Source organism: Marinilactibacillus sp. XAAS-LB27 (genome assembly GCF_036039175.1).
Taxonomy (GTDB): domain Bacteria; phylum Bacillota; class Bacilli; order Lactobacillales; family Carnobacteriaceae_A; genus Marinilactibacillus.
In genome coordinates this window covers 1-57,671 of record NZ_JAYXKP010000007.1, presented here as the reverse complement: position 1 = coordinate 57,671, position 57,671 = coordinate 1, and the positions used below count along the sequence as shown (strand labels likewise).

The 57,671-nt window shown below is 37.9% G+C and carries 53 protein-coding genes (1 of these 53 running past the window's edge); 26 read left to right on the top strand and 27 right to left on the bottom strand.

Annotation, left to right across the window (positions count from 1 at the left end; genetic code table 11):
* The 7 genes from gdhA to VXN63_RS09470 form a co-directional block, all read right to left on the bottom strand.
* Window positions 1-461: the start of an NADP-specific glutamate dehydrogenase gene (gdhA, locus tag VXN63_RS09500; protein ID WP_327757819.1), read on the bottom strand. Its footprint begins 883 nt before the window's first position; the window shows 461 of its 1,344 coding nt (coding positions 1-461); it begins with the start codon at window positions 459-461; its stop codon lies off the left edge, out of view.
* A gap of 153 nt (window positions 462-614) precedes the next feature.
* Entirely contained in the window at window positions 615-1,427 is an 813-nt protein-coding gene (locus VXN63_RS09495; protein WP_327757818.1) for an MBL fold metallo-hydrolase, read from the bottom strand.
* A gap of 137 nt (window positions 1,428-1,564) precedes the next feature.
* Window positions 1,565-2,464 (bottom strand): two-component system regulatory protein YycI, encoded by a 900-nt coding sequence (locus VXN63_RS09490; RefSeq protein ID WP_327757817.1) that lies wholly within the window; start codon window positions 2,462-2,464, stop codon window positions 1,565-1,567.
* Entirely contained in the window at window positions 2,454-3,764 is a 1,311-nt protein-coding gene (gene yycH / locus VXN63_RS09485; RefSeq protein WP_327757816.1) for a two-component system activity regulator YycH, read from the bottom strand. Before yycH ends, VXN63_RS09490 begins: the two co-directional genes overlap by 11 nt.
* Window positions 3,761-5,620 (bottom strand): cell wall metabolism sensor histidine kinase WalK, encoded by a 1,860-nt coding sequence (gene walK, locus VXN63_RS09480; protein WP_327757815.1) that lies wholly within the window; start codon window positions 5,618-5,620, stop codon window positions 3,761-3,763. The genes yycH and walK overlap by 4 nt, the downstream gene beginning before the upstream one ends.
* A 6-nt stretch (window positions 5,621-5,626) precedes the next feature.
* A complete protein-coding gene (gene yycF, locus VXN63_RS09475; protein ID WP_327757814.1) occupies window positions 5,627-6,340 on the bottom strand; it encodes a response regulator YycF in 714 nt (237 codons plus the stop codon).
* Between the two features lie 116 nt (window positions 6,341-6,456).
* Window positions 6,457-6,984, bottom strand: coding sequence for a PTS sugar transporter subunit IIA (locus tag VXN63_RS09470; RefSeq protein ID WP_327757813.1), 528 nt, complete (start codon window positions 6,982-6,984; stop codon window positions 6,457-6,459).
* A 186-nt stretch (window positions 6,985-7,170) separates the two neighbouring features.
* On the opposite strand from VXN63_RS09470, the gene VXN63_RS09465 reads away from it, so the two are divergent.
* Both VXN63_RS09465 and VXN63_RS09460 read left to right on the top strand, forming a co-directional pair.
* Window positions 7,171-7,617, top strand: coding sequence for a hypothetical protein (locus VXN63_RS09465; protein WP_327757812.1), 447 nt, complete (start codon window positions 7,171-7,173; stop codon window positions 7,615-7,617).
* A 25-nt stretch (window positions 7,618-7,642) separates the two neighbouring features.
* Entirely contained in the window at window positions 7,643-8,185 is a 543-nt protein-coding gene (locus VXN63_RS09460) for a YtxH domain-containing protein (RefSeq protein WP_327757811.1), read from the top strand.
* A gap of 76 nt (window positions 8,186-8,261) precedes the next feature.
* On the opposite strand, the gene VXN63_RS09455 is transcribed toward VXN63_RS09460, so the two are convergent.
* Window positions 8,262-9,722, bottom strand: a complete 1,461-nt coding sequence (locus tag VXN63_RS09455; protein WP_327757810.1) for an alpha-amylase — start codon at window positions 9,720-9,722, stop codon at window positions 8,262-8,264.
* A 272-nt stretch (window positions 9,723-9,994) separates the two neighbouring features.
* Here VXN63_RS09455 and VXN63_RS09450 point away from each other — a divergent pair, with 272 nt between their 5' ends.
* Both VXN63_RS09450 and VXN63_RS09445 read left to right on the top strand, forming a co-directional pair.
* Window positions 9,995-11,383 carry a TrkH family potassium uptake protein gene (locus VXN63_RS09450; RefSeq protein WP_327757809.1) on the top strand — a complete coding sequence of 463 codons (1,389 nt, stop codon included), beginning with the start codon at window positions 9,995-9,997 and terminating at the stop codon, window positions 11,381-11,383.
* Between the two features lie 16 nt (window positions 11,384-11,399).
* Complete coding sequence (locus VXN63_RS09445) at window positions 11,400-12,068, top strand: potassium channel family protein (protein WP_327757808.1); 669 nt, start codon at window positions 11,400-11,402, stop codon at window positions 12,066-12,068.
* 82 nt (window positions 12,069-12,150) lie between these two features.
* On the opposite strand, the gene VXN63_RS09440 is transcribed toward VXN63_RS09445, so the two are convergent.
* The 16 genes from VXN63_RS09440 to dnaA all read right to left on the bottom strand — a co-directional run bounded on the left by VXN63_RS09440 (window position 12,151) and on the right by dnaA (window position 30,307).
* The gene (locus VXN63_RS09440; protein WP_327757807.1) at window positions 12,151-13,446 is read right to left on the bottom strand and encodes an adenylosuccinate synthase; all 1,296 of its coding nucleotides are present in this window, start codon (window positions 13,444-13,446) and stop codon (window positions 12,151-12,153) included.
* A 263-nt stretch (window positions 13,447-13,709) separates the two neighbouring features.
* Window positions 13,710-14,780 (bottom strand): PTS fructose transporter subunit IIC, encoded by a 1,071-nt coding sequence (locus VXN63_RS09435; RefSeq protein ID WP_327757806.1) that lies wholly within the window; start codon window positions 14,778-14,780, stop codon window positions 13,710-13,712.
* Window positions 14,781-14,799: 19 nt separating this feature from the next.
* Complete coding sequence (locus VXN63_RS09430) at window positions 14,800-15,111, bottom strand: PTS fructose transporter subunit IIB (RefSeq protein ID WP_327757805.1); 312 nt, start codon at window positions 15,109-15,111, stop codon at window positions 14,800-14,802.
* Window positions 15,112-15,123: 12 nt separating this feature from the next.
* Window positions 15,124-15,606, bottom strand: a complete 483-nt coding sequence (locus VXN63_RS09425; RefSeq protein ID WP_327757804.1) for a PTS sugar transporter subunit IIA — start codon at window positions 15,604-15,606, stop codon at window positions 15,124-15,126.
* A gap of 149 nt (window positions 15,607-15,755) precedes the next feature.
* Window positions 15,756-17,129: a replicative DNA helicase gene (gene dnaB / locus VXN63_RS09420; protein WP_327757938.1), complete on the bottom strand. Its 1,374-nt coding sequence runs from the start codon at window positions 17,127-17,129 to the stop codon at window positions 15,756-15,758.
* Window positions 17,130-17,307: 178 nt separating this feature from the next.
* Window positions 17,308-17,757, bottom strand: a complete 450-nt coding sequence (gene rplI / locus VXN63_RS09415) for a 50S ribosomal protein L9 (protein ID WP_327757803.1) — start codon at window positions 17,755-17,757, stop codon at window positions 17,308-17,310.
* Between the two features lie 24 nt (window positions 17,758-17,781).
* On the bottom strand, window positions 17,782-19,779 hold the full coding sequence (locus VXN63_RS09410) for a DHH family phosphoesterase (protein ID WP_327757802.1): 1,998 nt from the start codon (window positions 19,777-19,779) through the stop codon (window positions 17,782-17,784).
* Between the two features lie 158 nt (window positions 19,780-19,937).
* The gene (rpsR, locus tag VXN63_RS09405; protein WP_225742841.1) at window positions 19,938-20,171 is read right to left on the bottom strand and encodes a 30S ribosomal protein S18; all 234 of its coding nucleotides are present in this window, start codon (window positions 20,169-20,171) and stop codon (window positions 19,938-19,940) included.
* 28 nt (window positions 20,172-20,199) lie between these two features.
* Entirely contained in the window at window positions 20,200-20,745 is a 546-nt protein-coding gene (gene ssb / locus VXN63_RS09400; RefSeq protein ID WP_327757801.1) for a single-stranded DNA-binding protein, read from the bottom strand.
* 60 nt (window positions 20,746-20,805) lie between these two features.
* Window positions 20,806-21,105 (bottom strand): 30S ribosomal protein S6, encoded by a 300-nt coding sequence (rpsF, locus tag VXN63_RS09395; protein ID WP_225742843.1) that lies wholly within the window; start codon window positions 21,103-21,105, stop codon window positions 20,806-20,808.
* Between the two features lie 218 nt (window positions 21,106-21,323).
* On the bottom strand, window positions 21,324-23,846 hold the full coding sequence (gene gyrA / locus VXN63_RS09390; RefSeq protein ID WP_442915307.1) for a DNA gyrase subunit A: 2,523 nt from the start codon (window positions 23,844-23,846) through the stop codon (window positions 21,324-21,326).
* A 121-nt stretch (window positions 23,847-23,967) separates the two neighbouring features.
* On the bottom strand, window positions 23,968-25,899 hold the full coding sequence (gene gyrB, locus VXN63_RS09385; RefSeq protein WP_442915308.1) for a DNA topoisomerase (ATP-hydrolyzing) subunit B: 1,932 nt from the start codon (window positions 25,897-25,899) through the stop codon (window positions 23,968-23,970).
* A 17-nt stretch (window positions 25,900-25,916) separates the two neighbouring features.
* Complete coding sequence (gene recF / locus VXN63_RS09380) at window positions 25,917-27,038, bottom strand: DNA replication/repair protein RecF (RefSeq protein ID WP_327757799.1); 1,122 nt, start codon at window positions 27,036-27,038, stop codon at window positions 25,917-25,919.
* Window positions 27,038-27,271, bottom strand: a complete 234-nt coding sequence (gene yaaA / locus VXN63_RS09375; protein WP_327757798.1) for a S4 domain-containing protein YaaA — start codon at window positions 27,269-27,271, stop codon at window positions 27,038-27,040. The genes recF and yaaA overlap by 1 nt, the downstream gene beginning before the upstream one ends.
* Before the next feature lie 300 nt (window positions 27,272-27,571).
* Complete coding sequence (gene dnaN, locus VXN63_RS09370; protein ID WP_327757797.1) at window positions 27,572-28,708, bottom strand: DNA polymerase III subunit beta; 1,137 nt, start codon at window positions 28,706-28,708, stop codon at window positions 27,572-27,574.
* 264 nt (window positions 28,709-28,972) lie between these two features.
* Window positions 28,973-30,307, bottom strand: a complete 1,335-nt coding sequence (gene dnaA, locus VXN63_RS09365) for a chromosomal replication initiator protein DnaA (RefSeq protein WP_327757796.1) — start codon at window positions 30,305-30,307, stop codon at window positions 28,973-28,975.
* Between the two features lie 558 nt (window positions 30,308-30,865).
* Here dnaA and rpmH point away from each other — a divergent pair.
* The 11 genes from rpmH (at window position 30,866) to pcp (ending at window position 41,838) form a co-directional block, all read left to right on the top strand.
* Window positions 30,866-31,009: a 50S ribosomal protein L34 gene (gene rpmH / locus VXN63_RS09360; protein WP_072693642.1), complete on the top strand. Its 144-nt coding sequence runs from the start codon at window positions 30,866-30,868 to the stop codon at window positions 31,007-31,009.
* 124 nt (window positions 31,010-31,133) lie between these two features.
* On the top strand, window positions 31,134-31,484 hold the full coding sequence (gene rnpA, locus VXN63_RS09355; RefSeq protein ID WP_327757795.1) for a ribonuclease P protein component: 351 nt from the start codon (window positions 31,134-31,136) through the stop codon (window positions 31,482-31,484).
* 95 nt (window positions 31,485-31,579) lie between these two features.
* Entirely contained in the window at window positions 31,580-32,428 is an 849-nt protein-coding gene (yidC, locus tag VXN63_RS09350; protein WP_327757794.1) for a membrane protein insertase YidC, read from the top strand.
* Between the two features lie 68 nt (window positions 32,429-32,496).
* Window positions 32,497-33,414, top strand: coding sequence for an RNA-binding cell elongation regulator Jag/EloR (jag, locus tag VXN63_RS09345; protein ID WP_327757793.1), 918 nt, complete (start codon window positions 32,497-32,499; stop codon window positions 33,412-33,414).
* A gap of 139 nt (window positions 33,415-33,553) precedes the next feature.
* Window positions 33,554-34,372: a GNAT family N-acetyltransferase gene (locus VXN63_RS09340; RefSeq protein WP_327757792.1), complete on the top strand. Its 819-nt coding sequence runs from the start codon at window positions 33,554-33,556 to the stop codon at window positions 34,370-34,372.
* A 91-nt stretch (window positions 34,373-34,463) separates the two neighbouring features.
* Window positions 34,464-35,741 carry a bifunctional folylpolyglutamate synthase/dihydrofolate synthase gene (locus VXN63_RS09335; protein ID WP_327757791.1) on the top strand — a complete coding sequence of 426 codons (1,278 nt, stop codon included), beginning with the start codon at window positions 34,464-34,466 and terminating at the stop codon, window positions 35,739-35,741.
* 252 nt (window positions 35,742-35,993) lie between these two features.
* The gene (gene treP, locus VXN63_RS09330; RefSeq protein ID WP_327757790.1) at window positions 35,994-37,502 is read left to right on the top strand and encodes a PTS system trehalose-specific EIIBC component; all 1,509 of its coding nucleotides are present in this window, start codon (window positions 35,994-35,996) and stop codon (window positions 37,500-37,502) included.
* Window positions 37,503-37,651: 149 nt separating this feature from the next.
* Window positions 37,652-39,304 carry an alpha,alpha-phosphotrehalase gene (gene treC / locus VXN63_RS09325; protein WP_327757789.1) on the top strand — a complete coding sequence of 551 codons (1,653 nt, stop codon included), beginning with the start codon at window positions 37,652-37,654 and terminating at the stop codon, window positions 39,302-39,304.
* 197 nt (window positions 39,305-39,501) lie between these two features.
* Window positions 39,502-40,203, top strand: coding sequence for a DUF969 domain-containing protein (locus VXN63_RS09320; protein WP_327757788.1), 702 nt, complete (start codon window positions 39,502-39,504; stop codon window positions 40,201-40,203).
* Complete coding sequence (locus tag VXN63_RS09315) at window positions 40,203-41,126, top strand: DUF979 domain-containing protein (RefSeq protein WP_327757787.1); 924 nt, start codon at window positions 40,203-40,205, stop codon at window positions 41,124-41,126. The genes VXN63_RS09320 and VXN63_RS09315 overlap by 1 nt, the downstream gene beginning before the upstream one ends.
* Before the next feature lie 64 nt (window positions 41,127-41,190).
* Window positions 41,191-41,838, top strand: a complete 648-nt coding sequence (pcp, locus tag VXN63_RS09310) for a pyroglutamyl-peptidase I (RefSeq protein ID WP_327757936.1) — start codon at window positions 41,191-41,193, stop codon at window positions 41,836-41,838.
* 61 nt (window positions 41,839-41,899) lie between these two features.
* Here pcp and treR read toward each other — a convergent pair whose 3' ends face one another.
* Complete coding sequence (gene treR, locus VXN63_RS09305) at window positions 41,900-42,622, bottom strand: trehalose operon repressor (protein ID WP_327757786.1); 723 nt, start codon at window positions 42,620-42,622, stop codon at window positions 41,900-41,902.
* A 136-nt stretch (window positions 42,623-42,758) separates the two neighbouring features.
* Here treR and VXN63_RS09300 point away from each other — a divergent pair, with 136 nt between their 5' ends.
* The 10 genes from VXN63_RS09300 (at window position 42,759) to VXN63_RS09255 (ending at window position 53,238) form a co-directional block, all read left to right on the top strand.
* Window positions 42,759-43,880, top strand: coding sequence for a hypothetical protein (locus VXN63_RS09300; protein ID WP_327757785.1), 1,122 nt, complete (start codon window positions 42,759-42,761; stop codon window positions 43,878-43,880).
* Between the two features lie 244 nt (window positions 43,881-44,124).
* Window positions 44,125-45,513: a tRNA uridine-5-carboxymethylaminomethyl(34) synthesis GTPase MnmE gene (gene mnmE / locus VXN63_RS09295; RefSeq protein WP_327757784.1), complete on the top strand. Its 1,389-nt coding sequence runs from the start codon at window positions 44,125-44,127 to the stop codon at window positions 45,511-45,513.
* A 46-nt stretch (window positions 45,514-45,559) separates the two neighbouring features.
* Window positions 45,560-47,446 (top strand): tRNA uridine-5-carboxymethylaminomethyl(34) synthesis enzyme MnmG, encoded by a 1,887-nt coding sequence (gene mnmG / locus VXN63_RS09290; protein ID WP_327757783.1) that lies wholly within the window; start codon window positions 45,560-45,562, stop codon window positions 47,444-47,446.
* Between the two features lie 210 nt (window positions 47,447-47,656).
* Window positions 47,657-48,412 (top strand): sulfite exporter TauE/SafE family protein, encoded by a 756-nt coding sequence (locus VXN63_RS09285; RefSeq protein WP_327757782.1) that lies wholly within the window; start codon window positions 47,657-47,659, stop codon window positions 48,410-48,412.
* 246 nt (window positions 48,413-48,658) lie between these two features.
* Window positions 48,659-48,988: a four-helix bundle copper-binding protein gene (locus VXN63_RS09280; RefSeq protein ID WP_327757781.1), complete on the top strand. Its 330-nt coding sequence runs from the start codon at window positions 48,659-48,661 to the stop codon at window positions 48,986-48,988.
* A gap of 654 nt (window positions 48,989-49,642) precedes the next feature.
* Complete coding sequence (locus VXN63_RS09275; RefSeq protein WP_327757780.1) at window positions 49,643-50,680, top strand: DsrE/DsrF/DrsH-like family protein; 1,038 nt, start codon at window positions 49,643-49,645, stop codon at window positions 50,678-50,680.
* Between the two features lie 28 nt (window positions 50,681-50,708).
* Window positions 50,709-51,008: a rhodanese-like domain-containing protein gene (locus VXN63_RS09270; protein WP_327757779.1), complete on the top strand. Its 300-nt coding sequence runs from the start codon at window positions 50,709-50,711 to the stop codon at window positions 51,006-51,008.
* A 14-nt stretch (window positions 51,009-51,022) separates the two neighbouring features.
* Complete coding sequence (locus tag VXN63_RS09265) at window positions 51,023-52,678, top strand: FAD-dependent oxidoreductase (RefSeq protein WP_327757935.1); 1,656 nt, start codon at window positions 51,023-51,025, stop codon at window positions 52,676-52,678.
* Complete coding sequence (locus tag VXN63_RS09260; protein WP_327757778.1) at window positions 52,671-52,982, top strand: rhodanese-like domain-containing protein; 312 nt, start codon at window positions 52,671-52,673, stop codon at window positions 52,980-52,982. The genes VXN63_RS09265 and VXN63_RS09260 overlap by 8 nt, the downstream gene beginning before the upstream one ends.
* Entirely contained in the window at window positions 52,969-53,238 is a 270-nt protein-coding gene (locus VXN63_RS09255) for a metal-sensitive transcriptional regulator (RefSeq protein ID WP_327757777.1), read from the top strand. The genes VXN63_RS09260 and VXN63_RS09255 overlap by 14 nt, the downstream gene beginning before the upstream one ends.
* Window positions 53,239-53,712: 474 nt before the next feature.
* Here the strand turns inward: VXN63_RS09255 and VXN63_RS09250 are convergent, their stop codons facing one another.
* Window positions 53,713-54,216 (bottom strand): hypothetical protein, encoded by a 504-nt coding sequence (locus tag VXN63_RS09250; protein ID WP_327757776.1) that lies wholly within the window; start codon window positions 54,214-54,216, stop codon window positions 53,713-53,715.
* Window positions 54,217-54,620: 404 nt separating this feature from the next.
* Complete coding sequence (locus tag VXN63_RS09245) at window positions 54,621-55,979, bottom strand: MATE family efflux transporter (protein ID WP_327757775.1); 1,359 nt, start codon at window positions 55,977-55,979, stop codon at window positions 54,621-54,623.
* Between the two features lie 79 nt (window positions 55,980-56,058).
* On the opposite strand from VXN63_RS09245, the gene VXN63_RS09240 reads away from it, so the two are divergent.
* Window positions 56,059-56,880 (top strand): MerR family transcriptional regulator, encoded by an 822-nt coding sequence (locus VXN63_RS09240; protein WP_327757774.1) that lies wholly within the window; start codon window positions 56,059-56,061, stop codon window positions 56,878-56,880.
* Window positions 56,881-57,671 lie beyond the last annotated feature (791 nt).

Genomic DNA, 57,671 nt, shown 5'->3' with positions numbered 1-57,671 from the left:
AATTCAGTCATAAAACTTTGGCAGAATCTCATGACTTCCGCATCCGTTTTTCCTTTAGGATCGAAATCACTTCCTCCTTTACCGCCACCGATAGGCAGTCCTGTCAGACTATTTTTGAAGATTTGTTCAAATCCTAAAAATCTTACGATACTTTCGTTAGTTGTTGGATGGAATCTCAATCCGCCTTTATACGGTCCAATTGCGGAGTTATATTGTACTCGGTAAGCACGATTCACTTGCCATTTCCCTTCATCATCTTGCCAAGGTACACGGAACTGAATCAGTCTTTCTGGTTCAACGATAAGAGAAAGGAGATTTTTTTCAACAATCTCAGTGTGATCATTCAAATACGGTTCAAGCGTTGGGAGAAACTCTTCTACAGCCTGAATAAATTCTTCTTTTCCGGCATGCTTTTCTTTTGTTTCAGCTAGTACTTGATCAATGTATGCTTTTGCAGTCAACGGATTCACGTCCCTTTAAGGTTTTAAAATGCTTTTCATCATTCTATCATAATTATCCGATTATAAGAAGATATTCATTAATCAAATCCTCATATAACAAAAAATAGGAACAACTCCCTTTGGAATCATTCCTATCTTCGTTTTAAAAGTTGCTTATAATTTAAACAGTGGAGAAGCTTCAACAGGATCTGTGTCAAAAAGTGTGTACTTATGATTAACCCCTGTTCCTTTTTGCATCAGAATTTCTTCCACTGTAGAATAGGCAATCTCTTTTAAGTTATTTTCTTTACTTAAATGTCCAAGGTAGACTCTCTCCGTATTATCCCCAACGATTTCAGCTAGTGCTAGTGCACCATCTTCGTTTGAAAGGTGTCCTTTGTCTCCTAGTATTCTTTGTTTCAAAGACCATGGATAACGGCCCATTCTCAGCATACTCAAATCATGATTGCTTTCAAATAGATAGGCGTTCGCGTTTTTTACAAAGTCTCGCGTCCGGTCGTTCACATATCCTGTATCTGTCAGCATAACAAACCGTTTATTGTCTTTTTGAAACGTATAAAATTGTGGATCAACAGCGTCATGCGATACGCCAAAACTTGAGACATCAATATCGCCAATCGTCATTGTTTTTTCCAAATCGAAATGATGCTTTTGTTCCAGCTTGATTTTACCTAGTTTAGGTTCCATTGCTGTCCATGTATTTTTATTTGCGTAGACGTCTAGATCATATTTACGAGCCATGATCCCAACACCTTTTATATGATCACTGTGCTCATGCGTGACTAGGATGGCATCTAAGTCTTCAGGTCGACGGTCGATCTGCTTCAATAACTCAACGGCTTTTTTTCCACTAAACCCGCAATCGACTAATAATTTAACGTTATCTGATTCGATATAAGTGATGTTTCCAGTGCTTCCACTGGCCAATATGCTTATTTTCAGTCCAGACTGTTCAGATTCTAACATTTCAAAAATCCTCTCCGGTACTTAATCATTGTCTATCTTACAATAAAAAACACCCCTAAACAAGAAGCCATCTAAACAAACTTAGACAGTTTCAACTAAAGGGGTAGCCTTTCTTTTAAAACGATTTTGTTTCTTTTTTAACTCTGGTCAGATTCAGTATCTTCCTCTTCATCTGGTTCGTCTCCCGAATCTATAATCGGTTCTGGGATTGCGTCATTTGACTCAGTAGGATCTGAAACAATTGTCCGGTCTTTTGCATTGACCCTTAAAACCCGACTTTCACTACTTTCCGTTATAGGTATAAGCCACACCGGCCCATATATACTCAAGTCTTCTAGCGCAAGTGTACGTTGGTAAGTAAGAATAGGTGTGGAAATCACGGTATTCGATCTTAACTCATTACTTTGAAACAGAAACTCTACAGCTTCTTTTGCAGAAATCACTTCTACAGAATCACCTTGTTGCTGCATGGGTCCAGCATACGTTTGCTGGTAAGAGATAATCTCACCATCACTTCTACCATAGTAAAATGAAATTTCGGACGTCCCATCTCCGACAGGCGTGTCGCCGACTACCTGACTAAAGATAAACCGATTCCCCTCATTGTCGTATCTCAAGAACTCATACTGATCTCCAAACAAAATAGCAGAACTGTTAACAAAGGCGCTGAGTTTTGATAATTGCTCATCTGTGACGCCCTCGCTTGGGTCTCCTTCTATTTCTATTGGCTCAGACAAAATACTTGTATAAAGCGTGCCATCTGATGTAACAGATCCAGCTTGATTTTCAAGTGAATTCACATTGTCTTGAATCAAGTTATTGCTGTTCGCTTGCATATAGTAAATATTTTGTTTCTCATCAGACAAATTACCTGGTATCTGTATCCCCATATCCCGCATTTCTCTAATGATATTGATTTGTTCAGCTGGAGAATTCGCATACTGCATCCCTGCGCGATTAATATAACTCACTAGGAGATAGACATTCAGGAAGACGAAGGCCAATAGAAAAATATTTTCAATTTTTTTAAAGTCCATTAATTTGTTCCCCCTGTAGTTCTATATACCGTTCAACCTCATACCAGTTATTGTCGCCTTCGAGTTTGACATACCAGTTCGGTTCAAAATGGATCAGACGAGATTCTTCTTCACTTTCGACCCAAGAGAGACCAATCTCCAAGTCTTCTATACTTGAAGCTTCTACTTCAACGGATCCTAATTTTGTAACGATTTCTTCTCCACTAGATAACTCTTTATCTACAAATTCATCCGGCGTAATGGGCGTTTGAATAATACGCATCGGCACACTCAAATTTTTCAAACCGGTTTCGACATAAGTAACGACTGTCGTAGCTTCTTTTTGTTGCGGACTGAATACCGGAAGACCTTCAAGGTACCTCTGGAATGTCGTTTCATTTGTCTCCGTATTGTAAGACTGGTACTGTGACTTTTCTGTCCAGTTTTCAACTCGGTTCAATTCCTCAAAACTTCTCGCTAATCGTTCATTCAAAGAAAGCTCATCAAGGCTTGTTCGCTGCCTTTGATAAGACAACACATGCAGATTATCATTGATCATCACTTCTTGTTGTAAGTCGTAAATTCTCAACCCTTCATCAAGTGTTTGTGTTTCAGCTTGTGATGTATCAATCAGCATGTTGATAAATAAACTGTTAGGTAAACTCTCAACAAGATAGTTACGGTAAGGTACCGTCAGATTCTCTTTTGGAGCATAGACGATTTGACCTAAATTCAAAGCCTCAGCTTCTGTATAGACAATGTCTTCTGACTCTCTAAAGGCCTCAATCACATTGTTGGTAATTACAGCCTCTTCTACACCATAAGCAAGTTCCTTACTCATGTCATAAAACAATACTCGATCTGTTTCATTCAAGTTGAAGAGGACTCGGTTAAATGTTCGATCTTCATAGTCTGAAGGTAAGTTTTCAAAGCCATTTTCAAATAACCCAAAAGGAATCTGTGCATTAAACACAAATTCTATCCAAGAACTTCCCTGAGTTAATTGCAGATAGTTGGCCTTCGTTAATGTTTCAGGCGATTCTACGCCTCTAAACGTCATATTTTCATAGCTTGTATTGATCAAGTCCTCGGCTTCACGCATGGATGCCATCTTTGGTTCTTCAGAAATTTCATGTAAAATCACTTGATTGGGTGAAAAGACTTCTGATAAAGTTCGGTCAATCAATACTGGTGTCTGACTGTTTCCAGAAGAAGATGGTGCGTTAGACTGTGTTCCTGTAACAATCAAGTTATAACTAAGAAACAGGCTTAATACAATTAAAAAGCCGAGTAGTACGTGTTTCATATGTGTCCATGTCATGCCCACTCATCCTCCTCAAATGGAATGTAAGGAAGGGATAAGTAGAACGTTGTGCCTTTTCCTTCCGCACTTTCTGCCCAGATTCTTCCGCCATGTTGTTCAACCACTTCTTTTGAAATTGCCAAACCTAAGCCACTACCACCCATTGCTCGTGAGCGCGCACGATCTACTCGGTAGAATCTAGAGAATATTTTAACGAGATCATTCTTAGGTATACCCATCCCTTGATCGGTAATACTGATAATCACAGATTGTGCTGTCTGACGCATACTTCCTGTGATCACACCGCCATCTGGAGAGTATTTCAAGGCATTGTTCATAATATTATCCAGTACTTGGATCATTCTGTCCGTATCCATTTCAACAAATACAGGCTCTTCTAGTAAATTTCGATCAATTCGGTAATGTTTTCCTTCATACTCTGTCGAATGGATCAACATGTCAAAACGGTTCAGTACATGATCCAGTAATTCTGTTAAATCAACGAGTTCTACTTCCAAATCACTTTTACCTGAATCGATTCTAGATAAGTGCAATAGATCTTGAATCATACGAATCATTCGGTCTGTTTCACTTTGTGTTACTTCCAGGAACCTTGGTGCTAACTCCGGATCTTGCCAGGCACCATCTGCCAATGCTTCAATGTAACTACGCATACTGGTTAATGGTGTTCTTAATTCGTGAGATACGTTGGAAACGAATTGTTTCCGTTCTTCTTCTATCTTTTCTTGCTCGGTTACATCGTGGAGCACGCAAACAATTCCGCTGATAAAGCCGGTTTCTCTTTGAATCAACGAGAAAGAGGCTCTAAGAATTGTAGGCAGACCCTCGCTATAAGCATTGATCAAAATGTCTTCTTGCTCTTCTAACAAGCGTCTTAGCGTCAACTCTTTTTCTACGCCTAGAATTTTCAAAAGATTGTTGCCGTTCACTTCTTCTCCCGACACTTCGAGCATTTTTTCGGCCATGTTGTTTACGATGACGATTTTCCCTCGTCGATCTGTAGCAATAACGCCATCGGTCATATGAGTCAGTACGCTATCTAAGCGTCGACGCTCTGAATCGATGGATTCTTGTGCTTCTGCTACTTCATCCGACAATTCATTGATTAAAAAGGCTAATTCTCCCAATTCATCATCGCCATACACCGTCAACATACCTGAATAATCACCTTCTGCTATCGCACGTGTTTGGATCTGCATCTCTTTGATAGGTTTCGTCAATGCTCTAGCTACTAAATTCGCCAGAATCAACGATAAGATGATTGCGACAGATGAGGCTTGTAAGAAGGTCATCGTAATTTCAGAGACTTGTGTATAAACGGTCTCGATGTTACTTTCAAGTACGATCACACCTAAAAATTCTTCTGAATCTGTACTCGAATAAACGGGCTCGACAATTTTCCACCTTCTATCTTGAGAAGTTGGATCAAGATCTTGCTTTGTGACTGACGTGCCGGATAATTGTGCTTGTCTGACATCCGCATCGTTTGAAAGTTGTCCAATCATGCTTTGTTGGGTACTATCACTAATTCCCATGATGACCATACTTGGACTAACCACTTGCAGTTCAGTAATATTGCTCCCTGAAAACTCCATCAGCAAACGATTAATTTCTTCTCTTGGATTGGTTTCTGTTTCTTCCTCGCTCTGATCGCTCTCTAATAATGGCAATATCGTACTCTTAAGAAACGTCATCTGTGTCTGACGGTCACCTCTAAAGTTTCCAACTAACTTTTGTTCCATTGTCGTAACAAAATTCGCCCCGATAATCTGCAGGGCGAATACAAGTAGCATAACGATGATAAATACGATTTTAGTATTGATTGACTGATAAAAATGAATCTTTTTTTTCATATAAGTTTATTTCTCCTGTTGTTCAGGATTTCTAAGATAGTATCCTACCCCTCGTCTAGTTACTAAGAAGTTTGGATGACTCGGATTATCTTCGATTTTCTCTCTCAAACGTCTTACGGTAACATCGACCGTTCTGACATCTCCGAAGTAATCATATCCCCATACGGTTTCAAGCAAGTGCTCTCTGGTCATGACTTGACCGATATGTCTAGCAAGGTAGTGAAGTAACTCGAATTCTCTATGTGTCAATTCGATTGTACTCCCACGCTTAGAAACAATATAAGCATCTGGATGAACGACTAGATCGCCCACTTCAATATCATTACTTTCTGGTACTTCTGGTTCAGCTGTTTGCGCAGAAGATTGACGTCTTAGGTTTGCTTTAACACGTGCAACTAATTCTCTGTTAGAGAAAGGTTTCGTTACATAGTCATCCGCTCCAAGCTCTAATCCTAAAACTTTATCAATTTCCTGATCTTTAGCAGTGACCATAATGATTGGAATATCATGTGTTCTTCTTACTTCACGGCACACTTCAAGTCCGTCCATTTTTGGTAACATCAAATCTAAGACAATCAAATCTGGTGAATGTTCTTCGACTTTCTCTACAGCTTCTTCTCCATCATATGCAGTAAAAACTTCGAATCCTTCTTTTTCAAGGTTAAATTTAACGATATCTGAAATTGGTCTTTCGTCATCTACGACTAATATCTTTTTCAAGTGATGCTCCTCCTCAGAAACATATTCTTATGTTTTCTTTTCAATTCTTGTAATCTAGACCAAGTATACAGCACCTATGAGCACGGTTCAATTTTTCAAAGAAATCCTACGAATCCTTACTTCTGCAAGTCAATCTCCACTGCCACCGTTTCTCCTGCTTTAGCTTGCTTCATTTGGTTCAGTACCTGAATCACTTCAAAAGCTGAATCATCTAGTACGATAACTGAAATAATCGTATTGAAGCCTTTTTTGGTAATCAGTTCTTCATCAAACTCCACCAGTACATCTCCAGCTTTGACTTGGTCATCTTTTTTCAATTTAGTCTTGAAACCTTCTCCATTCAACAGCAATGTGTCGATTCCCACATGGATCAGAATTTTCAATCCTTCTTTTGTTTCAATATAATAGGCATGTTTCGCATCTGCAACTTCTATTAACTTTCCATCAATAGGCGCAACGACCAGTTGAGAAGTTGGCTTAATGGCATACCCTTCACCAATCATTTTCTGAGCAAAAATTTCATCTGGTACTTCTTCTATCGATAAAACTTCTCCGTCTGAAACTGCACGTAAAGATAGCTTGTGCCGAGAATCCTTTGTATCGTTCATTTCAATCTCAGAATCCTTCGCTCTCTCGTCTGTCATGCTTTTCTCCTTTTGTAAGTTACAGTTAAATCTGTAACTCTGTATGTTGCTACTATTCTAACAACTAAAGCCGTTTCAAGCAATATCTTTTAGTCGTAGCTTCTGTTTGTTGCTATGAGACTGTTCGTGGTATTCTATTTATAGAAACTTCAAATAAAAAATAGCTTAAGTAAAGGAGGCATTATGATGTCAATAGCCTATATTATTGCTCTAGTCATTTTAGGTGTAGCGTTGATTGCACTCATCGCAATCGGTTTAACTACATTTAAGAAGATGAAACCAACGTTCAACAATATAAAAGAAACGCAGTCGACTGTAAATGACCATATCGAACACTTCACATTGGAAGCTGATGCTGTTCAAACCAAAGTTAATCAAGTCAAAGGACGCGTTGAAGATCTTCAAAAAGTTGCAACAATCAAGATGCAGCGATTCGATGAACTTTCTACTCACGCTTCTAGTTTGAGCGATTCACTCACTTACTTGAAAGATCATAGTAGTGACTATTCAAAAGGTATTGCCAAAAACACTACTGATGAATTGAAAACAGATGGTCCGATGGTTGCCAAAACATTTACTAGAGCATTCAAACGTACTTTCCAGAAACAAAAAGCGCGTTACACAAACGAATAACCCATTTTGAGAGGAGAACTACACTATGCCAAAAGTAAGTTTAGCCAAAGCATTAATGATGAGTGCTGCTTCTGCATTTGCAGCTTTATTGTTTGCTCCAAAAACAGGAGATCAGTTCCGCAAAGAATTGAAATCTGAAGCAACAAAACTGAAAGACTCTAGCGGTGAAAAAGCGCAGCAACTCGTTGAAGACTTCAGAGAATCTTACGCTGAAGCAGACATGGAATTACAGTCTGAACAAGCTGAGATGGATGCTCGTCAAGCTCAATTAAATGAAACAATTAAAGAAATCGAAAGAGATCTTGCGCAAAGAAATGGTTCAATCGAACCTAAATCAGATAAAGTGATTGATCCTGCAACGGCTTCTCATGCAATGTATGATGACGAACACCTTGGTGATGTAAAAGGTACACCACTTGAACCTACAACAGACCAAGCGATTCCTAAAGACAAAGTAGAAGAAGCGCTACACGACAACCATCTATCTAATAATGATGATTTCAAGCTTGATAAAGATCATCTTGCAGATGAAAAAGAAGCTTCACACAAAATGAACCCTAATAACTAATTGAAAAAATAGTTTATATAAAAAGACAGTTAGAACCGCGGAGATTTATGATCTTCGCATTCTAACTGTCTTTTCTTTATTGTTGTTTAAGAACCCAAACAGAGATGGATTCAGCGTTTACTGGAAATACTGCGGAACCTTCTTCATTTATAACAATTTCTTCTTCTCGATGTTCTAAAATATCTATATACGTTTCACCTGCATGTAAGTCTCCAACAGTCATCTCCTTGAAACCTTCGTCTCCGCTAGAAATCACGACTGCACACCCATGAGGATGCTCCTTATCGCCTGTACGCGTAAATCCTATGCAAGTAGCGTGGTCCAAATAATTATACTGTTCACCGTAAGCATATTCCGTTCTCACACGCATCAGTTTTTCAATATCTGTTGGACATCCTTCATATTCGACATCTCCACTATACCCATAATAATCACTGTAGAACACACATGGATAACCATAAGTGCTTAACAATACGATTCCGTATGCTAGTGGTTTAAACCAAGGTTCGACATATGATTCCAAAGACTGTCCAGGCTGAGAATCATGATTCTCAACAAAGGTTACTGCTTGCTCAGCATTTTTCTTATAAAGCGTTCCATCAAATAATCTGCGTAAGTCAAAATCTGTTTTTAATTGTGATGCCTCGTGCAAGGCATAATGGAATCTTACATCCATCATAGAGGTATTATAGTCAAGATCTTCCATATACTCTTCTAAAGCTTTATATTTCTGGTGCCAATACTCTGCCACGAAAAAGAAGTCTTCTCCAAACTCAGCGCGAACGCCATCAATCAATTCTTTCATAAAGTTGTTGTCGATATGTTTAACGGCATCCAGACGAATTCCATCAATTCCTGTTTCATTAATGAACCATCGAATCCAATTCTTTGTTTCTTCAATCACTTCTGGATGACTATAGTCAATATCTGCAAACATTAAGTAGTCGAAGTTTCCAAATTCCGTTGACACCGTATCATCTGGTGCCCACCCTTTTCCTTCGCCTTCTATTCTATAAATCCCTTGCTCTCCTGAAATTTCATCATCAGAGACACCCGAGAAATGGTACCAATGCCATTCAAAGTCAGAATACTTTCCTTGTCTGCCTGGAAAATTGAAGTATGTCCAAGATTCAATCTCTCTTGATTCCCCAATTTCTTCATGACGATTTTCCTCATTTACTGGAATAGCTCCAAAGGTTTCAGTAGAATCTGCTCCTGCTTTATGGTTTAAAACAACATCCGCATAAACTTGAATGCCATGCTCATGTAACGCGTGGATAGCATCTAATAGTTCTTCTTTTGTGCCGTACTTTGTTCTTACAGTTCCCTTCTGATCGAACTCACCAAGGTCATAGAGATCATAGATACCGTATCCTACATCTTCTTGACTCAGTGCTTTGAAACAAGGCGGAATCCATACTGCTGTAATTCCGATATATCTCAAATGAGCTGCTTCGTCTTTCAGTTTTCTCCAGTGTGTACCGTCGTTCGGCAGATCCCATTCAAAATATTGCATCATAGTCCCATTATATTCCATGTTTTCTCCTCCTACAATCAGTGCTATAAAGTAAACACTCTAACGGTATAATTTTATCTTTATCTTTAAAAAGAAACAACTGGAACGTCTCGCAAGCCCTACGCGACAGGCTTATTTGGGACCTTTTCATTCTATTAAAATCTATTGGTGACAAAACAGCTCTTCTCTATTCACAAGTACACTAGTATTTACTGGAATCTCCTTGTATTTTAACGATTCTAGAGATACAATCTAGATATTGATTTTTAGTACTAGAAAGGAAAAATGATTGTATGAGACGATTGTTGAATCGCTTTTCAAATTTACCCATCCCCTTTAAAATTGTTTTAAGTTTTGCGTTTGTTATTCTTGTGGGATCGATTTTATTATCTATGCCTTTTAGTCAGCAGATTGGGTCTCAAGCGACTTACTTTGATCACCTGTTTACTGCCGTTTCTATGGTTTGTGTGACCGGCCTTTTCACTGAGCCTTTGGCACATACGTATAACATCTTTGGACAAATCGTTGGTTTAGTCCTGATCAAGCTTGGAGGACTAGGTCTCATCACGCTAGTTGCAACAATCGTGATGCAGCTAGGACGTCGTGTCAGTATGAAGGATGAAGTAACACTAAGGCAAGCTTTGAATAGTGGCAGTATGATTAATTTCAGAAATTTTCTTTTATCTGTAGTGAAATACACTTTCCTTATAGAAGGAATCGGTGCCTTTCTACTCACCTTCCACTTCGTTCCCTTATTTGGATGGGCCAGAGGATTGTTTACATCCATTTTTCTCTCTATTTCAGCTTTCAATAATGCAGGATTCGATAACCTTGGAACAACCAGTTTACAAGGCTTTGTAGATGTTCCCATCGTTAATATCGTGATTCCACTACTTATTATTGTTGGAGGAATTGGGTTTTCTATCTGGTTTGATCTCGCTCAAAATTTCAAGAGTTTTATCGCTGTTAGAAGCTGGATTGATTTAAGAGGTCGTTATAGAAGACTGAAACTGCACACTCGACTTGTTCTGAATTGGACACTGTTTTTGATTGGTGCTGCAATGATTTTATTCATGCTTTCAGAGTGGCATAATCCTACTACGCTTGGTAGCCTCAGCCTATCTGGTAAAATCCAGGCAACTTTCTTCCAGGCTGTTACCTTACGTACCGCTGGTTTTGCAACTGTCGGCTATACAAATCTGCATCTGTTTACGATTATCTTTATGACCGTCTTTATGTTCATCGGTGGTTCACCAGGTGGTACAGCCGGGGGCGCGAAAACGTCTACAGTTGCCCTTGTCGTGAAATTGATCTGGGCTGAGGTTACCGGTCAGCAACATGTGCATTACCAGAAAAGGACACTCGATAATGAGATTGTAAGAAGAGCTCTTGTGATTGTTGTTATGTTCGTGATTTTGAATTTTGTTGGGATGTCTTTGATGTCGATTTTCGATGAAACAGTTCCCCTTCAATATTTATTTTTTGAAGCTGTTTCTGCTTTAGGAACGGTTGGTTTGTCTGCTGATCTGACACCTGATTTATCTCGTGGAAGTCAGACAGTGATTATGTTTATGATGTTTATTGGTCGTCTAGGCCCCATCACAATCTTCACAGCACTGGGCCAATTTGAACGCAAGCAGAAACCAAAAGTATATGCGTCTGGAAACATCATTATAGGGTAAGATAGGAGAGAACAAATTGAATAAGATAATTGGCGTATTAGGTCTTGGAGTATTTGGATCGACTATTGCAAAAGAACTAGGTGAACACTACTTTGATGTGATTGCCGTTGATAGAGATTTGATGGATGTAAACCGTGTAGAAGAATACGTTGTCCAAGGTGTTCAAGGAGACATTACTGATCTAGATTTATTGAAAAGTATTGGATTTGAAAAATGTGACACTGTGGTTATTGGTACAGGATCTAACTTAGAGTCTAGTGTACTAGCTGTACTAAATTGTAAGAAGCTAGGCATCAAAAAAATTATTGCGAAAGCAAAAAATAAAGTACACAAAGAAATCCTTTTAGAAGTCGGTGCCCACGAAATTATTCGTCCAGAAAAAGAAATGGGTGACCGTGTTGCACGTAATCTTATGAGAAACAAAATACTAGATGTTATCGAATTAGATGAAGACAATGCAATCATTGAATTCCTGACACCTAAAGAATGGGTCGGAAAGTCCCTTGTACAATTAGATTTGCGGAACAAATACGGTATCAACGTTATTGGGATGAAAAACGCTGAGGGTGAAAAATTGCAAGTAAATGTTTTACCTGACGAAAAGATCTCCCCCAAAAGTTTACTCGTTGCTATCGGAGAACCGCATACTTTCGAGCATTTAGATTATACAAATCAACTTAAATAAGTAAAAAGCATCCCAATCTACCCGGTTTCAGTCTATAAGGACTGACGCTAGGTAGCGGGATGCTTTTTTAATAGCATTTATTTTAAGAAACTGGTGACCATACGTTTTCTAATACGTTTGTCTGATCACGATCTGGTCCGACTGAGAATGTTGAGATATGAACACCAGTAAGTTCAGACACACGACGAATATAGTTACGTGCGTTTTCTGGCAATTCTTCTAGTGTTCTACATGCTGTAATGTCTTCGCTCCAACCTGGAAGCTCTTCATAGATTGGTTTACACTCAGCTAATTCTTTTAAACTAGCTGGATAATGAAGGATGTGTTCACCATTGCGCTCGTAAGCAGTACAGATCTTCAAAGTATCTAGACCTGACAATACGTCAATAGAGTTCAAAGAAAGGTTCGTAATACCAGAAACTCTCTTAGCATGACGCATTACGACACTATCAAACCAACCGATACGACGCGGACGTCCAGTTGTTGTTCCGTATTCTTTACCAGCATCACGTATGAACTGTCCTGTTTCGTTGTTTAATTCTGTTGGGAAAGGTCCATCTCCAACTCGTGATGTATAAGCTTTACATACACCAACGACTTTGTCGATTTTAGAAGGGCCAACACCACTTCCGATTGTTACACCACCCGCAACGGGATTAGAAGACGTTACAAATGGATACGTTCCTTGATCGATATCCAGCATAACCCCTTGTGCACCTTCAAATAATACACGTTTACCGGCATCTAGCGCATCATTCAATACAACTGAAGTATCACAGACGTACTGTTTGAATTGCTGGCCGAACTCATAGTAAGGTTCAAAAATTTCATCAAATTCAATTGGTTCAGAGTTATAAATTTGAGTAAAGTAACGGTTTTTTTCTTCTAGTACACTTCTCAACCGCTCTTCGAAAATGTCTTTATCTAATAGATCTGCAATTCTAATTCCGATTCGAGAAGCTTTATCCATATAAGCTGGTCCGATACCACGAATGGTCGTACCAATCTTTTGGTCTCCTTTAGAATCTTCTTGCAACTGATCCATTTTAATATGGTACGGTAAGATAACGTGTGCACGATCTGAAATACGTAAATTATCTGTCGTAATATTTCTATCATGCAAGTATTGTAATTCATTGACCAAAGATTTAGGGTTAATGACCACACCATTACCGATAACGCTGATTTTACTGCTTGCAAAGATACCTGAAGGAATTAAATGTAGTTTGTATGTTACACCATCAAATATGATTGTGTGACCTGCATTGTCTCCTCCTTGATAACGCGCAATAACTTCTGCGTTCTCACTTAAAAAATCGGTAATTTTACCTTTACCTTCGTCTCCCCATTGTGTTCCAACAACTACGACCGACGACATTTGTCCACCTCATCTAAAAATATTTAATGCTTGAAATTATAAAAGGAGACAGTACTCCATTACCCAGACAAATGATACACTGATGTAAGAATAGAATTGTCCTATTCGCTTTACCCTTGTCATCTATCTTTAAATGGAGGTGTCCCCCTAGTCTATTTTTGCATCAATTGTTATCTTCAATAACACTTCTATTCTACCATATATCTTTTGCAATGAAACACCTTATTTGGGATTTCGTCCTATAAGAAGGTACAGATTCTTATTTACATCGTAATATCAAAATCTAATATGTCTTCTTCTTTGGCAATTGAGTCTGTAGAATCTTTAGGTTTTCTGATGAGTATCTGAAGTCCGACGGAACAAACGACACCCACTAGAATCGCTAGAACGAAGATTGCTAAGTTACTCGCCATCGGTAGTCCAAAGACGCCTGATACGCCCGTTGTCGAAACACCAAAAGCCATCATGATTGCTCCACCAATTGCCGCACCAATCATATTGGGTCCAATCACTCGCAAAGGTTCTTGAAAGGCGTAAGGTAATGCCGCTTCCGTAATCCCAACTAATCCTGATAAAATCGAGGCTGGAGCCATTTCAATTTCTTCTTTACTGAACTTAGACTTTGCGATAAGCGAAGCAATCCCTACTGAAAGTGCCGGAACCATTATTCCTGGAAATACCGCTGCATTGACTCTAAATCCAATACCACTTGGCTCGTTCCATAGTGCAAAGACGAATGTAATCGCAATTTTGTTTAAAGGTCCTCCCATATCGAATGCACACATCGCACTTAAAATTGCACCTAGTAAGAAAGCATACCTTGTTGATTCTGATAACGTAATTAGATTTGCAATAATCAAATCATTTAAAACCCCAATCGTCATCGCCACCGGATAGGCCATAATCAGATAAAGCAGCAAGCCTGCAATCACGGGAATAAATAAGGTTTTCTTGATCGACTCCAGAAAATCTGGAAAAGGTAACTTTCTAAAATACAATACGACATATCCTGCTATAAACCCAGCCAAGATTGCACCCAGAAATCCACTAGCTGATGTATTTTCAACGGTAGGATGGGCGGCGATATAACCCCCAATAAAACCAGGCGCAATGGCTGCTTTATCTCCAATAGCATAAGCCATATAAGCTGCAAATATTGCTGGAATTAAATCCATGATGACCCACGCAAAGCCATTTAATGTATTAACTACTGAGGAATCTACTGAGACATACTGACTGTACATTTGTGTGATTGCAATCGTCATTCCGGCAAACACGATAAAAGGTAACATATAAGATACCCCAGTCATTAAAGCTTGTTGAAATTTACGCATACTTTCTCCCCCGTTCTTCTCAAGAATTCAATTTTTCTTCAATCTTTTTGAGCAAACCTTCCGCATTTTTTATCGCCGTACTGATGGGAATTTCCACTTTTTTTATTTGATCGAATCGCTCTTTCTTAGCAATACCCACTTCAACTGCCAGTATCAAAATATCTGCTTGATCGATATCTGTCTGTGTTAATTCATTTTCTATTCCCGTTGCACCCTGAGTCTCGACTTTTATCTGATGACCTTGTTTAACTGCAGCATTTTCCAAAGCTTTTTTAGCCATAAACGTATGCGCAACACCCGTAGCACAAGCCGTAACCGCAATGATATTCAAGATAATTCCTCCCTATCTTCCTTTTTCAAAAATCGTTTCTATTAAGCATCTCATTTCTTTTTCTTCCTGAATCGTTTTAACCTGTTTTTTTATTTCATCATCCATTAGATGATAGGCTAGTGTCGATAACAAGGATAAATGTCTATTATCCGTATCCTCTTTAGGAACCAATATGATAAACAAATGATCCACTTTTTGATCATCTAACGCATCCCATTGGGTCGCTTCTTCTAAACGAACGACTATTAAAGCTGGTTTTTTTAGATTCTTTACCTTTCCATGAGGAATGGCGAAACCATCGCCAAAGCCCGTTGTACCTAATGCTTCTCTTTCTTGGATACTGGATAGTAGTTCTTGAGGATCACTTTTCTCTCTTATTTGACTAGAAATCCACATAGATAGATTCTTCAGTACAGTTTCTTTATCTGTGTGTTTCTGAGTAGAGAACCTTAGATTAATCCATATATCTAATCCCTGTTCATCCTTCTGATCCATTTGCACTACCTCATCTCCGTTTTAAACTCTGATTATTTTTAGTATACCAGTCTATCCTTTAGTATGAAAAGGTTTACTTTTTTATACTAAAAAATCCCTACTAATCTAAGAGAGTTAAATCAACTTAGATTAGTAGGGATTTTATGACGTTAATACTCCGGTATCTGATCTTCCGGATAATAAGTTAGTGAAGAAAATTTATTGTACTCTTTAATAAATAAGAGTTTGGCCGTCCCACGTGCTCCAGAACGGTTTTTTTCCAGAATAATTTCGACGACATTATCTTCAGCTGACTCGTCTTCATCTTCCTCATCTTCATTACGGTAGTAATCTTCTCGGTATAAAAAGGCAACGATATCGGCATCTTGCTCAATCGATCCTGACTCTCTCAAATCACTTAAAATTGGTCGTTTGTCTTGTCTTTGCTCTACACTACGAGAAAGCTGTGACAAGGCAACAACAGGAACCGATAACTCTTTAGCTAATTTCTTTAACTGTCTAGAGATATCCGATACTTCCTGCTGACGACTTTCTTTACCCGAACCTTCAATCAGTTGAAGATAATCAATTACGATCAATCCCAAACTACCTCGCTCTTGCTTCAAGCGACGGCACTTCGCTCTGATTTCTGCTGTACGGATTCCTGGTGTATCATCAATATAAATATTTGCCTTAGAAAGACTGCCCATTGCAACAAACAGCTTAGTGAACTCTTCTTCAGTCAGCTTCCCTGTTCTTAAATTCGAAGCATTTATGGTGCCTTCCGCGCATAACATACGGTTAACTAGTTGCTCCGCACCCATCTCTAAACTAAAAATCGCAACGGTTTCGTCTGTTTTCGTCCCGATATTTTGTGCTACATTTAAAGCAAATGCTGTTTTACCTACACCCGGTCTCGCTGCTAGTATAATCAGCTCATCTTCATGTAATCCAGCAGTCATCTGGTCTAATGCTTTATATCCAGTAGAAATCCCTGTGATTTCTTCATCATTTTGAAATAGTTCATCAATATTATTGATCGTTTCTCTTAGAACTGTCTCGATATTGACAAATCCACTACGACTTCTCTTTTCGGACACTTCAAGTATCTTTCTTTCCGCATCATCTAGAAGGTTGGGAAGATCGCTTGCTTCGTCATATCCTCTTGAGGCAATTTCTGTTGCTGTCTGGATCAACCGACGTAGTATAGAGCGCTCTTCGACAATCTTGGAGTAATACTCTACGTTTGCAGCTGTAGGCACTGTAGTCGCTATATCAGCCAAATAAGGTGTCCCACCAATATCTTCAAGCTGATTTCTTGATTCCAGCATATCCGCAATCGTTACAACATCTAATGCTTCGTTCCGCTCACTCAAATCAATCATCGTCTGAAAAATCAGTTGGTGTCCACGACGATAGAAATCTGTCGATTCAATGTATTCCATCGCCGGAATCAATGCTTCAGGGTTTAGTAAAATAGATCCCAGTACAGATTGCTCGGCTTCAATATTTTGTGGTGGTAAACGATCGCCTAATGGTTCCATAGCCAATGTGTATTCTTCCTTTCGCACCTTATAGGTCACAAATTCATTCTTAATTGTACAATATCTCATTCTAAAAGTATATAAGGGAACAATTGTTTACGATTCTTATTACTTTATTTTATCGTCCTTTAAAAGCAGAGAAAAGGGAGAAGCTTCTAGAGCCTCTCCCTTTTACTGATTAGTCTATTGCTGTTACACGAACCGTCAATTCTGCAGTTACTTCTTTGTGCAACTTCACTTCTACGTTTTGAGATCCTACTGCTCTCATTGGTATTGGTTGATTCAGTTTACGTTTATCAACTTTAATACCGAGTTGTTTTTCTAGCTCTTTAGCAATCTGTTTAGTTGTAACAGATCCGAACAGTCGGCCATCTTCTGCCGCTTTTTCATGAAGTTCGATTGAATTGTCTTCTATTTTTTTCTTATCTTGTTTGGCTGCTTCTAAAATCTCATTTTCTTCACGCTTCATAGCATTTTTCTTAGCAGATAGTTCTTTTACTGCTGAGTTTGTTGCTTCTTTTGCCAATCCTTTTTTCAATAAAAAGTTATTAGCGTATCCGTCTGATACATTTTTGATTTCGCCTTTTTTTCCTGTACCTTTGACATCTTTCAATAAAACTACTTCCATAGTTAAACGCTCCTCTTATTTAAATTAGTCAAATGCTGTTTTGATTTGTGCGATTAATTCTTCTCTAACTTCTTGTACAGATTTCCCATCAATCTGAGTAGCTGCATTGGACAAGTGTCCGCCTCCACCCATTTTTTCCATGATGATCTGTACATTGATCTTACCTAGACTTCTTGCACTGATCCCAACCATATCATCTGAACGTTTTGTAATGACAAAGGCTGCTTCAACACCTGACATACTCAACATCGTATCCGCAGTTTGTGCTGATGTAACGGGCGGATAAATCTGCTGGTCTTTGCCATGAGCAACTGCGACACCTTCATGAACAAACTCAATGGTTTCAATTAATTTACTACGTCTCAGATAAGTTTCTGGATCTTCTTTCAATAATCTTTGGATCATTGTAGAATTCGCGCCGACGGACTGCAAATAGCTGGCTGCATCAAACGTCCTTGAACCGGTACGTAAGCTAAAGTTATTCGTGTCTACAATAATACCACCTAGCATGGCTGTCGCTTCAATACGGTTGATTGGTTCCCCATCCGACGATACATATTCGAATAACTCTGTAATCAGCTCAGCAGTTGAAGAAGCGTATGGTTCAATATAAACAAGTAATGGATTTTCGGTAAACTCTTCTCCACGTCTATGATGATCGATAACGATATTTTTCTTCGTTTTCTTGAGCAAGTTTGGTGCAATAGATAGCAATGGTTTATGATGGTCTACTAAAACAACTAAATCATTTTCTGTAATGATATTTTGAGCTTCGGCAGGAGAAATGATATTCTGATTCACTTGATTTTGTTTCTCAATTTCATTCATCAGCTTACCTACGTCATTACTTAAGTCATCCTGATCAATAACGACCCAGCATTTCTTTTTAAGCATCATAGAAATACGGGCTATACCTAGTGAAGATCCGATAGCATCCATATCCGGGTTCTTATGACCCATGACGAACACTTGATCGCTTCCTTTGATTAATTCTTGCATAGCTTGACTGATCATTCTCGAACGCACTCTTGTACGTTTTTCCATTGGATTCGTTTTACCACCGTAGTACCTAGGTTCTTGATCAACCTCTTTAACGATGGCCTGATCTCCACCACGGCCCAGTGCTAAGTCCAAATTGCTTTGTGCCAGTTCAGCAAGCTTATCAAAGTCATCATCTCCGTAAGCAATACCGATACTAATTGTAAGCGGTAAATTTCGTTTTGACGTTCTATCTCTAATATTGTCTATGATATTAAATTTCTCATTTTCAATTCTTTTTAACTCACTTCTGTTTAATAAAAGAAAGTATTTATCCTCAGAAGTCTTTTTGTAAAAGATACTATGTTGCTTACCCCAATTTGATAAATAGGTCGTAATCAAGCTATTAAATCCTGACACTCCACGGTCATCCAGCCCTTGAACAACCTCATCGTAATTATCAAGGAAGAGCCAACCAACAACAGGTCTCGCTTCTTCATACTTCACTTTCACTTCAGCGTATTCAGTGATATCCATTAGATAGATGGCATGGATATCTTCCTGTACAATCATCTGGAATATCTTATTGTTCCATTCAAGTAACTCAGTCTTCGTTTCACTCGAGTTCTGAATTTGCTTATAGATTTCTTCATTGACTTCACTGATGTGTTTCCCTAGAACACTCTCTTCACTAAATAGCTGAGTTTGCATGTAAGGATTCACCCAATCAACTTCTTCATTCTGATTGATCAGTATAATTCCAATAGGCATCTTAATTAAGGCTTCTTGTTCTCCACGCTTAATTCTATAAGATAAGTTTAGTATATAAGAATTTAGTTCTTCTACGTATTCTTTTCCAAATCTCCAGGCTACTAAAAAGATCGTGACTGCGATTAAAAGCATGAGCATACCTATCCACACATTAGCAATAAAACTAAGTATCGTTAAAACCACGATAGCTAAAGTGGCAAATAGAATCATCATGCGCATGAATGGTCGATCTAGGAACCTTGGAATAGATTCTTCTTCATTGACTCTTTTCATATTGTCTCCTCTGTTTCAATATTTAGACTACTATATCTTAACATTTTTTGCCTTTATATTCTAGACTGACAGAAAAGGTCAACATCCGAATGTTTCACGTGAAACATTCAAAATAAAAAAATCGCAACAGATAATCTGCTACGATTTTAAATATCTATTTAATCTTCAGTTACGAATGGAAGTAATCCCATGATACGTGAACGTTTGATTGCTTTAGTTAATTTACGTTGGTTCTTTGCATAAGTTCCAGTTACACGACGTGGTAAAATTTTACCGCGTTCAGAAATGAAACGTTTCAACAAATCAGTATCTTTATAATCAATATATTCGATATGGTTTGCTGCAAAGAAGTCAACTTTCCGGCGCTTCTTGCCGCCTCTGCGTCCTGCCATTTTATACTCCTCCTTCTTTAGTTATGAATCAAAACGGTAAATCGTCATCTGAAATATCAATTGGATCGTCATTTTTTTCAAACGGATCCTCATCGAAGTTTGCAAAATTGTTTTTGTTCTGATTATTTCCAGGAGCTTGACTATTATTCTGTTGAGAATAATTGTTCTGATTTGAATAATTTGCATTATTGTTAGAATTACTTGAACCTGATCCAGAAGAATCGTTGTCATTTTGACTACGCTTATCTGTTACAGACTTAGGTTCCAACATTTGGAAATTTTCACAGACAACTTCAGTAATATATACTTTACGACCTTCATTGTTTGTGTAATTACGTGTTTGAATACGTCCCGTTACACCGACCAGAGAACCTTTGCGAGTGAAATTAGAAATAATTTCTGCAGTTTTTCTCCAAGCTACACAGTTAATGAAATCTGTTTCTCTTTCTCCTTGAGCGTTTGTAAAAGTACGTTCAACCGCTATGGAAAAAGAAGCTACAGCTGTACTACTACCTGTATAACGTAATTCAGCGTCACGAGTTAATCTTCCAACTAGTACGACATTATTAATCATTGGTTGGGCTCCTTTCTACATCATTACTTTGCAACATCAATATGTTTCACGTGAAACATATTAGTCTTCCAAACGTACGATCATATGACGAAGAATATCTTCGTTAATACGAGCTAGACGTTCGAATTCGTTAATTGCTGCTGCATCTTCAGATACAATATTTACCAAGCGGTAAGTACCTTCTCGGTATCCTTTGATCTCATATGCAAAACGACGTTTCGCCCAGTCTTTTGATTCAGTAACTTCAGCACCATTATCTTTTAAGATTGTTTCGAAACGTTCTACTAACGCTTTTTTGTTATCTTCTTCGATATTTGGACGGATAATATATAAAATTTCATATTTCGCTGATTGACTCATCGTTGACTGTCACCTCCTTATGGACTTTGGCCCTCTCATTTGAAAGAGCAAGGAGAGTATTCTCTAAAGAGTACTCACTCCGAACAATTATAGCATAACGGGATATCTTAAGCAACATTATTTTAGAAATTAGTATGATTTTAAATAAAAAAACCGTCATTCTATTCAGCTTGATCAAACTGAATAGAACGACGATCGTTTAAAGTTTAGAAATCATACTATTCTTCAGTATGTTCTTCTGTTTCAAGATTTTCTTCTAGTATTTCTACTGTCGGATCTTCTAATTCGCTTACTTCAAGTTCTTCCTCGTCTTGAGGTTCTACTTTAGCAAGAGTAGATACTTTGTTGCCTTCTTCTAGACGCATCAATCTAACACCCTGAGTTGCTCGACCTGTCTGAGAGATATTTGTAGCGTGGAATCGAATAACGACTCCACCATTTGTAATCAACATGATATCTTCATGTCCATCTACTGTTTTAAGACCGATCAAAGGACCGTTTTTCTCTGTAATGTTGGCTGTTTTGACACCTTTACCGCCTCGACCACGGATAGCATACTCGCTAGCAGCCGTTCTCTTACCGTATCCATTTTCTGTGATGATCAATACCTCTGAATCTTCGTTTAAAAGATCCATTCCGACTACATCATCGCCGGCTCTTACGTTGATACCCCGGACACCCGCAGCAGCTCTACCCATACTCCTTACTTTTGTTTCATGGAAGCTAACAGCATAACCGTCTCGTGTACCAATAATGATATTTTGATCTCCATTTGTCATGGCAACATCGATCAATTCGTCTTCTTCTCTTAAGACAATTGCTCTTAATCCGCTTGTACGAATATTCATGAATTCACTTAAAGCTGTACGTTTGACAGTCCCTTTACGAGTTGTAAAGAATAAGTGTTCATTTTCTTTCGCTTCTCCACGCATATTGATAATGGCTTGGATTTTCTCGCTGTTATCTATACCCAGGAAGTTAATTGCCGGAATACCTTTGGCTGTACGGCCGTATTCTGGAATTTCATACCCTTTAGCTTTGTATACTTTACCAGTATTCGTAAAGAATAAGAGTAAATCATGCGTCGAACAGGTTAATAAGGTCTCTACAAAGTCATCTGTATTCGTCCCCATACCTTTAACGCCTCTACCGCCTCGGTTTTGAGCTTTAAATTCTGAAATAGCCATACGTTTCATGTATCCATTGTGAGATAAGGTGATGGCAATTTCTTCTTCTTCAATCAAATCTTCATCTTCAAGACTCAACAATTCACCAACTAGAAGTTCTGTACGGCGATCATCACCATGTTTTTCAGAAATTTCTTCTAGCTCTATTTCGATGATTTCATTTACACGTTCTGGACGAGCCAGAATATCTATAAGATCATTGATTGTAGAGATCAGTTCCTGATACTCACCCTCAATTTTCTCTCTTTCTAAACCGGTTAAACGAACCATACGCATATCTAAAATAGCTTGAGACTGACGCTCAGAAAGATCAAATCGCTCAATCAATGTTTCTTTAGCAATCTGGCCTGTCTGTGAACCTCTAATAATCGATATGATTTCATCGATATGATCAAGTGCGATACGTAAACCTTCTAGAATGTGCGCGCGTGCTTCTGCTTTACGCTTATCGTATTCTGATCTTCTACGAATAACGACTCTTTGGTGTTTTAAATATTCTGTCAGGATTTCTACTAATCCAAGTGTTTTAGGAATTCCATTTACGATTGCCAGCATATTGAATCCAAACGAAGTTTGCATAGGCGTCAATTTGTACAGGTTGTTCAGTATAACGCTCGCTGAGACGTCTCTACGAACTTCTATGACCACGCGCATGCCATCTCTATCAGATTCATCCGTTAAGTCTGTAATGCCCTCTATACGCTTATCTCGAGCTAATTCAGCTATACGTTCTACCAGTTTTGCTTTATTGACTAAATAAGGCAGTTCATCAACGATAATGCGTTCACGACCATTTTTAAGTATGTCAATATGTGCTTTTGCACGTACCTTGATTGATCCACGGCCAGTCTCGTATGCTTTTCGAATACCAGACTTACCTAGTACCATCGCACCTGTTGGGAAATCTGGTCCAGGCAAGACTTCCATCAATTCGGCTACTGTGGCTTCACTATTGTCCATCAACATACGACAAGCAGCAATTACTTCTCTTAAGTTATGCGGGGGAATATTCGTAGCCATTCCTACCGCAATACCAGAAGCACCGTTTACCAAAAGATTCGGGAATCTTGCAGGTAAGACGTCTGGTTCTCTTTCAGATCCATCATAATTATCGTGATAATCAACTGTATCTTTGTTGATATCTCTCAGCATTTCCATAGCGATTTTACTCATTTTTGCTTCTGTATACCGCATTGCTGCTGCGCTATCGCCATCTATTGAACCAAAGTTTCCGTGTCCGTCAACTAGAGGATTACGGTAACTGAAGTCTTGTGCCATACGTACCATAGATTCATAGATAGCGGAGTCACCGTGGGGGTGATACTTACCCATTACGTCTCCAACGATACGAGCAGATTTTTTATAAGCTTTGTCGGGTGTCATACCTAATTCATTCATTCCGTAAAGGATACGGCGGTGAACAGGTTTCAAACCATCTCGAACATCAGGTAGAGCACGGGAAACAATAACGCTCATTGCATAGTCTAGAAATGAATTTTTCATTTCACTCGCAAGATTGATTGATTCCATACGTGCTTCTCTATTTTCAGCCAAGTATTTGTTCCTCCTTGTTTTCATCGAACTTTTTACAACTTAAATACCGTGTGGCAATTTCAAGACAGAGAATTCTGCACACGGTATAGTTGTTTTGATAGATTATTTAGTGATCTAAACTTTAAATATCGATATTTTGAACATATTGAGCGTTATCTTCGATAAAGAGACGACGCGGTTCAACTTTTTCACCCATCAGCATATCAAAGACCATATCGGCTTCGATTGCATCTTCAACGGTTACTTGAAGCAAACGACGGTTTTCAGGATTCATTGTGGTCGACCAAAGCTGTTCTGCATCCATCTCTCCTAGACCTTTATAACGCTGAATATCTGGTTTAGGTGTTGGTGGAATTTCTTTCAAGTATGTTTCAAGTTGTTTTTCTGTATCCAAGTAAACTTCTTTTTTACCTTGTTTAACTTGATACAAAGGTGGCTGAGCAATATAAACAAAGCCCGCTTCGATAACTGGTCTCATATATCTAAAAATCAGTGTGAGAAGTAGTGTACGAATATGCGCACCATCTACATCCGCATCCGTCATGATAATCAGTTTATGATATCTTGTTTTATCGATTTCGAATTCTTCTCCAAAACCTGTACCCATTGCTGTAAATAACGAACGAATTTCTTCGTTGGCTAAAATACGGTCAATAGACGCTTTTTCTACGTTTAAAATTTTACCCCTGATGGGTAAAATCGCCTGAAATAGTCTTGATCTTCCTTGTTTTGCGGAACCTCCAGCGGAGTCTCCCTCAACGATGAAAATTTCAGATTTTTCAGGATCTTTAGAAGAACAGTCGGCTAATTTCCCTGGAAGGTTACTGATTTCCAGACCATTCTTTTTACGTGTAACTTCTCTGGCACGTTTAGCTGCCAAGCGTGCACGTGCTGCTAACAAGGCTTTTTCAATGATTTGTCTACCAACAGTTGGATTTTCCATTAAGAAGCGATCAAAATGCTCACTGAATAGTCGGTCCGTAATTGTACGTACTTCTGAGTTACCCAGTTTTGTTTTTGTCTGTCCTTCAAACTGTGGGTCTGGATGTTTGATACTCAGTACGACAGTCAAGCCTTCTCGAACATCTTCACCTGTCAGATTATCGTCATTTTCTTTTAAAATCTTGTTTCTACGAGCATAGTCGTTGATGATTCGCGTTAAAGCGGTTTTGAATCCTGACTCATGCATCCCACCTTCATAGGTATGGATATTGTTTGCGAAACTCATGATATTCATATGGAAGCCATCTGTATGTTGTAAGGCTACTTCTACAACGATACCTTCTTGTTCTCCTTCAAGGAAAATTGGCTCTTCGTATAAATTGGTTTTCGTTTGATTCAAATAGCTTACGTAACTTTGAATTCCGCCTTCATAACGGTAGTCCAAGCGTACAGGCTCTTCTCCTCTGCGGTCTTCAATCGAGATATTTAATCCTTTATTCAAGAAAGCCAGTTCTCTTACACGAGTCGATAATTTATGGAAATCATAAACAGTCGTCTCTTTGAAAATCTCTGCATCTGCTTTGAAGACAACTTCTGTTCCACGTTTGTCCGTTGTACCCGTTTCTTTAAGGTCATACATCACTGCACCACGTTCATAGCGCTGGTTGTAGACTTTTCCATTTTTATGGACGTTCACTTCAAGGTACTCTGACAAAGCATTTACTACAGATGAGCCTACACCGTGTAGTCCTCCAGATACTTTATATCCGCCGCCGCCGAATTTACCACCAGCATGCAAGATCGTAAAGACCGTTTCAACTGCTGGACGACCTGTTTTTTGCTGGATATCGATTGGGATACCTCGTCCGTCATCTGTAACAGTTACGATGTTGTCGGGTTCAATGACGATCTCAATCTTATCAGCGTGACCTGCCATTGCTTCATCTATTGAGTTATCTACAATTTCCCATACAAGATGGTGCAGGCCTGCTTCACCGGTCGACCCAATATACATACCTGGTCTTTTTCTAACGGCTTCTAGACCTTCCAATACCTGAATCTGACTTGCATCGTATTCTTCGCGTATTTCTACGACTTCTTTTGGAGTCAATTGTTCATCTGCCAAGTTTATTCACTCTCCATTTTAATCTGCCCATCTGATACATTAAAAATCCGCGGGTCATTCAATAATTCTTTTTTTACTCCGTCCAAACTCGTCGTTGTCAGAAATGTCTGAACCTTGTCTTGAATGGATTTAAGCAAATGTGTTTGTCTATCATCGTCTAGCTCACTTAATACGTCGTCGAGTAATAAGACGGGATATTCCCCCGTCATTTCAAACATCAATTCAATTTCTGCAAGTTTCACGCTAAGTGCAGTCGTTCGCTGCTGCCCTTGAGATCCATAAGTCTGGACATTTTTGTCGTTGATGTAAAAACGGAGGTCATCTCTGTGAGGGCCACTTAATGTGGTTCCTTGATCTAGTTCTCTCTGCTGATTCTTGCTGAATTGTTCCAACAAGTCTTGCATCAGTTGGTTTTTATCTTGTTCGGAATGAACCGGTATAGAGGATGCATATTCGATACGCAACTGTTCTTTTTCCTGAGAAATCGATTTGTGTATCGGTTCAGCCCATTCCTGCAGGCGTTTGGTGAATTTAAATCGCTCAGTAAGGACTTCTGCACCTTCTGCAGCTAGCTGATCTGTTAAGACATCTAAATAAGTCTGATCGACTTTATTTTTGAACCTTGCTTGCTTTAGATACTGATTTCGCTGTTTAAGAATCTTTTGATACTCTACTAGATGGTGAAGATAGATCGGGCTCATCTGCCCCATCTCCATATCCAGAAATTTCCTTCTAACAGAAGGCGATCCTTTAACAAGCGACAAGTCTTCCGGCGCAAACAAAATAACGTTCAGATGACCAATGTAGGCACTGAGCTTTTTTTGTTCTAGATGATTCAGTTTTGCTTTCTTTCCTTTTTTGGAAAGAATAATTTCCAGCGGGAAGCCACCTTGCGATTTTTCGATTCGACCAGTTACTTTTGCAAATTCCTGATCCCAACCGATTAGTTCCTTATCGTTTGCTGTGCGGTGGCTTCTAGCCATTGCGAGTACATAGATACTTTCCATCATATTCGTTTTGCCCTGAGCATTTTCTCCCAGAAACACATTAATATTCTGAGAAAATACAGCTTCGGCTTTATCGTAGTTGCGGTAACCTCTTAGTTGGAGGTCTTTTAAATACATCAGGCGTCCTCATGTTTTAAAGATTCAACTACAAAACTACCTACTTCTGGAATATCTATTACTGTACCGTCATAAAGTTTCTTTCCTCGTCTGTTTTCAAGTTCTCCGTTAACAAAGACTTCAAACTGCTCCAGAAACGGCTTAGCCATGCCTCCACTTGAAATCACATTCGCGTGTTTCAGAAACTGGCCTAATGTAATATACACTTCTTCTATTTGAATTGGGGTATGCACCTTTTATCGGCTCCTTAAAGTAAAAAATACGTCATAAAACTCTACGATTTTTTTCATACTATTCTTTCTCTATTATACCTCAAAAAAGAGGCCAATACAAATTTTGACGGAAAATAATGGCCTCTGATAGATTTTTGATAGATAAAAAGAAAAATGATATTTTTACTCAAAATACGCTCAGAATGTAAATTTGTGTATTTTTATCCGTTTTCGTCTTAAAAAAATCTTTTAGACAAAAAAATCCTACTGAGTATCGGGCCATGTAGACCAGATCGACTCAGTAGGATTTTTTTTAGACTTTTAAGATGTACGAATTGGTGTAATCAACTGGATAAATTCTCTGTTGTCATCACTTGGAACCAATACAAAAGGTCTTAAGGTTGAAATCAGTTTAATTGTGATTTCAACAGCACCAAATGTATTCAGTGCAGCTTTCAGATAATCGGGATTGAATGAGATTTCCATTTCTTCTCCTTCGATCTGTTTGAAGGAGACATCTTCATTCACTCTTCCGACTTCTGGAGAGTTTCCGGTTATTTCCAATTCATTTTGCTTCACTGATAATTTAACTACATTGTTTTTACCTTCATGTGATAAAAGAGAAGCACGTTCTACAGCACCTAAAAGAACTTGTGCATCTAGTGTGATCTGTGTAGAAGAAGCATCAGGAATTAGGCGATCTGTATCCGGATAGTTTCCTTCTAGAAGTCTTGAATAGAAATGTGTATCTTCTGTTTTGAATAAAATCTGGTTTTCTGCAATTGCAACTGTAATTTCATCAAGAGAATCATCTAGTAATCTTGATAGTTCCTGAAGACTCTTACCAGGTATTACGATGTTATAAGAGAAATCTCCAGCAGATTCTAAAGGAATGACTCTTTGACTTAGACGGTGACTATCTGTCGCAACAGCTTTTAGTCTGCCCTCTTTTAAAGAAAGATTCACACCTGTTAATATCGGGCGACTTTCATGTGAAGATACGGCAATAACGGTTTGTTTAACAATTGTTTTCAACAACTGGACAGGTAACGTAAACGCTTGATCCGTATCTATTTCCGGTAGGTGTGGATAATTTGCTGCATCTAGTCCATTGATAATAAAAGAAGATGAAGCTGAAGTGATGGACGTTTGAACACGATCCATTACTTCAATAGAGAATGTTTCATCTGGCAATTTGTTTACAATATCACTGAAGAAACGAGCAGGTTGTAAAACAATACTACCTTCTTCTTCAATTTTTAATTCAGCTTTTTCATCATGAACTGAAATAATGGTTTCAATTGAGATGTCAGAGTTACTACCGGTTAGTTTAACGCCCTCTGCATCTGCAACCAATTTGATACCTGTTAATATTGGAATAGTCGTTCTTGAAGATACTGCAAGTTGAACATCTCTTAATTTTTTTAGAAAAGCCGTTCGTTTGATAGAAAATTTCATAGAATCCCTCCGTGCATTTTTCTTATTTTAAGTATAGCATAATGTGCTATTGTTTCCTGTTTTTGAATCATCTTTAAATCTAGCAGAATGCCTATATATATTTATATAAATAATATAGTAATAGTAGTAGGGCCTGTGTATACTGTGGAAAAGCTAAAAAACCCTTAGAGACAAAAGTTTTCCACTTGTGGATAACCTGTGGGTAACTTTGTGTAGAAAGTCTCAGGTTATACACAGGTGGAAATCCTAGGTATAATAGAATAATTATTGCAGACTCTTTTTAATCTGTTCAATTTCATGTTTCAAGTCGGCATCTTTTTTGATTGCCTGGTCGATTTTTTCATACGCATGAATAACAGTAGTATGATCTTTACCACCAAACTCTTTTCCGATTTTAGGTAAAGAGTTATTTGTCATTTCTCTTGATAGATACATTGCGATCTGTCTTGGAAGAACAATTTGACGAACACGTTTCTTACCTTTTAAGTCAACGAGTGAAATTTGGTAGAACTTGCTGACTGTTTGCTGAATCGTTGCGATTGAAATATCTTGATTCTTGTCTTTCTTGACCATGCTTTTGAGTGCATCTGCCGCTAGACTCGTAGTAATGTCGTTTCTTTGGATAGCTGAATAAGCTTGTACTCTAACCAAAGCACCTTCTAATTCACGAATATTTGAATCAATTTGTCCGGCTATATAGCTCAATGTATCATTAGGAATTTCAAGACCTTCTGCATTGGCTTTTTTTCTGAGGATCGCGATTCTTGTTTCAAGATCTGGAGGAGTAATATCAACGGATAGTCCCCAAGCAAATCTAGAAACCAGTCTTTCTTGAAGTTTTGGTATTTCATTTGGTAGTCGGTCGCTAGTCAACACGATTTGCTTGCGATCATCGTAAAGTGCATTAAAAGTATGGAAAAATTCTTCCTGAGTTCCTTCTTTGTCAGCAAAAAATTGAATATCATCTACTAATAGAAGATCCACATTTCTATATTGTCTTCTGAATTTTTCTTGCGTTCTATTTTGAATAGAATTGATGAAGTCATTCGCAAAATTTTCGCTTGATACATATTTGATTTTAGCATTTGGATTGATCTGTAAATACTGATGCCCAATCGCGTGCATCAAATGAGTCTTTCCGAGTCCTACTCCACCGTAGAAAAATAGTGGGTTATAGATCGTTCCTGGTTCTTCCGCGACAACTAATGCAGCTGCGTGAGCCATCTGATTGCCTTTTCCGATAACAAAAGTGTCAAAAGAATATTTGCTGTTTAAAGTACTGGAAACCATACTCATCTGATCAAAAGGTTCTCTCTGCTGCGGCTCTTCATTCTCTTCATGTGTAGCCTGTTCTTCAGAGGTTACAAAAAGTGGAGAAATCTCGCGGCCGAAATATTCATAAAGGTACTCTACCATTCTGGTAGTCAGATTATTCTGCCAATATTCTTTATGCAATGTAGACGGAACTTCTATAGTAACGGAGTTATCCGTAACTCGGACGAGGTTTGCGCTTTGGATCCATGTATCAAAACTAACTTTAGATAGAGATTGTTTAAATTTATCTTGTAAATGTATCCACAAGGGATGTGGGTTATTCATTCTGTTCCTCCTCGTCTCAATGAATGTTTTTTTATTTTATCATGGATGAGATAAGTTTTCCACAACTGAGTGAAATTGTTGATAAATAATTCAGAACCTGTTGAAAATAGTTATCCACACGAGAACAGATCATGTGTACAGTTTCAAGTTGTGCAAAAACACCTAACAAGAATTGTGGATAACTATACCGATAAAAACATTATTTTATCAGCCTACAATTGAGTTGTTAACATTCTTCAAAAACCTGTGGATAACCTTATATACACAGGCTAGAAATGTGGATGGATCATGTATAAAGTTGTTAACAGTTAAAAATAAAGATATAGTTACTAACTACCCTGTGGATAAAAATGTGCATGAAACCAGCTTATTTTTCATTTGGAAATGTGTCTAAATTTAAAAGCAAACAGTTAAATTACAAAGGAAGACTTGACAAATGGTATCTATTTTCTTAAACTGATATAGTCTGTCTATGTTATGATGCAAAATTTAGATAGCATTTTGTAACCTTTAAATAGTAAACAGAGATATAGGAATGATTCAGGAGGTGTATGATCAATGTCACAACAAGGATTAACATATCAACCTAAAAAACGTAAGCGTCAAAAAGTACACGGTTTCCGTAAACGTATGAGTACAAAAAACGGACGTAGAGTATTGAAAGCAAGACGTCGTAAAGGTAGAAAACGCATTTCAGCATAAGAAATAAAAGGCGACGATAGCTTCTTATTAAAATAAGAGCACGTCGCCTTTTTTTTGTTGTCAAAGTGTAGAGATTAAGAACCATAGAGAAAAAGGATCAAGTAAAGGCAGGTGGTGACTGGTCATGAGAAAAGCTTACCGGGTTAAAAAAGAAGCCGATTTTCAAAAAGTCTTCCATAAAGGAAAGTCTGTGGCGAATCGCCAGTTTGTCGTCTATGTATTAGAAAAGCCAGATCAAGCTCATTTTAGAGTAGGTATTTCTGTTAGCAAAAAATTAGGTCACGCACCAACTCGTAATGCCGTAAAAAGAAAAATCAGACAAGCACTGACAGAGTTCGATCAAGAAAGTTTATTGAAACAAGAGAGAGATTTTCTCGTTATCGCAAGAAATCCAGCAGCTAGTATGTCTTATGTTGAAGTGAAAAAAAGCTTATCACATGTTTTGAAACTAGCTAAAATGACTATCAGTGAGTAAATGAGCGTTTGCTATTTTTAAAATAAGGATGTTCTAAAAGCAGGTTTTGATTTATAATTAACCTAGCGCACAAGACTTTGGAAAAGAGGAAAGAAATGTCTACTATCGTAAAAAAACGTAAGCGATTGCTATTGATGCTTAGCATGCTTGCAGTCGTATTTGTTTTAGCTGCTTGTGGTACAAGCGATGTTACTGCTCAAAGTGAAGGATTTTGGGATGGCGTCGTGATTTATAATTTTGCTCAGTTGATTATTTGGGTATCTGGACTATTTAATAATAGTTACGGTATGGGGATTATCCTCGTAACAGTATTTATTCGTGCTTTGCTGATTCCAATCACGCATTTCCAGCAGAAAAATATGCAACAGATGAACGAAATCAATCCGCAGATGACAGAATTAAGAGAACAATATTCTTCAAGAGACACTGAAACACAACAGAAATTAAGAGAAGAACAACAAAGACTTTATAAAGATGCAGGAGTTAATCCATATCTAGGATTCTTACCATTGTTGATTCAAATGCCTGTTTTTATCGCATTGTATCAATCAGTGAATAGAACGCCTATTCTTAGAACAGGCGACTTCTTATGGGTCAACTTGGGTGCACCCGATCCTTACTTGATCTTGCCGATTTTAGCTGGTATTTTCACACTGGCAAACTCGTACTTGATGAGCATGGGAAGACCGCAAGCTGGCGGAAAAGTCATGACGTACATTATGCCGTTGTTCATTGTATTGATTACATTCAGATTATCTAGTGCTCTAGCACTTTACTTTGCAGCATCCAATGGATTTGCAGCATTACAGACCGTATTCTTACAAAATCCTTTCAAAGCGCGTCGTGAGCGCGAACTGAAGGAAGAACAAGAGCGAGAAGCTGAACGTGAACGTAGAAGAGCTATGAAGAAAGCGCAGAAACTTGGGCGTAACGTAAGAAAATAATCTAAGGTACATGTTTGATATGATTTGATTGAATAAACATACCTATCGTTGAACGGAGGGCATTATTCGTGATTGATAAATATACAGCACAGGCACCTACAACTGAAGTTGCAATCGAAAAAGGATTAAAAGCTTTAGGGTTAAAAATAGAGCAAGCGGATATTGAAGTAGCAGAACCTGGTAAAAAAGGGTTTCTAGGAATAGGGCAAAAAGATGCGGTCGTCGTCGTTAAGAGAAAGCAAGCAACAAGTGCAATTAAAAGTGTATTTGACTCTTCTTTTTCATCAGAAGACATTTTGCCCAAGGACAAACCAGCTCCTGAAAAACCTTTGTTTGTTGAAAGTGAAACAGGAACAGAACCTTCTTCTGATCAAGAAATCGTAGAACCTGTTGCAGAAAGTCCCGAAGAAGTCGAAGAAACTAGGAATCAATCATCAGATGAGAAGCCACTTGTAATGGCTTCTACAGAGGATTCTGAAGAAGCGAAACCGGTGATTTCTGAAGAACAGCAAAGAGAAATCGAACAAAGAGATGCTGAAGGTATTCAACAAGTAGCGGAGTACTTGAAAGATGTTACAAACAAGATGGGTATTGAAGATGTCTCTGTTCATGTACAAAGACAAGGGAAAAAAGTTCAGTACAATATAGAAACAGAAGATGCTGGCTTAGTCATTGGCCGTCATGGGAAAGTTTTGAATAGCTTACAGACGCTTGCTCAGATTCAATTACATCAACTTGCTGATTCGAAATTTTTCGCTAAAGTAGATGCAGAAGCGTATAGAGATCGTCGTCAGAAAACCGTTGAGCAATTAGCTAAAAGAACAGCAGATAAAGTGAAACACACCAAACGTCCAGTTGTTCTTGAACCCATGCCTGCGCATGAAAGAAAATTGATTCACCGTTTCTTGAATCATCATCAAGGTATCCAAACACATTCTGAAGGCAAAGAACCTCATCGTTATTTAGTAGTGGAACCTGAAAAATAATTGTTCTTTATCTGAGATAGTCATGTCTAACTTCGGTTATGCATGACTATTTTTTGTTAATCTGACTTTTATTGTTAATCATTAAAAGTAAACAATGGGGTTTTAAATAAGAATGAAAAAAACTTTTAAGGAGATCCATATGCTTACAAACCAACAACTTTTTGATATAGAAGAGCTTCAAAAAGAAGTAGAGGCTTTCGACAAGTTAGAGCTCAAGCTAAACTGGGAAATGCTGCGTGCACGCGAAGATGACCAAAACGAATTTCTTTACTATAAAGAGGACGAACTGATTGCTTTTGTAGGATTGTACGCATTTGGGTCAACCGTTGAAGTAACGGGAATGGTTAAACCTCGTGAGCGCCAGAAAGATTATTTCACGCAGTTATTTACAGAAGCGATGCGGGTCGTGAGAGAGAAAGGCTATAAGAACATTCTATTAAATGCACCAGCTAGTTCTCAATCAGCTAAACGATTTTTGAAAAAACAAGGAGCAAGCTATGCTTTCACGGAACATCAAATGAAGTGGAAATCGAGGCCCCTTGAGGTGGCAACCGATTTCGTATTACGCCAAGCGACTCTATCGGATTTAGATAGACGGGTTCAGCTTGATGTAGAATCCTTTGGTATTCTAAGAGAAGATGCAGTGGAGATGGAAAGTAGAATCAATGGCGAAGAAGATACGGATCTGTACATGATTGAAGTCAACAATGAGTCAGTTGGTAAAATTCGTGTCACAAGAGAAAAAACGGAGGCTTGGATCTATGGATTTTCAATCTTACCAAAGTATCAAAAGAAAGGGATCGGTCGCAAGGTGCTACAATCGGTTGTCAGACAAGAAAGCGAAAAGGGGAATTCTGTTCATCTGGATGTGGAAACAAAAAATGACCGCGCTCTAGGATTATATGAGTCGGTTGGGTTTGAAGCGGTACATGCGCAAGACTATTATGAATATAAATAAGATGAAACGATGCAATAGAGTGTAGTCGTTTTCGACAATCTGGTCACTCGATTGTATAATAAAGAAAAACTTAGAAATGTAGGCGTGGTTTATGAATATGGAAGAAGTTACAACACTTGTAAATACAAATCGCGGAAATGGAAAAAAAGAAAATCTTGACCGCATGGCGAGCTTGATGCAAAAACTAGGTAATCCGCAGAATCAGCTAAAGTTTATTCATATAGCGGGAACAAATGGAAAAGGCACTACAGCTTCTTTTATTTCTTCGATTCTAAGAGAAGCCGGTATGCAAGTGGGCCTCTTTACGTCTCCACATCTTGAAGTCGTAAACGAACGCATTCAAGTGGATCAAAAATTCATTTCTGATCAGGACTTTATAGAGTGTACTGAAAAAGTAGCAGGTTATGTAGAAGAAGTTGAAACAGAACTGTCTGAAAAACTGTATTCGTTTGAAATATTGACAGCTGTTGCGTTTGTTTATTTCAGTCGTCAAAATTGTGATCTAGTTGTTTTGGAGACAGGAATTGGTGGAAGACTAGATTCAACGAATATTATTGAAACACCTGAAGTGGCGGTTATCACATCGATTGGTTTAGATCATATGAATATGCTTGGACATACTTTAAAAGAAATCGCTCAGGAAAAGGCTGGAATCATTAAAACGAACGGTTCTGTGGTTGTTTACGATTGTGGAAACGAGCTACGACCGGTTTTTGAAGAACGTGCACAGGAAAAACGAGCAGAGCTTAAGGTATTGAACCAGTCTGATATTGAACAGTTGTCTGCATCTATAAAAGGACAGAAATTCAACTACAAGCAGTACAAGAATCTGAAAATCAAGATGGTTGGTGTCCACCAACTTTCAAATGCTACGCTAGCGATAGAAACGGCCTTAAAATTAAAGCCTATGTATGAAATGATTACGGATGAAGTAATTAGAAAAGGACTAGAAAAAGCATTCTGGGCTGGCAGGATGGAAGTGTTACGGGAAGAACCACTCGTTTTAGTAGATGGTGCACATAATGAACAAGGTGTCGCGCTATTGAGTCAAAACATCCGAAGGTTATTTCCGGATCAAAAAGTTACATTTGTAGTAGGCATGATGAAAGATAAAGCCTATATAGATATGATCGAAGTTGTCTCAGATATAGCGAGACGAGTTTTAACGGTATCACCAGATCCTTGGAGAGGATTTGATGCAGAAGAAGTCGCTACTGTACTGAATAATAGAGGACAGTCTGCAAGATTCGTAAAATCAGTGGAAGATATCCAGCATTACATCGAAAAAGAAGCCGAAAGAGAGGAAATCATCGTCGTATTTGGATCCCTTTATTTAGTCGGTGATTTAAGAAAGTTGCTTCATTTATAAAATCAAATTGTCCGCCCTTCAAGTACTGAGTATGCCTACAGTCGCTTGAAGGGCTTTTTATTAACGAAAATCAAGGACTAAATGATAAAATTGTCATGAAGAGAACAAGGACAGGATAGACAGGGTAAACGGACACGTAAGAGAGGAGAGATAAAATATAAAAACGGTTGCATCCCAAAAGTTTTTGGAGTATAGTTACGTTAACGAACAACTTGTATATACAAGTTAAAACGATATTTAGGAGGAAATAACATGGCAGACTTTAAGAATGATGCTAAAGAGTTGCTGGATGCTATTGGCGGGAAAGAAAATGTTAACGCTGTAACGCATTGTGCGACCCGTATGCGATTTGTTTTAGACGATCCATCTAGTGCAGACGTCAAGAGGATAGAAGAGATTCCATCAGTAAAAGGAACCTTCACTCAAGCTGGACAGTTTCAAGTTATTATTGGTAACAGAGTAGCAGACTTTTATAATGAATTTTCAGATGTTTCCGGTCTTGAAGGTGTCTCTAAAGATGACGTAAAAAAAGCCAGCACACAAAATATGAACTGGCTACAAAGACTCATGGGCGCTCTAGCTGAAATTTTCACGCCACTTATTCCCGCAATTATTATTGGTGGTTTAATATTAGGATTTCGTAATGTATTAGAAGGTATCGAATTTGAATCATTAGGACGACTAATTGTTGATGGCGTACCTCAAGTAACCGATGCTGGTGACCCAATTTTCAATAAGATTGTCAATGTTTCTCAATTCTGGGCTGGTGTAAATGACTTCTTGTGGCTTCCAGGTGAAGCGATTTTCCACTTCTTACCTGTAGGTATTACATGGAGTGTTACAAGAAAAATGGGGACCACTCAGATATTGGGTATCGTTTTAGGACTTACATTAGTCTCTCCACAACTTGCAAATGCATATGGAGTTCAAGATATCCTTGCTGGAGACATCTCACAATGGGACTTTGGTTTCTTCCAATTAGATAAAATTGGATACCAAGCACAAGTTATTCCAGCGATGATGGCTGGGTTCTTGCTAGCGTATCTTGAAAAATGGTTACGTAAATTTATTCCAGAAGCCATTTCAATGATTTTTGTTCCATTATTTGCACTACTTCCAACAATCTTTATCGCACACGCTGTAATCGGACCGATTGGTTGGACACTGGGAACAGGTCTTTCTCAAGTTGTAAACTGGGGACTTTCAGGAACCTTTAGTTGGATCTTTGGATTCGTGTTTGGTGGCCTGTATGCACCGCTAGTTATCACAGGTCTACACCATATGTCTAACGCAATTGATCTACAATTAGTTGCAGATTACGGTGGTACAAACTTATGGCCGATGATTGCCTTATCGAATATCGCACAAGGATCTGCCGTTCTGGGTATGATCATTATGCACTGGGGTAATAAAAAAGAAGAGCAGGTATCTATTCCAGCTGCTATTTCTGCTTATCTAGGGGTAACGGAACCGGCACTGTTTGGTATCAATATTAAATTTGTTTACCCATTCGTGGCAGGAATGATTGGTTCAGCCTTTGCTGGTATGATTTCTGTAGCGATGAACGTAACAGCGAATTCTATCGGAGTTGGAGGACTCCCAGGATTCTTGAGTATTCAGCCAGATTCTATGGTAGGATTCTTAATTGCTATGGCCGTTGCATTTGTAGTACCCATCATTTTAACGATCTTCTTTGAAAAAAGAGGCATCTTGACTAAATGGGAAAACACAAACTTACCGATTCCTAAATTAGGTCAATAATCGAGCTGAAAATTCTAAATGAAAGAATCGTTAACCGTTAGAAAAGGATTGGTTCTATAAGACCGAAGCTGTCTAGAGCATTTATTTAGACGAATATCCGGTACTTAAGAATCAGTCCTTTTTCTATAAATATAGAAAGGAAGAATTTGATGACATATTTTCACGACAAAGTAATTTATCAGGCATACCCAAAATCCTTTAAAGATACGGATGGAAGTGGGCTAGGTGATTTGAAAGGTATTATTGAAAAGCTACCTTATCTAGAAGATTTAGGTGTAGATATGTTGTGGCTGAATCCTTTTTACAAGTCACCTCAAAACGACAATGGTTATGACGTAGCAGATTATACCTCTATTGATCCGATGTTTGGTACTTTTGAAGATTTCGATACACTTGTAGAAGAAGCCAAAAAACGTGGTATTTCCCTGATGTTAGATATGGTGTTGAATCATACTTCTACCTCACACGAGTGGTTCCAGAAAGCCTTAAAGGGAGAAAAGAAATACCAAGACTATTATATTCTAAGAGAAGGAAAAGCGGATGGCAGTCTTCCAACAAACTGGGAATCTAAATTTGGCGGAGATGCGTGGTCTAAATTTGGAAATACAGATCAGTATTACTTACATCTCTATGATAAAACCCAAGCAGATTTAGATTGGCGAAATCCAGAGGTCCGTCAGGAACTCTACAATGCCGTCAACTTCTGGCTGGAAAAAGGTGTGAAAGGACTTCGCTTTGACGTCCTTAATGTGATTGGAAAAGACGAAGAATTAAAAGATGCAGATGACGGCGTTGGAAAATCTCATTACACAGACACACCAATCGTCCACGAGTATATTCACGAATTGAATAGAGAAACATACGGCAAGTACGAAGACGTAATTACAGTTGGAGAAATGAGCTCAACAACCGTGACAAATGGCGTACAGTACTCAAATCCTGAACGAGATGAATTGTCGATGATTTTTAGTTTTCACCATTTGAAAGTAGATTACAAAGATGGTGAAAAATGGACAACTCAACCGTTTGATTTCTTGGAATTAAAGAAACTACTGGACGAATGGCAAAGAGGAATGGATGAAGGTGGGGGTTGGAATGCGGTCTTTTGGAACAACCACGATCAGCCACGGGCGAATAATCGGTTTGGAGATGTTGAGAAATATCCTTTCGAAACAGCGACGATCTTGGCACAAACTATCCATTTCCTAAGAGGGACACCATTTATCTATCAGGGTGAAGAAATTGGCATGACGAACCCGAATTACAAGCATATTGATGACTATGTAGATATCGAAACACACAATGCGTATCAGAAATTAAAAGAAGACGGACTGCCAGAAGATCAAATTATGGAGATTATTCAGGCTAAATCTAGAGACAATGCACGTACGCCGATGCAGTGGACTGCTTCTGAAAACGCTGGTTTTACAGAAGGAAAACCTTGGTTAAAGATCCCTGAAAATTATAAAGAACGCAACACGGAGAATGATGGAGTCAGTAAAAACATCCGTGAGTACTATAAAAAATTAATCCAGTTACGTAAAGAGTATAAAATTATTCAAGAAGGTTCTTATGAACCCGTTGAATTGGGTCACCAAAGTGTGTTTGCTTACATCAGAACGTATGAAAATCAAACACTACTTGTTTTGAACCACTTTTATGCAGATGAAGCAGTATTTGATATACCGCGTCATTTGTTAGAAATGGATGCACAATATGTGTTGGGTAATAAAGAACAGCGACCGTTGGAATCAACATTCGTGATGCAACCGTACGAAACTATCGCTTTTTTATTAAATTAATTGAATGATAATTTGAAGCAGTTTATGACAGTAAGTACCTTTACTATCATAGACTGCTTTTTTGTTGGTAGAAAGTATCTTAACAATGAGAAAACGCTAGTTGTATTTTTAACTCTCTCAAATTTTGACTCGTTTATCGTTAGGTGCTATGATTTAAAATTGAGACAACTATATTATTATTTGGGAGAAGGATAGGTATGGAAATTATACGATTAATTGGTATTTTAATTATCGTCGTTGGGTTCATTTTTAAATTCGACACGATTGCAGTCGTTTTGATTGCAGCACTTGTTACAGCACTAGTATCAGGTATTTCATTTTTCGAGTTTCTATTTATTATGGGGGAAGCTTTTGTTAATAACCGATTAGTGACGTTATTTTTACTAACGCTACCGATGATTGGTATCGCAGAAAGAGCGGGGCTGCGTCAGCAAGCTGTTCGTATTCTTGAGAACATCAACGGAATCACAGCCGGAAAACTTTTCTCGATCTACATGGTCTTCAGGGAACTAGCGGGTACGTTTTCTATTCGGATGCAAGGACAAACACAATTTGTTCGTCCATTAATTGAACCAATGTCTCAAGCAGCGGCTAAGACTAAATACGGCGAAATCAGTGAAGAAGATACAGAAAAAATCAAAGCGCGTTCCGCAGCTACAGAAAACTTTGGGAACTTCTTTGCGCAAAATACCTTTATTGCAGCTTCGGGTGTTTTATTGATTACTAGTACGATGGACTCTTTAGGATACGTAATTTCTCCTATAGATATTGTTATTGCGACGATTCCAGTAGCGCTTTTTGCACTTGTTATTGTTGTAGTATCAAATATTCTATTTGACCGCAAGATGAACCGCAAATACAATCAAGCAAATCAAGAGAAAAAGGCAGGTAAATCATAATGGAAGCATTCGTAAATAATTTATTGGAGTTCTTTTTTATTCTTGTGGGTTTACTGCTTGCATATGTAGCTTTTAAAGTCGCAACGGACAAGTCACATCCAGCCAAATTTGGAACTGCAGTGTTCTGGTTACTACTAGGCATTACATTCGCTTTAGGAAACTATATTCCTTTTGAGATCACTGGAGCGATTTTACTGATTGTTGGTTTATTGACACTATTAAAGCAAGTGAAAATTGGCCATATAAAACAAGTAACAGAAGAAGAAGCACAAGCGTCTAGTAAAAAACTTGGAAATTGGGTTTTTCTTCCTGTAGTTGTACTAGCTGTTGTTGCTGTGGGGGTCGCTCAATTTACACCACTTGGTGGGCAAGCGGGAATTGGTATTGGAGCGGTGACTTCCTTAATCGTAGCAATGATCATTACGAAATCCTCTCCGAACCTTGCGTTAGAAGATGGAAACAGAATGGTTCAGCAAGTTGGTCCAGTAGGTTTCTTACCGCAGTTACTAGCTGCATTAGGCGTGATCTTTACTCAAGCTGGAGTCGGTGAAGTGATTGCCAACGGGATTTCTAGTTTCTTACCACAAGGAAATCCTTTAGTCGGAGTTATTGCGTATTCAACTGGGATGGTTATCTTTACAATGATTATGGGGAATGCCTTTGCAGCCTTCACGGTCATAACAGCAGGGATTGGGATTCCTTTTGTTATCTCACAAGGTGGAGATCCAGCAGTTGCTGGGGCTTTAGCGATGACAGTCGGATTTTGTGGAACGCTTATGACACCAATGGCAGCAAACTTTAATGCTTTGCCAGTAGCCTTACTTGAAATGAAAAATGAAAATGGCGTTATCAAAGAACAAATTCCAATGGCTTTGATCATGATTGTGTTCCATGTCATTTTAATGTACTTCTGGGCATTTTAGGACAGAGGACTTCTATTGAATCGGGTATTTCTGATATAATGAATAAAGAAGGGTAGCGATGAATATGAAAATTTTAGTTACAGGATTTGATCCATTTGGCGGAGAAAGTTTAAATCCGGCATGGGAAGCAGTAAAGAAAATCCCTGATACCATTAATGGAGCAGAAATTAAAAAAGTTATGATTCCTACTGTATTTGGAAAAAGTGCAGAAGTAACAGACGAGGCTATTGCAGAGTTCAAACCTGACTATGTACTGAACATCGGTCAAGCAGGGGGACGATTTGAATTGACTCCTGAACGTGTAGCCATCAATGTAGACGATGCTAGAATTCCCGATAATGAAGAGAATCAGCCAATCGACGTAGCCATCAAAGAAGATGGAGAATCAGCTTATTTCACTCAATTACCCGTTAAAGCGATGGTGACAGAGATGAAAAAAGCAGGTGTTCCGGCATCCGTTTCTAATTCTGCAGGTACATTTGTATGTAACCATATTATGTATCAAGTACAATATATGATCGATAAGAAATATCCAGAAATCAAAGCAGGATTCATGCATGTGCCGTTTATTCCTTCACAAGTATTGGATAAACCAGGCAAACCGGCCATGAACCTTGAAGATATCGCTTCGGGTATTACAAAAGCTATCGAAGCAATTGTTGCTTTTGATGGAAAAGAAGATTTAAAAGCGATTGGTGGAACGACTCACTAAAAGCTCATTAAAAAAGAGTGACGCGATGCTGTAAGATGCATCGCGTCACTCTTTATATATATTAATAAGTTTGTGGTCCGCGTCTTCTAGCGAAATCGACAAAGCGAAATTTATCTAGTCTGTGACGAGACTCGGTGTATTGGAATAGTCTGGTATCTTCGAGATGGACATCGCTTCTGGTTACCACGATATGGTGATCATCATGGAGAGACATTAAGGTACGGTCCTCATTGGTAACCGGTTCAACCGTGAATTCTTTTCTAGCGTATCCGATTTTAAGGCCAAGTTTATGTTCGATATAGTGATAAAGAGAATTTTCTGCTTCTTCATCTGGAAGTTCTTCTATAACCGAAGTCAGCAGGTAGTCTTTATCTAATATCACTACCTCCTGATTGACTTTTCGAGCACGAATCACCGTATGGACTTCCGTGCTTTCAGGAACTTTTAAAAACTCTGCAATATGCTTAGGGATTTTAGTAATCTTGTTTTCGATCAACAGAGTCTGACTAGAGATATTTTGAGCGTTTTGAAGTTCTTGATAACTGGTTAAGCCAGAAATTGGAAAATCAAACCGTTTAACATCTAAAACAATGGAGCCTTTACCCTGTTTCTTTTGGATATAGCCACTCTCTAGTAAGAGCGTTAAGGCTTTTCTGATTGTTTCACGCGAAACATTGTATTGTTTTGTTAAATCGTTCTCGCTCGGGAGTAAATCTCCAGATTTATAGGTTTGGTTTAAAATAGCTGATTCAATATCGACGAATATTTCATGAAATTTACTCAAGTGATTCATTCCTTTATTCATTCTCTATAGGATTTTACCATAGATAGTCGCTTTTTTAGTAAAAAAATAAATCGTAGTGTATAGTAGATGTTTGATTTATAATTGAGAAAATAAGATTCAGTTGAGAGGTGTTCACGTGAAAAAAGTTTTAATTACTTTATATATAGCCGTTTGTGCTGTGATCGGTTTTTGGATAGGGTACCATGCAGCCATGACAGATACAGACATCGGATGGTTACTGATTCGAGCAGGACTTATTTTGATTAGTATCGCGATTTTCGGATTTATTCATATCGTTATTCATGAAGTGGGTCATTTGATAGCAGGTAAAGTTTCAGGATATCACTTTTCCTTTTTTAGAATAGCAAATTGGGCAATTGTAAAAGAACAACATCAATACAGAATGGCAAAATTTTCCATAGCTGGAACGGGTGGACAATGTTTAATGATTCCAGCAGAAGAGGACGACAATCCACCGTACCGTCTTTATTTATTTGGAGGAGCTCTAGCGAACTTTATTACGGCTGCCATCGGGTTAGGTATTGTTTTATTGGGGATTCAATCTGTTTATCTTTATAGCTTTATTTTTACGGGGATATTCACTGGTGTCATAAACTTGATTCCTTTTAGTATTACAGATGGTAATACGTTGAAACGACTAAAGATGGACCCTAATAAGCGGCCGCAACTCTTCCAACAACTAAGACTTAGTGAAGAATTCGTCAATGGGAAAATGTATGGAGAGATCAAAGATCATGACTTGATTGAGAATCCTAATGAACCTATGACAGAACAATTTAATGCTTACACAGTGCTCGTTCGGATTAACCGGGAACTAGAAGCAGAGAATTTTGGTCATGCACTGGAACTGATTGAACCTTTATGGAATCAGCGTTCGCAGATGGTCAAGTCGTATCAGATGGACATTTCAAGAGATTATTTGTTCTGTCATCTTACAATGGAAACGGAAGATACAATGATTCAAGATGAGATCAAAGAAGACCCAGTTTTCAAGCAATACTTGAAAACGAGTCAGTTGGAAACATATAGAATCAAAGCAGCGATGGCCTTCTGGATCGACAAAGATCTGGATCAAGCAGAAAGCTGGCTTGAAAAAGCTGAAAAATCGTTGGATCAAGCGCCAACCTATGCAGATAAGGCCTTAAATAAAAAGCTACTTAATTTCGTGGAGGAAAAAGTCTCGCAAGAACGCGTTAACCGTAAGGCGATGAACGATGTAGAAGAAGAGCTGGTTTAAAAGAGAAACCGGTGAACATTTTAAATATTTCTGTTCACAATTCACTAATAAAAAATAAGTTAAGTGGTTGACTTTTTTACCCATTCCTTATATCATTTACAGTGTTGAGCAAGACAGAATATGAGTAAGTTAAATAGTGGTAAAGTAGTGAAAGTGCTTTTCCACCTCAGGTCTATTTAAGTAGGCATTATTGGGGTGGACCAGGCACTTTTTTTGTGAAGAAAAATAGGAGGAATACCTTAAAATGGCAATCGAATTTGATACTATTGCAGCAATTTCTACCCCTCCTGGTGAAGGCGGTATTGGAATTGTTCGAATCAGTGGGGACGAAGCGATGGAAATCGCAGACCGTGTCTACCAATTAGGAAATAAAACGTTAAAAAATCAACCGACACATACGATTCATTATGGTCATATCGTGAACCCAAAAACCGAAGAACAGATTGATGAAGTTATGGTCTCTATAATGAAAGCACCAAAGACCTATACTCGTGAAGATGTGATTGAGATCAATACACACGGCGGTGTACTGGCCGTTAACCGAGTATTGCAGACTGTTTTGCATAATGGCGCACGTCTGGCAGAACCTGGCGAGTTTACAAAGAGGGCTTTCTTGAACGGTAGAATCGATTTATCTCAAGCAGAAGCGGTAATGGACGTAATCCGTGCGAAAACGGATAGAGCGATGCATATGGCGGTCACACAGCTTGATGGAGATCTCTCCCGCTTGATTAGAAACCTGCGTCAAGATATTTTAAGTACGCTAGCGCAGGTAGAAGTGAATATCGACTATCCTGAATACGATGATGTAGAAGAAATGACAGCGAAACTACTTGTCGAAAAAGCAGAAAAAGTGAAAGCACAAGTAGAAGCTTTACTAGATACAGCAAGCCAAGGAAAAATCTTGCGTGAAGGGCTCGCAACGGCTATTATTGGTCGACCGAACGTTGGGAAATCCAGTTTGCTGAACGTCTTGATTAAAGAAGATAAAGCTATCGTGACAGAAATCGCCGGCACAACGCGTGACGTTGTGGAAGAATACGTCAGCGTTAAAGGCGTGCCGCTTAGACTGATTGACACGGCAGGGATTCGCGAAACGGAAGACATCGTCGAACGAATCGGTGTTGAACGTAGTCGTAAAGCATTGAAAGAAGCAGACCTAGTCTTACTGGTATTCAACCAGAACGAAGCGTTGACACCAGAAGACAAATTACTGATCGAAGCAACAGAGGAACACCATAGAATTGTGATTTTAAATAAAATGGACCTTGAAACAAAGTTAGATATGGACGAGTTGAATCAGCTTGTTGATCCAGCAAGCATTATCCAGACATCCATCGTGACACGTGCTGGTATGAACGATCTAGAAGCAAAAATTGCTGATCTATTCTTCTCAGGGAAAACAGGTGAACGCGACGCAACCTACGTATCAAACGTACGTCATATTGCCTTATTGAATGAGACAGTCGATGCTTTTGATGATGTGATAGAAGGTATTGAAACTGGTATGCCAGTCGATTTAGTACAAATCGATATGACTAGAGCCTGGGACTTACTAGGTGAAATCACTGGAGATAGTGTACAAGATGAATTGATCACGCAATTATTCAGTCAATTCTGCTTAGGAAAATAAACCATTAACCTTATAAACGGACTTTATATTAGAAAGGAACAACTTGATGCAAACTTATGAAGCTGGAAGATACGATGTCATCGTTGTCGGTGCTGGTCATGCTGGATCAGAAGCAGCACTTGCAGCCGCAAGAATGGGTTCAAAGACTTTACTGATCACAATCAACTTAGATATGGTTGCTCATATGCCATGTAACCCATCGATTGGCGGACCTGCTAAAGGAATCGTCGTGCGTGAAATGGACGCCTTAGGTGGCGAAATGGGCCGTAATATCGACAAGACATACATTCAAATGCGTATGCTTAATACTGCCAAAGGACCGGCAGTACGTGCTTTACGTGCTCAAGCAGACAAACATCTGTATTCCATTGAAATGAAACGTACGATTGAAAGAACAGAAAACCTAGATATGAAACAAGGGATCGTTGATGAGTTAGTCGTTGAAGACAATATTATTCAAGGCGTAATCACCAATACGGGTGCCATTTACCGTGCCCAAGCGGTTATTTTAACAGCGGGTACGTCTTCTCGTGGAGAAATCGTGATTGGGGAACTAAAATATTCTTCAGGTCCCAACAATACACAACCATCCATCAAATTATCTGAGAATTTACTAGAACTTGGTTTTGATTTGGACCGTTTCAAAACAGGAACACCACCAAGAATCCATAAAGATTCCATCGACTATTCGGTAACAGAAGAACAACCTGGAGATTTAGAACCACATCACTTTAGTTTTGAAACGCCAGATGAAAAATATCTTCAAGACCAAACTTCTTGCTGGTTAACGTATACCAGTACAACTTCTCATGATATCATTCGTGAAAATCTGCACCGTGCACCCATGTTTACAGGAATCGTTGAAGGTGTCGGCGCTCGTTACTGCCCGTCTATCGAAGATAAAGTGGTTCGTTTCTCTGACAAACCGCGCCACCAATTGTTTTTAGAACCAGAAGGTGAAACAACAGACGAAGTTTATGTACAAGGTTTATCTTCTTCTTTACCTGAAGATGTGCAGTTAGCAGTATTACATTCAGTAGAGGGTCTAGAAAATGCGAAAATGATGCGTACAGGTTATGCAATCGAGTACGATGTGGTTAAACCATACCAACTACGTCCTTCACTTGAAACAAAAATGATCAGTGGATTATTTACTGCCGGTCAAATGAATGGAACATCGGGTTACGAAGAAGCTGGTGGACAAGGTTTGATGGCTGGAATCAATGCAGCGCGTCTTGTTCAAGGAGAAGAACCATTCGTCATGAAACGTAACGAAGGCTATATCGGCGTTATGATCGATGATTTGGTCACAAAAGGAACGAATGAACCTTACCGTTTACTGACTTCACGTGCAGAATACCGTCTATTATTACGTCACGACAATGCAGATTTCAGATTAAGTGAAATTGGTCGTGAACTAGGGTTACTTTCAGAAGAAAGATATCAGTTATTCCTAGATAAAAAAGCACAAGTAGAACAAGAATTGGCTCGTTTGAAAAAAATTCGCCTAAAACCGACAGATGTTACTGCTTATCTTGAAGAAAAAGGTGAGCCACAATTGAAAGATGGTATTTTAGTGTATGATTTCATTCGTCGCCCTTATGTTAAATACCCAGATATTATTCAATTTGCGCCAACAGAAGAACCGTTATCTAAAGAAGTTATGGAACAAGTTGAGATTGTCATTAAATATGAAGGTTATATTGAAAAAGCTTATCGTAAAGCGGACAAGGTCAAACGGATGGAAAACAAACGCATTCCAGAAGGTATCGACTATAGCTCAATCAATGGTATCGCAACAGAAGCCATCGAAAAATTAACAAAAATTCAACCAGAAACGATCGCGCAAGCAAGCCGAATCAGCGGCGTCAATCCATCAGATATTTCGATCTTGATGGTCTACGTGGAACAAGGCAGTGTAGCAAAAGTATAATTGATTTTATAGAGATTGGTAAGAGAAGTTCAGCATAAATTTAATATAAAACATCAAAAAAAGTTGCAGAAAACTGCAACTTTTTTTGTACAAAATTTAAATATGCTAAACAATCTTGAATCTTACGTTTAGTATATGTTACCTTTAACGTATTTTCAGAAAATATTATTGTGGTTCATGGAGATTAAATTTGAATAATTTGGAGGACGTATGGAAATACATTTGATTTTCTTAGTTGTGGGATCAGTATTTTTAGGATCTCTAATGCGTGCGACATTTGGATTTGGAGATTCTGTCATAAGTATGCCACTGCTTGCATTACTACCGATTCCTTTTTCGTCAGCGGTAGCTTTGGTCGGTTTAGTAGGATTCACTGTAGCATTATTTTCTCTATTCAATAGCTGGAAACAATTAGATATTATTATTTTAAAATGGTTAGCTATCTCCACAGTTATAGGTATTCCTTTTGGGCTGCTATTAGTACGTTTTGTAGAAAAGCGTTGGATAAATTTGATACTAGGCTCTCTACTAGTTATATATTCTATTTATTCAATACTAATTTCGAGTAAAAAACAAATACAGATAGGTAATGATCATAAACACCTTAATTATACTATTCCATTTGGTTTCGCCTCGGGTATGCTTGGAAGTGCATATAATATGAATGGGATTCCTATAGTACTCTATAGTACAATGAAAGACTGGCCTCCCAAGCAATTTAAAGAAAATGTACAAGCTCATTTTTTGATATCGAGTATACTAATAATTTTCAGCCACTATTTGAGTGGGTTTTGGACTAAAGAAGTAGGGTTGTACTACCTCACTTCTATTCCTGCAGTTGTACTTGCTATTGTATTGGGAAATTATTTCTATTCGAAAATTAAGGTCGACAAATTTAGACATTTTGTTATTTATTTTATCCTTTTACTAGGCGTATTTACATTTATTGATTTTCTTTGGGGGTAGCGACTTTATAGTCTAAGAACCGTAGAAGATTAGGCTGCAAGTAAACTAACCAATATTAAACATGGAAGTTCGCATAAACAAGCCGAATCAGCGGCGTGAAAGTATAATATATTGATACATCTAAAGCGAGGAGCCGTGGACTTGATCCATGGTTCCTTTTTTATGTCTAAGCGTTATTTTTGCCATGAGATTGAACAGGGCGTAGACTAATGATAGAAAATAAAAATACAATAGGAGTGAAGTATAATGAGCCAAGCCGTTGAAACGCTAGTCAGTAAAGTAGCTGCCTGTGCAAAAGCGTGTAACGAATGTTTTGATGCCTGTTTAAAAGAAGACGATGTCAAGATGATGGCAAACTGCATCCGAACAGATCGTGTATGTGCAGATATGTGCGGAATCGTAGCAGATTTTGCCTATAGAGAAAGCGAAATATTCCCTGACCTAGTAGCCGCATGTGCTAAAGCCTGTGGTATTTGTGCAGAAGAATGCGAAAATCATGAAATGCAGCACTGCCAAGATTGTGCAGTAGCTTGCCGCGAATGCGAAAAAGCTTGTAAAGAATACCTTGGTCAATAAGTTAAGTAGATACTTCATATAATAATAAAGCCCCGCTGAAGAAACCAGTTCAAGGTTTCTTCAGCGGGGCTTTTACGAGAAAAGACAACTTATCCATATTTCAGATATTATCTCTAAGAAGTTTATAGATATTTTCCTGTGGTAGAAGTATTTGTATTCAGCTTCATAATAATGCAACAATGCTTTTCATTTTGATGAGTTATTCCGCTAGAGAAAAAACACAAAATAAATACCCTGTTCTAGCAAGGCTTCTAACGCAATATTATTGTAAAATGTTTCGTTTTTTATTTTCTAAAGTTTAAACTTTTATTCGTTTTAGATTACTAGGATTTGTGTCAAATAGTGTAGATAAGATAAGCTACTTACAAGAAAGACATATTGATCTAATAACAACTATAGCCTATCAGAGAATATCACTTCTTTCATTCTGTATAGAAAAACAATGCTAGAAAATTCTCCCAACGCTAAATAGTATGAAATCAAAATCTTGAAGTCAAAAAAATAGAGAGCATATCGAATTAATGACTTAAAGACTTAGTGAGCAAGAGGGAATTACTTAAAAAGAACATTGGGTAATATACCCCTATGGGTATTTGACAAATGGACATTTTTACTTTAACATACCCCTATAGGTATTTAAAAAAGGGGGATTCTATGAAAAATATCAAAAGTAAAGACATTGGTCAGTACACTGAAGAGTACTTAAAACAACTTGCTGCGAGCGGGCAGTTAATTGACGTACGTACTCGTCCAGAATTTGATAGTGGTCATATAGAGGGCGTTCGTCTTCATTCGCTCAGTGAGATCGATTCATTCGAAGGTGATTTGAGTCGAACATATCATATTTATTGTCAGTCAGGCAAAAGAAGTCAACAGGCTAGTGAGTTTTTAAAGGAAAAAGGTTATTCGGTCGTGAACTTGGAAGGTGGATATGAACGCTTTTTGGAGCATAAGCAAGAAGTGGTGAAAGAGGATAGAAAACGATTGAATTATAGTGGCATGCAATGCCCAGGTCCTATTGTTCATTTAAGCCAAGAAATCGCTGATATAGAACTGGGTGATCAAGTTCAAGTAACGGTTACAGATACCGGATTTTATAGTGATGTAGAAAGCTGGGCAAAACAAACGGGTCATAAATTAATCCGTTTGACCAATCAGGACGGAGTGGTTGAAGCCGTCGTACAAAAAGAAGAGAAGTTAGTACAGCAAACGGAACATACCGCAAGGGGTACGACGATTGTGTTGTTCAGTGGAGAATTGGATAAAGCGATCGCTGCAATGATTATCGCAAATGGCGCGAGAGCAGCTGGAAGAGAGGTAACAATTTTTTGTACGTTTTGGGGACTTAGCGCGCTGAAAAAACCTTCCTTATCAAATCGAAAGCAATCAGGCTTAAGCGGACTGTTCAAAACCATATTGCCCAAGGAACCGACATATATGCCTTTATCGAGAATGAATGGATTCGGTTTAGGAAATAAATTCATGCGCTATGTGATGAAACAGAAAAATGTGCAAACTTTACCTGCGCTTATTGATCAAGCAATTGCGTTAAACGTCAAGTTTGTAGCTTGCACGATGAGCATGGACGTAATGGGTATCACATCAGAGGACTTAAGGGAAGAAGTTCACTATGGCGGCGTAGGTACGTATATTGGTGATGTAGAAGAATCAACGCATAACCTGTTCATTTAATAATATAATAAAGGAAGAAGTGACTCGAATGTTTTCATTTTTTAAACCGATGAAGCAAATTTCTACCCAAGAATTGAAAAGACAATTAACAAAAAAGCCCCAGTTGATTGATGTCAGGACGTCAAGTGAGTTCAACAGCGGACATATTAATGGGGCTATTAATGTGCCACTAAACGAGATTCAGCGTTTCAAAGGAAAGAAAGATCAACCGGTCTATGTAGTTTGTCAGTCCGGTATGCGAAGCAAACAAGCAAGTAATCGACTTGAGAAAAATGGCTATAAGGTAATCAATGTTCGTGGAGGAATGAATCAATGGAAAAACAACTAAAGGAGCACGAAAAAATGGATAGAGTAATTATAATAGGTGGTGTCGCAGGTGGGATGTCAGCTGCAACGAGGTTGAGAAGATTATTATCAGACGTAGAGATTGTCGTTTATGACAAAGGACCTTATGTATCCTTTGCCAATTGTGGTTTACCTTATCATGTTTCTGGAGAAATAGCAGAGCGAGAGAAACTAATCGTTCAAACACCAGAAGCACTGAAGAGTAGGTTCGATATAGATGTGAAACCGAATCATGAAGTTATTGCGATTTCACCCGAGAATAAAACAGTCACGGTTAAATTTGACGGAAAAATGATTGAAGATCATTATGATAAGCTGATTCTTTCTCCTGGAGCAAAGGCCTTTATTCCACCAATAGAAGGGCTAGCAGAAGCAGAAAACACAGTTACTTTACGGAATGTTCCAGATTTGGATGTAATCATGGCTCGTCTTAATCAGTCGAATACTAAGAATGCGGTTGTCATAGGAGCAGGGTATATCGGCTTGGAAATGGCTGAGAATTTAAGAAAACGTGGACTCAGCGTGACGATTGTAGAAAAAGCATCTCACGTCCTTCCTTCTTTTGACGAGGAAATGGCTGCATACGTGCATAATGAACTTGTGGCTAACGACGTAGCAGTCTTAACAGGACAATCGGCGGTAGCGTTCCAAGATAAGGGAAAAGTCGTCCAACTAGAAGACGGTACGCAGCTTAAGAGTGATTTAACCCTTCTATCTGTCGGTGTTCAACCAGAAAATACATTGGCAGAAGCAGCTGGCCTTACGCTAGGACACCGTGGTGGTATTGTTGTGAATGATCAATATCAGACAAGTAATTCTGATATTTATGCAGTAGGAGACGCAATTGTAGTTAACCAACAAATCTTAACTCAAGATGCGTTGATTTCGCTAGCCTCCCCTGCTAATCGACAAGGTAGACAGGTCGCCGACGTGATTGCAGGTCTCAATAGAAAAAATAAAGGTAGTATCGGAACAGCTATCGTGAGGGCTTTTGATATCGTCGCAGGATCTACAGGGTTGAGTGAACGTGTAGCAAAAATGAACAATTTATCTGTCCACGTCCTTCACTTACAGGGTAAAAATCATGCTGGATATTATCCTGGTGCGGAGAATATTTTACTAAAAGTGATTTTCGATAAAAAAAGCGGTACAATATATGGTGCTCAAGCGATTGGCGCTGACGGTATAGATAAAAGAATCGATATCCTGGCAACAGCAATTAAAGCGAATATGACGATTGAGGATTTACCAGAATTAGAATTTACGTATGCACCTCCATTTGGCGCTGCTAAAGATATCGTCAATATGGCAGGATATGCTGGATTAAACTTAATGGAAAATTTAAGCGAAGCCATTCAATGGCATGAACTGGAAGAAGAAGTTTCATCTGGTGCTGTTCTATTGGACGTGAGAAATACTGCTGAATTAAAACAGGGGAGATTCAAAGATAGTGTACACATTCCGTTGGATAATTTAAGTGAGCGTTTGAATGAACTGGATCAATCGAAGCAATATATCGTCAGTTGCCACAGTGGATTAAGAAGCTATATTGCTGAAAGATTGTTGAAAAATAATGGATTTACTGTAAAAAATCTTGATGGTGCTTTTGCACTATACCAAACTATAAAACCGGAGGCGCTTGTATATGTATAGATCAATCGGAGCAGATGAGTTTTACCAAGAAGTAAGAAACAATACACGTACTATCTTAGATGTTAGAGAAATAGACGAATTTGAAAATGGTCATATACTGAATGCACGTAACTTACCAATTAGTCAACTTGGAAATGAAATGACTGGTCTGGATAAGGCTTCAACTTACTATGTTATTTGTCACTCTGGTGGCCGTTCGACAATGGCGAGTGAACAATTGGCTGAGCAAGGCTACGATGTTATCAATGTAATGGGCGGAATGTCTAGCTGGAAAGGAGAAACGACGAAAGATGAATCAAAGTGAAGAACAGAAACGCAAAATGACGAATCGTCTCAAGCGAGCAGAGGGACAAATTAGAGGCGTTCAAAAAATGATCCAACAAGACGATGAATGTATAGATATAGTTACACAACTCAGTGCCGTTCGTTCTAGTGTTGATAGAATGATTGGAATGATTGTAGCTGAAAATCTTAAAGACTGTCTAGAAAATCCTTCAGATAGCATAGAAAATCAATCAAAAAAAATAGAGAAAGCTATACAGTTAATTGTCAAAAAGTAGAGTACAATAGCTGATGTCGTAATTTCATATATTTGTAACATCAGTTACCTCTAAGAAGATTCTATCGATGTCATTCGATAGAATCTTCTTTTTTAGGTCCCACTTTTNATTTCATATATTTGTAACATCAGTTACCTCTAAGAAGATTCTATCGATGTCATTCGATAGAATCTTCTTTTTTAGGTCCCACTTTTGGTGAGAGAACTAAATGATTTCTGAAAGAACTAAAAATGATAAATCCGTAAGCTGTTTTTTTATGCTTTCCACCTTTAAATTAATGGAAAAATTCAATTTGCAGGAGTAAACGCATGAGATAGGCTTTACCTCGAACGACTCAGTTCATAGTAGAAACTATATTTTATTATCTTCGTTCGCTTTTATGAACGTAACAATATTGTAAAATGTTGCGTTTTTAACTATGGTAAAATGCTTAACGATTTTTTTAAATAAGTGCATAATTCAAAGTGAATGTTATTATTTTTGTAATTCTAGATAGTCTTTATGGGTAGTTATATTGCTGATCAATGTATATGGCACAAGTTCTTGATCTTTACAACTTATGAACTCAAAAGTTTGATTCGTACCATATTCTTTAACGTTATAAATGAGATCTGGACATTGATTCAAAATATCAAGATTCAAAATGGCTTTTTCAGAAGTTTCAGCTAGTTGAAGTAAAAAAGCAAACAACAAACTACCATTATCAACTACATTGACTATAGATTTATGATTATTCTCCCAGAAAGGAGATAGTACTGTATCTTGCTTAAGAACCGATTCATTATTAAGTTTTCCGTCTGCAAAAAAACTTAAGTTATAATCGTAGCGAATGGTTTTGCTTTCAAGTACAAAGTCCCCCGTATATAATTTACTACCCATTTTAAACAATAGCTGATAGTCATTTATTATTTGCCGTGGGTAAGCATCATTTATATCCTTGATTAAATAATCTAGACAGCGCAATTGATTTAAATTCATCTGAGTCACACTCCTTATTAGTATCATATTAGTTTTTATTTTATTCGTCGTTAACTAATACTTTATATTCTGTTAGAATAATATTTATTTTTTCGGAAACTATAACACATTCAACAATATTGTTAAAAATTTTAATTCGAAACAGTCTAACCTATACCCTTCAATCACAAAATAGCCTATCAAAATACAGTTTAAAATTCTTAATTCTATAAAAAAGGGAGTGGGTTTCTTTACTCCGAATAAGTTTAATATTTGAGGGCCACAACATTGGATAGGTACTCTTTTTTGTTCAATAAAAAAGTTTTTAGATTATCCAAATGAGCACCCTCTAAAATTAAGCAACGATTTTAATTCCAGTATAAAGAAAGTATACAAGGACTGTAAATTATATTTTGTGACGTCAATTACTTTCTAAAAGAAGGCAAATAGTTGTAAACAGCATTTTTTCTTACAATAAAGTAAATAGAAATTAGGATAGAAATAAATTCTGCTAATGGGATAGTAACCCAGATGCCAATTTCTCCTATCATTTCAGGCAGTATCAAAAATCCAATGAGTACCAATCCAAAAGTTCTTAGAAAAGATATGATACCAGAAATCTTTCCATTAGAAAGAGCCGTGAATAACATAGAAGAAAATATATTGAATCCAATAAAAACAAATGCGATTCTAAATGTTCGGAAGCCTTCAAGTGCAATGTTGAAAGCACGACTTCCTGGAGAAATCATGAATGAAATTAAACTCGTACTAAAAACGAATGAAGCTGAAAAAGTTGCGATAGATACAATTAGAATAAATCCAAAACTGTATTTTACAATATTCTGCAGCTGTTTATGATTTTCATCCCCATAGGAATAACTGATAATAGGAGCAATACCAGCAGAGTATCCCATAAAGATAGCCGTGAGTAACATCAATATATAATTGATTACCGTTATAGCAGCAACACCGTCAACGCCATAATATTGAAGCATCAATAGATTTAAAGCAAAAATAGTAACAGAAGCTGCCATGTTGGAAATCATTTCTGAAGAACCGTTAATAGATGTTCGAATCAGAAAAGTCCAATCTAAATCTGGTTTGACGAATTTTAAGTTACTTCGTTCAGGTCGGGAAAAGTACCAGACGCCAATAATCGCGGGGATAAACATACCGATTCCCGTCGCTAAGGCAGCTCCGGCAATACCCATTTTAAAGGGAACAATAAATAGATAATCAAGTACAATATTCGCTATCCCTCCAATAATTGTAATAATTAAATTGAAATGTGGTTTTCCTTCAGTAACAAAGAAGTTCTGAAATAAAATCTGTAGAAAAGTAAAAGGAACAAAAGCGATAATGATTCCTCCATAAATAGTGGTAAATTCTTGCAGCGCCTCACTTTCGTCTGCGCCAAGCACTGAAAATAAGGGACGTAGTAATAGCAGACCGAATATAGTTAACAAAATCCCAACGACCATACTAGCTATAATGATGAGAGAAAAGTTTTTTCTTGCTTCTAAAGTCTTTTTTTGTCCCAGTTGTCTAGCGATGATGGCGTTCGCACCTGTACCAAACATTAATGCTACTGCCCAAATCACACCATAAATGGGGGAAAAGATGTTAATGGCAGAGAGTGCCGTTGTATTAATAAATCTGGAAACAAATAGGCCATCCACCATTGTGTAAATAGCCGTAAAAATCATCATGATGATAGTTGGCATAGCATAACTCACGAGAGAAATAAAAGTGTATTTTTTTCCTAAATCATTTATCTTATTCATGTTAATACTCCTATTTTTAGTCTATTTAGTATGATAAACTATGGAGTAACACTATAGTCAAGGAGTTGATCAAATATTCATGAAAGAAAAATATTATTTAACAACAGGACAGTTTGCTAATTTAGTAGGTGTTCCAAAAGATACGTTGTTTTATTATGATAAGATTGGAATTTTTTCTCCTGAAATGAAAAAAGAGAATGGATATCGATATTATTCCTTTTATCAGTCAGAGGTCTTTGAAGCAATAAGACTACTTAAGACGTTAGGTATATCTTTAAGTGAAGTGAAAAACTATATGAAGCATAAATCGCCAGAAAATCTTGTGGTGTTACTAGAGACAGAGAAAAAAGTTTTGAAGAAAAAAATCTCAGAATTACAGTCCATGGAAGAATTATTGAATAAAAGAATATCTAGTACAACTGAAGCCATTGAGAAAGATCTTAACCAAGTCGGAATTGAATACATGACAACAACATTCTTGTTTGCTACAAAAGCGGGATCGGTCGTGGATGACGATATTCTTCTTGAGAGTATACAAAGTCATTTTAAAAGTTTACGATCAATCAAAAAGCAAACCGTATTCTCACAGTCGATTGGCTGGACACTTCATTCTGAAAAAATAATGAAAAAGAATTACGAAATATACGATTCTATTTATACAACTATGTCAGATGAAAAATATAGTAACTTTATAAAAGAAGCCGGAAATTATATCGTGTTATATCACAATAACGTTCAAGCAGATCTGTCAGTCAGTTACCAAAAAATTTTAACTTATATAGAAGAAAATCAAATTGAGATTGAAGGATACTTCTTTGAAGAAACGCTTTTAGATGACTTATCAGTAAATGGTTATGAAGAGTTTGTAGTAAAGATTTCTGTTAGGATAAAAAATAAATAAAAGAACCCCTTAATGAACCGACCTTGATATATTAGACCGAAAATCTAATTATAGGGGTCGGTTTTTATGATCAAATATGATCTAGCCTTAAAATAGATGGTGGTCAATGAGTATTTGAATGGAATAGCAAGCATCTTGGTCAATCATTAAAGGTAAATACAGTTGTCTTATTTACAATAAACACAATATATGGGAAGAATTAAAAAAATATAAGGTTACCTTAACCAAATTAATATGAGAGAAACGACAATTATCCTTGTAACTGAAATTTACGATAATTTTGATAGCCAGTCTCATGAAATTCAAGTCTATGTACAGCCCTAACCCAATGATTAGCTTCAGTCAGTAGTCCTATTTCCGAAAAATCGAAATTTTTATTTTGCTAAATGAAAAAAAATTCTCTCTCGGTGAATATTTGAACACTACATTCCATAAACGGGGAAAGGAGCATTGTAAAAGAGAGTACTTTATCTTTTTGGGGGGCGACACCAATTATCTATTGATTCCGATTTTTTTGGTCTCAATTGTCAACGTAAATAGTAGATTATAGTAGTATGATAATGCACTAACGTAACATTATTAGAGAATGTTGCGTTTTTTAATAATTAATGGTGGGATTTTTAAAATAAATAACTAAAATTTAGCATTCACCAGGGGGGCAACGAATCGTTGCTACTATATGATTAATAAGTACTAGTATTATTTTAAATAAAGTATATAGTTCTAAGTAAATAAAGAAAGGAGAGAAAAGATAAAGTCCATATAATTGTGTAAAAAGAAAGGCCATATGA

What these genes read in the sequence shown, in the direction of transcription:
- VXN63_RS09495 (WP_327757818.1), bottom strand. Translation starts at nt 1,427, where the DNA reads ATGTTAGAATCTGAACAGTCTGGACTGAAAATAAGCATATTGGCCAGT.
- VXN63_RS09490 (WP_327757817.1), bottom strand. Translation starts at nt 2,464, where the DNA reads ATGGACTTTAAAAAAATTGAAAATATTTTTCTATTGGCCTTCGTCTTC.
- yycH (WP_327757816.1), bottom strand. Translation starts at nt 3,764, where the DNA reads ATGACATGGACACATATGAAACACGTACTACTCGGCTTTTTAATTGTA.
- walK (WP_327757815.1), bottom strand. Translation starts at nt 5,620, where the DNA reads ATGAAAAAAAAGATTCATTTTTATCAGTCAATCAATACTAAAATCGTA.
- VXN63_RS09470 (WP_327757813.1), bottom strand. Translation starts at nt 6,984, where the DNA reads ATGACAGACGAGAGAGCGAAGGATTCTGAGATTGAAATGAACGATACA.
- VXN63_RS09465 (WP_327757812.1), top strand. Translation starts at nt 7,171, where the DNA reads ATGTCAATAGCCTATATTATTGCTCTAGTCATTTTAGGTGTAGCGTTG.
- VXN63_RS09460 (WP_327757811.1), top strand. Translation starts at nt 7,643, where the DNA reads ATGCCAAAAGTAAGTTTAGCCAAAGCATTAATGATGAGTGCTGCTTCT.
- VXN63_RS09455 (WP_327757810.1), bottom strand. Translation starts at nt 9,722, where the DNA reads ATGGAATATAATGGGACTATGATGCAATATTTTGAATGGGATCTGCCG.
- VXN63_RS09450 (WP_327757809.1), top strand. Translation starts at nt 9,995, where the DNA reads ATGAGACGATTGTTGAATCGCTTTTCAAATTTACCCATCCCCTTTAAA.
- VXN63_RS09440 (WP_327757807.1), bottom strand. Translation starts at nt 13,446, where the DNA reads ATGTCGTCGGTCGTAGTTGTTGGAACACAATGGGGAGACGAAGGTAAA.
- VXN63_RS09435 (WP_327757806.1), bottom strand. Translation starts at nt 14,780, where the DNA reads ATGCGTAAATTTCAACAAGCTTTAATGACTGGGGTATCTTATATGTTA.
- VXN63_RS09425 (WP_327757804.1), bottom strand. Translation starts at nt 15,606, where the DNA reads ATGGATCAGAAGGATGAACAGGGATTAGATATATGGATTAATCTAAGG.
- dnaB (WP_327757938.1), bottom strand. Translation starts at nt 17,129, where the DNA reads ATGGAACCATTAGGCGATCGTTTACCACCACAAAATATTGAAGCCGAG.
- rplI (WP_327757803.1), bottom strand. Translation starts at nt 17,757, where the DNA reads ATGGAAGTAGTTTTATTGAAAGATGTCAAAGGTACAGGAAAAAAAGGC.
- VXN63_RS09410 (WP_327757802.1), bottom strand. Translation starts at nt 19,779, where the DNA reads ATGAAAAGAGTCAATGAAGAAGAATCTATTCCAAGGTTCCTAGATCGA.
- rpsR (WP_225742841.1), bottom strand. Translation starts at nt 20,171, where the DNA reads ATGGCAGGACGCAGAGGCGGCAAGAAGCGCCGGAAAGTTGACTTCTTT.
- ssb (WP_327757801.1), bottom strand. Translation starts at nt 20,745, where the DNA reads ATGATTAATAATGTCGTACTAGTTGGAAGATTAACTCGTGACGCTGAA.
- rpsF (WP_225742843.1), bottom strand. Translation starts at nt 21,105, where the DNA reads ATGAGTCAATCAGCGAAATATGAAATTTTATATATTATCCGTCCAAAT.
- recF (WP_327757799.1), bottom strand. Translation starts at nt 27,038, where the DNA reads ATGTATTTAAAAGACCTCCAACTAAGAGGTTACCGCAACTACGATAAA.
- dnaN (WP_327757797.1), bottom strand. Translation starts at nt 28,708, where the DNA reads ATGAAATTTTCTATCAAACGAACGGCTTTTCTAAAAAAATTAAGAGAT.
- dnaA (WP_327757796.1), bottom strand. Translation starts at nt 30,307, where the DNA reads ATGAATAACCCACATCCCTTGTGGATACATTTACAAGATAAATTTAAA.
- rpmH (WP_072693642.1), top strand. Translation starts at nt 30,866, where the DNA reads ATGTCACAACAAGGATTAACATATCAACCTAAAAAACGTAAGCGTCAA.
- rnpA (WP_327757795.1), top strand. Translation starts at nt 31,134, where the DNA reads ATGAGAAAAGCTTACCGGGTTAAAAAAGAAGCCGATTTTCAAAAAGTC.
- yidC (WP_327757794.1), top strand. Translation starts at nt 31,580, where the DNA reads ATGTCTACTATCGTAAAAAAACGTAAGCGATTGCTATTGATGCTTAGC.
- VXN63_RS09340 (WP_327757792.1), top strand. Translation starts at nt 33,554, where the DNA reads ATGCTTACAAACCAACAACTTTTTGATATAGAAGAGCTTCAAAAAGAA.
- VXN63_RS09335 (WP_327757791.1), top strand. Translation starts at nt 34,464, where the DNA reads ATGAATATGGAAGAAGTTACAACACTTGTAAATACAAATCGCGGAAAT.
- treP (WP_327757790.1), top strand. Translation starts at nt 35,994, where the DNA reads ATGGCAGACTTTAAGAATGATGCTAAAGAGTTGCTGGATGCTATTGGC.
- treC (WP_327757789.1), top strand. Translation starts at nt 37,652, where the DNA reads ATGACATATTTTCACGACAAAGTAATTTATCAGGCATACCCAAAATCC.
- VXN63_RS09320 (WP_327757788.1), top strand. Translation starts at nt 39,502, where the DNA reads ATGGAAATTATACGATTAATTGGTATTTTAATTATCGTCGTTGGGTTC.
- VXN63_RS09315 (WP_327757787.1), top strand. Translation starts at nt 40,203, where the DNA reads ATGGAAGCATTCGTAAATAATTTATTGGAGTTCTTTTTTATTCTTGTG.
- pcp (WP_327757936.1), top strand. Translation starts at nt 41,191, where the DNA reads ATGAAAATTTTAGTTACAGGATTTGATCCATTTGGCGGAGAAAGTTTA.
- mnmE (WP_327757784.1), top strand. Translation starts at nt 44,125, where the DNA reads ATGGCAATCGAATTTGATACTATTGCAGCAATTTCTACCCCTCCTGGT.
- mnmG (WP_327757783.1), top strand. Translation starts at nt 45,560, where the DNA reads ATGCAAACTTATGAAGCTGGAAGATACGATGTCATCGTTGTCGGTGCT.
- VXN63_RS09285 (WP_327757782.1), top strand. Translation starts at nt 47,657, where the DNA reads ATGGAAATACATTTGATTTTCTTAGTTGTGGGATCAGTATTTTTAGGA.
- VXN63_RS09280 (WP_327757781.1), top strand. Translation starts at nt 48,659, where the DNA reads ATGAGCCAAGCCGTTGAAACGCTAGTCAGTAAAGTAGCTGCCTGTGCA.
- VXN63_RS09275 (WP_327757780.1), top strand. Translation starts at nt 49,643, where the DNA reads ATGAAAAATATCAAAAGTAAAGACATTGGTCAGTACACTGAAGAGTAC.
- VXN63_RS09270 (WP_327757779.1), top strand. Translation starts at nt 50,709, where the DNA reads ATGTTTTCATTTTTTAAACCGATGAAGCAAATTTCTACCCAAGAATTG.
- VXN63_RS09265 (WP_327757935.1), top strand. Translation starts at nt 51,023, where the DNA reads ATGGATAGAGTAATTATAATAGGTGGTGTCGCAGGTGGGATGTCAGCT.
- VXN63_RS09260 (WP_327757778.1), top strand. Translation starts at nt 52,671, where the DNA reads ATGTATAGATCAATCGGAGCAGATGAGTTTTACCAAGAAGTAAGAAAC.
- VXN63_RS09255 (WP_327757777.1), top strand. Translation starts at nt 52,969, where the DNA reads ATGAATCAAAGTGAAGAACAGAAACGCAAAATGACGAATCGTCTCAAG.
- VXN63_RS09250 (WP_327757776.1), bottom strand. Translation starts at nt 54,216, where the DNA reads ATGAATTTAAATCAATTGCGCTGTCTAGATTATTTAATCAAGGATATA.
- VXN63_RS09245 (WP_327757775.1), bottom strand. Translation starts at nt 55,979, where the DNA reads ATGAATAAGATAAATGATTTAGGAAAAAAATACACTTTTATTTCTCTC.
- VXN63_RS09240 (WP_327757774.1), top strand. Translation starts at nt 56,059, where the DNA reads ATGAAAGAAAAATATTATTTAACAACAGGACAGTTTGCTAATTTAGTA.